Annotated in this window: 53 protein-coding genes, 1 tRNA gene and 3 pseudogenes (2 of these 57 running past the window's edge); 27 read left to right on the forward strand and 30 right to left on the reverse strand. The window is 64.5% G+C overall.

The features are described from left to right. Positions 1-14 (reverse strand): annotated as a pseudogene (locus tag HAP41_RS04055) (HpcH/HpaI aldolase/citrate lyase family protein); it reaches 867 nt to the left of the window's first position. Positions 15-183: 169 nt separating this feature from the next. Between HAP41_RS04055 and HAP41_RS04060 the strand changes: the two are divergent. Continuing rightward, positions 184-828 (forward strand): carbonic anhydrase, encoded by a 645-nt coding sequence (locus HAP41_RS04060; protein WP_071908674.1) that lies wholly within the window; start codon positions 184-186, stop codon positions 826-828. 104 nt (positions 829-932) lie between these two features. Here HAP41_RS04060 and HAP41_RS04065 read toward each other — a convergent pair whose 3' ends face one another. Further along, positions 933-1,967 (reverse strand): aspartate-semialdehyde dehydrogenase, encoded by a 1,035-nt coding sequence (locus HAP41_RS04065; RefSeq protein ID WP_063980378.1) that lies wholly within the window; start codon positions 1,965-1,967, stop codon positions 933-935. A 116-nt stretch (positions 1,968-2,083) separates the two neighbouring features. Between HAP41_RS04065 and HAP41_RS04070 the strand changes: the two genes are divergently transcribed. Next, the gene (locus HAP41_RS04070) at positions 2,084-2,872 is read left to right on the forward strand and encodes a hypothetical protein (RefSeq protein ID WP_166105193.1); all 789 of its coding nucleotides are present in this window, start codon (positions 2,084-2,086) and stop codon (positions 2,870-2,872) included. Between the two features lie 157 nt (positions 2,873-3,029). Further along, positions 3,030-3,416, forward strand: a complete 387-nt coding sequence (locus HAP41_RS04075; protein ID WP_175618176.1) for a hypothetical protein — start codon at positions 3,030-3,032, stop codon at positions 3,414-3,416. A gap of 73 nt (positions 3,417-3,489) precedes the next feature. Here the strand turns inward: HAP41_RS04075 and HAP41_RS04080 are convergent, their stop codons facing one another. After that, on the reverse strand, positions 3,490-4,128 hold the full coding sequence (locus tag HAP41_RS04080; protein WP_166105187.1) for a DapH/DapD/GlmU-related protein: 639 nt from the start codon (positions 4,126-4,128) through the stop codon (positions 3,490-3,492). 142 nt (positions 4,129-4,270) lie between these two features. After that, positions 4,271-5,383, reverse strand: coding sequence for a 3-isopropylmalate dehydrogenase (gene leuB / locus HAP41_RS04085; protein WP_166105181.1), 1,113 nt, complete (start codon positions 5,381-5,383; stop codon positions 4,271-4,273). 131 nt (positions 5,384-5,514) lie between these two features. Here leuB and HAP41_RS04090 point away from each other — a divergent pair, with 131 nt between their 5' ends. Further along, positions 5,515-6,717 carry a YbfB/YjiJ family MFS transporter gene (locus HAP41_RS04090; protein ID WP_166105178.1) on the forward strand — a complete coding sequence of 401 codons (1,203 nt, stop codon included), beginning with the start codon at positions 5,515-5,517 and terminating at the stop codon, positions 6,715-6,717. 226 nt (positions 6,718-6,943) lie between these two features. Then, positions 6,944-7,890, forward strand: a protein-coding gene (locus tag HAP41_RS04095; RefSeq protein WP_166063836.1) for an IS630 family transposase whose coding sequence is annotated in 2 segments (ribosomal slippage) — positions 6,944-7,283 and positions 7,283-7,890 — 948 coding nt in all. Because the reading frame shifts where the segments join, the coding sequence is not laid out codon by codon here. Positions 7,891-7,902: 12 nt separating this feature from the next. On the opposite strand, the gene HAP41_RS04100 is transcribed toward HAP41_RS04095, so the two are convergent. The 4 genes from HAP41_RS04100 to HAP41_RS04115 all read right to left on the reverse strand — a co-directional run bounded on the left by HAP41_RS04100 (position 7,903) and on the right by HAP41_RS04115 (position 11,241). Next, the gene (locus tag HAP41_RS04100) at positions 7,903-8,685 is read right to left on the reverse strand and encodes a molybdopterin-binding protein (RefSeq protein ID WP_166105172.1); all 783 of its coding nucleotides are present in this window, start codon (positions 8,683-8,685) and stop codon (positions 7,903-7,905) included. A 72-nt stretch (positions 8,686-8,757) separates the two neighbouring features. Then, positions 8,758-9,387: a cytochrome b/b6 domain-containing protein gene (locus HAP41_RS04105; protein ID WP_166105167.1), complete on the reverse strand. Its 630-nt coding sequence runs from the start codon at positions 9,385-9,387 to the stop codon at positions 8,758-8,760. 183 nt (positions 9,388-9,570) lie between these two features. Continuing rightward, complete coding sequence (locus HAP41_RS04110; protein ID WP_014490676.1) at positions 9,571-10,125, reverse strand: fasciclin domain-containing protein; 555 nt, start codon at positions 10,123-10,125, stop codon at positions 9,571-9,573. Positions 10,126-10,479: 354 nt separating this feature from the next. Beyond that, positions 10,480-11,241, reverse strand: a complete 762-nt coding sequence (locus HAP41_RS04115) for an SDR family oxidoreductase (RefSeq protein WP_166105164.1) — start codon at positions 11,239-11,241, stop codon at positions 10,480-10,482. A gap of 95 nt (positions 11,242-11,336) precedes the next feature. Here HAP41_RS04115 and HAP41_RS04120 point away from each other — a divergent pair, with 95 nt between their 5' ends. Then, a complete protein-coding gene (locus tag HAP41_RS04120; protein ID WP_166105161.1) occupies positions 11,337-12,866 on the forward strand; it encodes a malonate--CoA ligase in 1,530 nt (509 codons plus the stop codon). 192 nt (positions 12,867-13,058) lie between these two features. Here HAP41_RS04120 and HAP41_RS04125 read toward each other — a convergent pair whose 3' ends face one another. After that, the gene (locus HAP41_RS04125) at positions 13,059-13,919 is read right to left on the reverse strand and encodes a sulfite exporter TauE/SafE family protein (protein ID WP_166105158.1); all 861 of its coding nucleotides are present in this window, start codon (positions 13,917-13,919) and stop codon (positions 13,059-13,061) included. 508 nt (positions 13,920-14,427) lie between these two features. Between HAP41_RS04125 and sdhC the strand changes: the two genes are divergently transcribed. The 10 genes from sdhC (at position 14,428) to HAP41_RS04175 (ending at position 26,396) form a co-directional block, all read left to right on the forward strand. Further along, a complete protein-coding gene (gene sdhC, locus HAP41_RS04130) occupies positions 14,428-14,826 on the forward strand; it encodes a succinate dehydrogenase, cytochrome b556 subunit (protein ID WP_028151914.1) in 399 nt (132 codons plus the stop codon). After that, positions 14,823-15,227: a succinate dehydrogenase, hydrophobic membrane anchor protein gene (gene sdhD / locus HAP41_RS04135; RefSeq protein ID WP_028151915.1), complete on the forward strand. Its 405-nt coding sequence runs from the start codon at positions 14,823-14,825 to the stop codon at positions 15,225-15,227. The genes sdhC and sdhD overlap by 4 nt, the downstream gene beginning before the upstream one ends. A 3-nt stretch (positions 15,228-15,230) precedes the next feature. After that, a complete protein-coding gene (gene sdhA / locus HAP41_RS04140; RefSeq protein WP_135213892.1) occupies positions 15,231-17,066 on the forward strand; it encodes a succinate dehydrogenase flavoprotein subunit in 1,836 nt (611 codons plus the stop codon). Positions 17,067-17,108: 42 nt separating this feature from the next. Then, positions 17,109-17,891: a succinate dehydrogenase iron-sulfur subunit gene (locus HAP41_RS04145; RefSeq protein ID WP_028151918.1), complete on the forward strand. Its 783-nt coding sequence runs from the start codon at positions 17,109-17,111 to the stop codon at positions 17,889-17,891. 191 nt (positions 17,892-18,082) lie between these two features. Continuing rightward, positions 18,083-20,239, forward strand: coding sequence for a hybrid sensor histidine kinase/response regulator (locus tag HAP41_RS04150; RefSeq protein WP_166105154.1), 2,157 nt, complete (start codon positions 18,083-18,085; stop codon positions 20,237-20,239). 52 nt (positions 20,240-20,291) lie between these two features. Further along, a complete protein-coding gene (locus HAP41_RS04155; protein ID WP_166105152.1) occupies positions 20,292-22,250 on the forward strand; it encodes an ABC transporter ATP-binding protein/permease in 1,959 nt (652 codons plus the stop codon). Between the two features lie 222 nt (positions 22,251-22,472). Further along, positions 22,473-23,297, forward strand: coding sequence for an FkbM family methyltransferase (locus HAP41_RS04160; RefSeq protein WP_166105148.1), 825 nt, complete (start codon positions 22,473-22,475; stop codon positions 23,295-23,297). 22 nt (positions 23,298-23,319) lie between these two features. Further along, a complete protein-coding gene (locus HAP41_RS04165) occupies positions 23,320-23,706 on the forward strand; it encodes a VOC family protein (protein WP_166105142.1) in 387 nt (128 codons plus the stop codon). Positions 23,707-23,789: 83 nt separating this feature from the next. Next, a complete protein-coding gene (locus HAP41_RS04170; RefSeq protein ID WP_166105139.1) occupies positions 23,790-24,032 on the forward strand; it encodes a hypothetical protein in 243 nt (80 codons plus the stop codon). A 186-nt stretch (positions 24,033-24,218) separates the two neighbouring features. Continuing rightward, positions 24,219-26,396 carry an OmpA family protein gene (locus HAP41_RS04175; protein ID WP_166105136.1) on the forward strand — a complete coding sequence of 726 codons (2,178 nt, stop codon included), beginning with the start codon at positions 24,219-24,221 and terminating at the stop codon, positions 26,394-26,396. A 55-nt stretch (positions 26,397-26,451) separates the two neighbouring features. Here the strand turns inward: HAP41_RS04175 and HAP41_RS04180 are convergent, their stop codons facing one another. From HAP41_RS04180 to HAP41_RS04215, 8 genes are all read right to left on the reverse strand, one after another. Continuing rightward, the gene (locus HAP41_RS04180; RefSeq protein ID WP_166105132.1) at positions 26,452-27,408 is read right to left on the reverse strand and encodes a homocysteine S-methyltransferase family protein; all 957 of its coding nucleotides are present in this window, start codon (positions 27,406-27,408) and stop codon (positions 26,452-26,454) included. A gap of 104 nt (positions 27,409-27,512) precedes the next feature. Continuing rightward, entirely contained in the window at positions 27,513-29,270 is a 1,758-nt protein-coding gene (locus HAP41_RS04185; RefSeq protein ID WP_166105129.1) for an alkaline phosphatase, read from the reverse strand. A 120-nt stretch (positions 29,271-29,390) separates the two neighbouring features. Beyond that, positions 29,391-30,728 (reverse strand): argininosuccinate synthase, encoded by a 1,338-nt coding sequence (gene argG, locus HAP41_RS04190; protein WP_166105124.1) that lies wholly within the window; start codon positions 30,726-30,728, stop codon positions 29,391-29,393. 93 nt (positions 30,729-30,821) lie between these two features. Beyond that, a complete protein-coding gene (locus tag HAP41_RS04195) occupies positions 30,822-31,598 on the reverse strand; it encodes a phosphatase PAP2 family protein (RefSeq protein WP_085402964.1) in 777 nt (258 codons plus the stop codon). A gap of 54 nt (positions 31,599-31,652) precedes the next feature. Continuing rightward, positions 31,653-32,147, reverse strand: coding sequence for a hypothetical protein (locus HAP41_RS04200; protein WP_166105121.1), 495 nt, complete (start codon positions 32,145-32,147; stop codon positions 31,653-31,655). Positions 32,148-32,316: 169 nt separating this feature from the next. Beyond that, the gene (gene rlmN, locus HAP41_RS04205) at positions 32,317-33,519 is read right to left on the reverse strand and encodes a dual-specificity RNA methyltransferase RlmN (RefSeq protein WP_166106230.1); all 1,203 of its coding nucleotides are present in this window, start codon (positions 33,517-33,519) and stop codon (positions 32,317-32,319) included. A 217-nt stretch (positions 33,520-33,736) separates the two neighbouring features. Further along, positions 33,737-34,384 (reverse strand): invasion associated locus B family protein, encoded by a 648-nt coding sequence (locus HAP41_RS04210; protein ID WP_063980355.1) that lies wholly within the window; start codon positions 34,382-34,384, stop codon positions 33,737-33,739. A 105-nt stretch (positions 34,385-34,489) separates the two neighbouring features. Then, on the reverse strand, positions 34,490-35,329 hold the full coding sequence (locus HAP41_RS04215) for an SDR family oxidoreductase (RefSeq protein WP_166105118.1): 840 nt from the start codon (positions 35,327-35,329) through the stop codon (positions 34,490-34,492). Positions 35,330-35,490: 161 nt separating this feature from the next. Between HAP41_RS04215 and HAP41_RS04220 the strand changes: the two genes are divergently transcribed. From HAP41_RS04220 to HAP41_RS04230, 3 genes are all read left to right on the forward strand, one after another. Further along, positions 35,491-36,465: an NADPH:quinone oxidoreductase family protein gene (locus HAP41_RS04220; RefSeq protein ID WP_014490699.1), complete on the forward strand. Its 975-nt coding sequence runs from the start codon at positions 35,491-35,493 to the stop codon at positions 36,463-36,465. Between the two features lie 395 nt (positions 36,466-36,860). Continuing rightward, entirely contained in the window at positions 36,861-37,727 is an 867-nt protein-coding gene (locus HAP41_RS04225; RefSeq protein WP_166105113.1) for a hypothetical protein, read from the forward strand. Positions 37,728-37,745: 18 nt separating this feature from the next. Continuing rightward, entirely contained in the window at positions 37,746-38,900 is a 1,155-nt protein-coding gene (locus tag HAP41_RS04230) for a TAXI family TRAP transporter solute-binding subunit (protein WP_085402972.1), read from the forward strand. A 253-nt stretch (positions 38,901-39,153) separates the two neighbouring features. On the opposite strand, the gene HAP41_RS04235 is transcribed toward HAP41_RS04230, so the two are convergent. Continuing rightward, the gene (locus HAP41_RS04235; protein ID WP_166105110.1) at positions 39,154-39,537 is read right to left on the reverse strand and encodes a YkvA family protein; all 384 of its coding nucleotides are present in this window, start codon (positions 39,535-39,537) and stop codon (positions 39,154-39,156) included. Positions 39,538-39,627: 90 nt separating this feature from the next. Further along, entirely contained in the window at positions 39,628-39,930 is a 303-nt protein-coding gene (locus tag HAP41_RS04240; protein ID WP_166105107.1) for a 4a-hydroxytetrahydrobiopterin dehydratase, read from the reverse strand. 151 nt (positions 39,931-40,081) lie between these two features. Between HAP41_RS04240 and HAP41_RS04245 the strand changes: the two genes are divergently transcribed. Beyond that, the gene (locus HAP41_RS04245) at positions 40,082-41,527 is read left to right on the forward strand and encodes a TAXI family TRAP transporter solute-binding subunit (protein WP_085402976.1); all 1,446 of its coding nucleotides are present in this window, start codon (positions 40,082-40,084) and stop codon (positions 41,525-41,527) included. 165 nt (positions 41,528-41,692) lie between these two features. After that, entirely contained in the window at positions 41,693-43,234 is a 1,542-nt protein-coding gene (locus HAP41_RS04250; RefSeq protein WP_166106228.1) for an alkaline phosphatase D family protein, read from the forward strand. A gap of 24 nt (positions 43,235-43,258) precedes the next feature. On the opposite strand, the gene HAP41_RS04255 is transcribed toward HAP41_RS04250, so the two are convergent. Further along, positions 43,259-43,642, reverse strand: a complete 384-nt coding sequence (locus HAP41_RS04255; RefSeq protein WP_175618175.1) for a response regulator — start codon at positions 43,640-43,642, stop codon at positions 43,259-43,261. A gap of 187 nt (positions 43,643-43,829) precedes the next feature. Here HAP41_RS04255 and HAP41_RS04260 point away from each other — a divergent pair, with 187 nt between their 5' ends. From HAP41_RS04260 to HAP41_RS04270, 3 genes are all read left to right on the forward strand, one after another. Further along, on the forward strand, positions 43,830-44,606 hold the full coding sequence (locus HAP41_RS04260; protein WP_166105102.1) for a Crp/Fnr family transcriptional regulator: 777 nt from the start codon (positions 43,830-43,832) through the stop codon (positions 44,604-44,606). A 290-nt stretch (positions 44,607-44,896) separates the two neighbouring features. Continuing rightward, the gene (typA, locus tag HAP41_RS04265) at positions 44,897-46,723 is read left to right on the forward strand and encodes a translational GTPase TypA (protein WP_166105097.1); all 1,827 of its coding nucleotides are present in this window, start codon (positions 44,897-44,899) and stop codon (positions 46,721-46,723) included. A 216-nt stretch (positions 46,724-46,939) separates the two neighbouring features. Further along, positions 46,940-48,187, forward strand: coding sequence for a flavin monoamine oxidase family protein (locus HAP41_RS04270; protein WP_166105094.1), 1,248 nt, complete (start codon positions 46,940-46,942; stop codon positions 48,185-48,187). Between the two features lie 12 nt (positions 48,188-48,199). Here HAP41_RS04270 and HAP41_RS04275 read toward each other — a convergent pair whose 3' ends face one another. The 4 genes from HAP41_RS04275 to HAP41_RS04290 are packed head-to-tail and all read right to left on the reverse strand — an operon-like array spanning position 48,200 to position 51,359. Continuing rightward, a complete protein-coding gene (locus tag HAP41_RS04275; protein ID WP_166105091.1) occupies positions 48,200-48,607 on the reverse strand; it encodes a thiol-disulfide oxidoreductase DCC family protein in 408 nt (135 codons plus the stop codon). 60 nt (positions 48,608-48,667) lie between these two features. After that, positions 48,668-49,987 carry an SDR family oxidoreductase gene (locus HAP41_RS04280; RefSeq protein WP_166105088.1) on the reverse strand — a complete coding sequence of 440 codons (1,320 nt, stop codon included), beginning with the start codon at positions 49,985-49,987 and terminating at the stop codon, positions 48,668-48,670. 8 nt (positions 49,988-49,995) lie between these two features. After that, the gene (locus HAP41_RS04285; RefSeq protein WP_071908703.1) at positions 49,996-50,463 is read right to left on the reverse strand and encodes a DUF2269 family protein; all 468 of its coding nucleotides are present in this window, start codon (positions 50,461-50,463) and stop codon (positions 49,996-49,998) included. After that, positions 50,460-51,359 (reverse strand): alpha/beta hydrolase family protein, encoded by a 900-nt coding sequence (locus HAP41_RS04290; protein ID WP_166105085.1) that lies wholly within the window; start codon positions 51,357-51,359, stop codon positions 50,460-50,462. Before HAP41_RS04290 ends, HAP41_RS04285 begins: the two co-directional genes overlap by 4 nt. Before the next feature lie 261 nt (positions 51,360-51,620). Between HAP41_RS04290 and HAP41_RS04295 the strand changes: the two genes are divergently transcribed. Together HAP41_RS04295 and ppa are read left to right on the forward strand one after the other, a co-directional pair. After that, positions 51,621-52,130, forward strand: a complete 510-nt coding sequence (locus tag HAP41_RS04295) for a GNAT family N-acetyltransferase (protein ID WP_071917013.1) — start codon at positions 51,621-51,623, stop codon at positions 52,128-52,130. A gap of 168 nt (positions 52,131-52,298) precedes the next feature. Continuing rightward, on the forward strand, positions 52,299-52,835 hold the full coding sequence (ppa, locus tag HAP41_RS04300; protein WP_014490715.1) for an inorganic diphosphatase: 537 nt from the start codon (positions 52,299-52,301) through the stop codon (positions 52,833-52,835). Between the two features lie 136 nt (positions 52,836-52,971). On the opposite strand, the gene folD is transcribed toward ppa, so the two are convergent. From folD to HAP41_RS04315, 3 genes are read right to left on the reverse strand one after another with little or no spacing between them, the layout of a single operon-like run. After that, a complete protein-coding gene (gene folD / locus HAP41_RS04305) occupies positions 52,972-53,856 on the reverse strand; it encodes a bifunctional methylenetetrahydrofolate dehydrogenase/methenyltetrahydrofolate cyclohydrolase FolD (protein WP_166105080.1) in 885 nt (294 codons plus the stop codon). 1 nt (position 53,857) lies between these two features. Continuing rightward, positions 53,858-54,226: a DUF167 domain-containing protein gene (locus tag HAP41_RS04310; RefSeq protein ID WP_166105075.1), complete on the reverse strand. Its 369-nt coding sequence runs from the start codon at positions 54,224-54,226 to the stop codon at positions 53,858-53,860. Positions 54,227-54,241: 15 nt separating this feature from the next. Then, positions 54,242-54,532, reverse strand: a complete 291-nt coding sequence (locus HAP41_RS04315; protein ID WP_007598721.1) for a YggT family protein — start codon at positions 54,530-54,532, stop codon at positions 54,242-54,244. A 184-nt stretch (positions 54,533-54,716) separates the two neighbouring features. Between HAP41_RS04315 and HAP41_RS04320 the strand changes: the two genes are divergently transcribed. After that, a tRNA-Ala gene (locus tag HAP41_RS04320) sits at positions 54,717-54,792 on the forward strand. Between the two features lie 107 nt (positions 54,793-54,899). Here the strand turns inward: HAP41_RS04320 and HAP41_RS04325 are convergent. The 3 genes and pseudogenes from HAP41_RS04325 to HAP41_RS04335 all read right to left on the reverse strand — a co-directional run. Continuing rightward, positions 54,900-55,019 (reverse strand): annotated as a pseudogene (locus tag HAP41_RS04325) (enoyl-CoA hydratase); the annotation flags it as partial. Positions 55,020-55,031: 12 nt separating this feature from the next. After that, positions 55,032-55,977 (reverse strand): annotated as a pseudogene (locus HAP41_RS04330) (IS630 family transposase). After that, on the reverse strand, positions 55,935-56,136 hold the 3' end of the coding sequence (locus HAP41_RS04335; protein WP_224580524.1) for an enoyl-CoA hydratase. 629 nt of this gene lie beyond the right edge of the window; only the last 202 of its 831 coding nucleotides appear in the window; the start codon falls outside the window, past its right edge; it ends in the stop codon at positions 55,935-55,937. Before HAP41_RS04335 ends, HAP41_RS04330 begins: the two are co-directional and overlap by 43 nt.

Consider the following 56,136-nt stretch of genomic DNA (forward strand, 5'->3'; position numbering starts at 1 on the left):
CGCGGGCGGGTCATGCGAGCATTCCTTCCGGTTTCCTCAGGTCTATTCTGAAGCATGATCCCGGAAAAGTGTGCGGCGGTTTTCCGAAAGGATCATGCTCGAACAACAAGCCAAGCCGATAGCATCTGGCCTGCCTATTCGAAAGGCTTGTTCGCCCCTCTGGTCTATGGTTAGGCATAGGCCATGATCACATTCCCGAAGCATTTGCTGGAAGGCTACAAGGCCTTCGCCACCCAGCGGCTGCCGACCGAGCAGAGCCGCTATCGCGAGCTGTCGGTGAAGGGGCAGTTCCCGGAAGTGATGGTGATCGGCTGCTGCGACAGCCGCGTCTCGCCCGAGGTGATCTTCGACGTCGGCCCGGGTGAACTGTTCGTCGTCCGCAACATCGCCAATCTGGTGCCGGTGTATCAGCCCGACGGCAATGCGCACGGCGTCTCCGCAGCGCTGGAATATGCCGTGACGGTCCTGAAGGTGAAGCACATCGTCGTGCTCGGGCACGCGCAGTGCGGCGGCATCCGCGCCTTCGTCGACAAGATCGAGCCGCTCACGCCGGGCGACTTCATCGGCAAATGGATGCAGATGTTCATCAAGCCGGGCGAAGTGGTCGAGCAGCGCGACCACGAGACCATGGCACAGTTCGTCGAGCGCATCGAGAAGGCCGCGGTGTTCCGCAGCCTGGAAAACCTGATGACGTTTCCGTTCGTGCAGAAGGCGGTGGACTCAGGCCAGATGCAGACCCATGGCGCCTATTTCGGCGTGGCAGAGGGGTCGCTGTTCGTGCTGGACAAGGTCGCGAAGGAATTCAGGAGCGTGCGTAACGCGGCTTGAATTCGTAGGGTGGGCAAAGGCGCAACGCGCCGTGCCCACCATCTTTCCCGATTGAGACCTTGGTGGGCACGCTTCGCTTTGCCCACCCTACGAGATTCCGCGCGTTACGCCGCCTTCTTCTTCGCGCTGATCAGCTTGCGGTTGATCAGCACTTCCGCGATCTGGATGGCGTTGAGCGCCGCGCCCTTGCGCAGATTGTCGGACACGCACCACAGCACGAGGCCGTTCTCCACCGTCGCGTCCTCGCGGATGCGGCTGATATAGGTGGCGTCCTCGCCGGCGGCTTCATACGGCGTGGCGTAGCCGCCGGGCTCCTGCTTGTCGATGACGAGGCAGCCCGGCGCCTTGCGCAGGATGTCGCGTGCCTCGTCCGCCGTGATCGGATTCTCGAACTCGATGTTGACGGCCTCGGAGTGGCCGACGAACACCGGCACGCGCACGCAGGTCGCGGAGAGCTTGATCTTGGGATCAAGGATCTTCTTGGTCTCCGCCATCATCTTCCACTCTTCCTTGGTGTAGCCGTCCTCCATGAAGACGTCGATCTGGGGGATGACGTTGAAGGCGATGCGCTTGGGGAATTTCTTCGCGATCAGCTCGCTGTTGGTGTAGACGGCCTTGGTCTGCGAGAACAATTCGTCCATCGCATCCTTGCCGGCGCCCGAGACCGATTGATAGGTCGAGACAACGACGCGCTTGATCGTCGCCTTGTCGTGCAGCGGCTTCAGCGCGACCACGAGCTGCGCGGTCGAGCAGTTCGGGTTGGCGATGATGTTCTTCTTCTTGAAGCCGGCCGTCGCATCCGCGTTCACCTCGGGCACGATCAGCGGCACGTCCGGATCCATGCGCCAGGCGGACGAGTTGTCGATCACGACCGTGCCGGCGGCGCCGATCTTCGGCGACCATTCCTTCGACACCGAGCCGCCCGCCGACATCAGGCAGATATCGACATCGGAGAAGTCGTAGTGCTCGAGCGCTTTGACCTTCAGGGTGCGGTCGCCATAGGAGACCTCGACGCCGACGCTGCGGCGTGACGCCAGGGCCACGACCTCGTCCGCGGGGAATTTGCGCTCATCGAGGATGTTGAGCATTTCCCGTCCGACATTGCCGGTCGCGCCGACGACTGCGACTTTGTAACCCATCGTTCACTCTCCGATGAAAAAGCCCGTTCCTGAAGCTGACGCTTAAACAGGAAGAGCAGCGCTTCTATGCGAGAACCCGCCTCAAGACAACGTTGGACCATGCCTGAAGGCCGTGGATGCAGTCGCCAGAGGCCAGCACGGCCGCAACCCCTACCCAGATCCATCTGGCGCTCGCAGCCCTCGCCGACGAAATCGTCGGCACGCTGGCGCGCCTGTTCGCCTATGTGGGGACGCTGGTCCTGTTTGCCATCCTCGCGCTGGCGGCGTTCGACCAGCTGCCCAGCCTGCGCGACGATGAGCCCGCCGAGAAGCCGGGGTGGAGCGTGGCCGACCGCTCGCAACCGGCCTTCGCCCTCAGCCGGCTCGATTCATCAGAAAAAACAGCCTCTTACGTCATTCTCAGGCATCCCGAAGGCGGCCGCAGGGACGTGATGCGCTGGACCGGCGAGGCGGACAAGCCCGTGGCGGAGCTCGAGATCTACCGCGAAGGCGGCGAATTCGACGTGGCCCGCCCGGCGACAGCGGACCTGGCGGTCCACATGGGCCTGGGTGAAGCAACTCCGCTCGAGCAGGCCGGCCTGATCGACACGAAATTCGGTCCCGTCGCCCTGTTCCGGCCCACCGGCGCGGCGGAGGCCGCGCGGGCGTGCCTCGGCTACCTCAAGCGCAGCGAGGAGCCGGCGCTCCAGATCTCCGGCTTCTCCTGCCAGGGCGACACCCTCCCCGCCCGGCGCGCGGCGATCGCCTGCACGCTGAATCGGCTCACACTCCTGACCTCGGGTAACGAGCCGAAGTTGGCGGAATTGTTTGCCCATGCGGAGCTGAAGCGCCGCTCCTGCGCTCCCCAGGGTTCGTCGGACTGGCTGCTGGGCGCGGCGAACGCGCAATTGCGCGGGGCGCTTTGATCCGCATCAAGCTCAAGTGGCTGGTATTGATGCAACTTTTGCCAGCGCGCACGATTATTCCGAGCTGGTGTGACCCAATAGACCTAGTTGCGGCCACCCTTGCCGGGCTAGTATGGGGATGAAATCGATTGGCGGCTTGCCGCCTGAAGGGGACGTGATGAGCTCGAATTTCTCCGCCGCGAACAAACTGGCGATGTGGCTTGCGGCCGGCGCCGCGGTTGTCATGTCCTCAGCCCTCGCGACACCCGCCTCGGCCGACACCAAGAAGCAACGTTACGACAACAGCCGGCCCTATTACGGTCCGAGTGGCCCCAACGCTGTCTATCAGCAGGGCCGCACCCGCCTCTATGTGAGCAAGCGCTCCTGGCTTGACGGCGGCACTGAGGTCAATCCTGGCGACCGCAAGTTCTCCGACTACGCTTTCCCGCCGGCGATCGGCTATCCGACCTTCGCCCGCGAGAACAACAACCGCCCGATCGATCGCCAGCCGCTGAGCACGCCGGCCGACGTCGGCGGTTATCCGCGGAATTTCCCGCTGTACTGAGCGGAATGATCGACCGAATCAAAATGGCCGGGCTCGCGCCCGGCCATTTTTGTTTGTGAGAGATGCGTCCGCTTCAGGCGTCGGCTGCCGGGTCGTAGCGCCTGCAAAATTCTTCGATCGCCTCGGAGCGGAAATCGCCCAGGCGCTCGAAGATGAGTTCGTCCGGCCAATCCCACCAGGCGATGCGGCGCAGGCTTGCCGCGACCGAATCGTCAAAGCGTTTGCGGATGGCACGCGCGGGAACGCCACCGGCGATCGTGTAGGGCTCGACATCGCGGCTAACGACCGCGCCCGCGGCAATCACCGCCCCGTCGCCGACCGTGACGCCCGGCAGCAGGATGGCGGCGTGCCCGATCCAGACATCGTTGCCGACGATGACGCGATCTCCGCGACGATCCGCAAAGAAGTCGCGGTCACGCGTCGCACTCGCCTCGTAATATTCCGGGACATAGGTGAAGCGATGCTGGGACGGACGGCCCATCGGATGGTTGGGCGCGCCGATGCGCACCGAATTGGCGATGGCGGTGAATTTTCCGATCACCGCGTCGGCGACCTCGCAGTTCTCGCCGAGATAGGAGTAGTCGCCGAGCGAGGCATATTCGATGCGGGTGTCGGCGAGGATTTCGCAGCGGCGACCGATCTGCGCTTCGCGCTGGCGGACCGTTTCATGGATGATGGTTTCCGCGATCTTGGGGCGGGGCGAGGCATCCATGAGGTGGCTTCCCTGAGGTCGTCGGCAGAGCCGTAAGGGTGGGCAAAGGCGCGAAGCGCCGTGCCCACCATCTCGCGGCAATCGCGATCGAAATGGTGGGCACGCGATCGCTTTGCCCACCCTACGATTGCGGTGTTTGTGGCTACGCGTGCAGCTTCTGCAATTCCTTCAGGATCGCTTCGCCCATCTGAGTGGTCGAGGCGGCCGTGGTGCCTTCCGACTTGATGTCGGCGGTACGCAGGCCGCTCGCCAGCACCGCGGCGATCGCGGCATCGACCTTGTCGGCGAGATCGCCCATATCGAAGGAATAGCGCAGCGCCATGCCGAAGGACGAGATCATCGCGATGGGATTCGCGAGGCCTTGGCCTGCGATGTCGGGCGCCGAACCGTGCACGGGCTCGTACAGCGCCTTGCGCTTCTTGCTCTTCACATCGACTTCGCCGAGCGAGGCCGAGGGCAGCATGCCGAGCGAGCCGGTGAGCATTGCCGCGATGTCGGAGAGCATGTCGCCGAACAGATTGTCGGTGACGATGACATCGAACTGCTTCGGCGCCTTCACCAGCATCATGCCGCCGGAATCGGCGAGCTGATGCTCGAGCGTCACGTCAGGATATTCGCGCTTGTGGACCGCCGTCATGACCTCGTTCCAGAGCACGCCCGACTTCATGACGTTGCGCTTCTCCATCGACGTCACCTTGTTCTTGCGCTTCCTCGCAAGCTCGAAGGCGACGCGGCCGATACGCTCGATCTCATAGGTGTCGTAGACCTGGGTATCGACGGCGCGCTTCTGGCCGTTGCCGAGATCGGTGATGGTCTTGGGCTCGCCGAAATAGACGCCGCCGGTGAGCTCGCGCACGATGACGATGTCGAGGCCCTCGACCGCCTCACGCTTCAGGCTCGAGGCATCGGCGAGCGCCGGATAGCAGACGGCGGGGCGGAGGTTGGCGAACAGGGCGAGATCCTTGCGCAGGCGGAGCAGGCCGGCTTCGGGGCGCACCTCGTAAGGAACGGCATGCCACTTCGGGCCGCCGACCGCGCCGAAGATGATGGCGTCGGCGGCCGGCGCCTTGGCCATGTCGCCCTCGGAGATCGACACCTTGTGGGCGTCGTAGGCGGAGCCGCCGACCAGGCCGGTATCGGTCTCGAATTTGGCGATCCCTGCCGAATTGAGCCAGTCGATCAGCCGCTTCACCTCGCCCATCACCTCGGGGCCGATACCGTCGCCGGGGAGCAGCAGCAATTTGTGGGTCGCCATGGTCGTTTCCTCTGAGATCGAATTCGGCCGGAGTGCTAGAGCGGCGTTGCGCGCTTGGCAAGACACCATTGCCGCCTCGCGGCTGTGCAAGGCCCGCAGGGCCTGCCACACTGGGCGCGCCGGAGTATCCCTTGCGCGCCCCTGATCGTCCCCCGCCCGACGCACATCCCGCGCGGCTGATCCTGACCCTGTCGCTGGCGGCGACGGTCGGGCTCGGCATCGGCCGCTTTGCTTATGCGCTGGTGCTGCCCGATATGCGGGAGGACCTCGGCTGGTCCTACTCGGCGGCCGGTTTCATGAACACCATCAACGCCGTCGGCTACCTCGTGGGCGCGCTTGTCGCGTCCCGGCTGATCCAGCGCGTCGGCTGGTCGGCGGCGATCCGCGGCGGAACCCTCGCCTGCGTCGCCGCGCTCGCCACCTGCGCGCTGACAGGCAATTTCGTTGCGCTGAGCCTCGCACGCCTCGTGCTGGGCTTAGGGGCCGCGGCCGGCTTCGTCGCCGGCGGTGCGCTGGCCGCGGCCATCGCGCAGTCGCGCCCGGAACGGGCCAATTTCCTGCTCAGCCTGTTCTATGCCGGGCCCGGCATCGGGATTCTCGCCTCGGGGTTGATCGCCCCGTTCACGCTGCAATATTTCGGGCCGGGCTCGTGGTGGCTGGTGTGGTGGGCGCTGACGCTGCTGTCCGTCGTGATGACCGCGCCGCTGTTCCTGATCCGCATCGAGAGTGGGGTGCGCTTCTCGGAAGGCAGCCACGCCGCCTTCGCGATTCTGCCCGTGCTGATCTATCTCGCCGGCTACTTCCTGTTTGGCGCCGGCTACATCGCCTACATGACCTTCATGATCGCGTATGTGCGCGACGGCGGCGGCGGCGCCGCTGCGCAGGCCGCGTTCTGGAGCCTGATCGGCCTCAGCGCCTTCGTCACGCCCTGGGTCTGGCGCGGCGTGCTGGCGCTCGACCGCGGTGGACTTGCCACCGCCATCATCCTCGGCACCAACGCGCTCGGCGCGGCGTTGCCGATGCTCGGGCATTCGCCGGCGTGGCTCGCGGTTTCGGCGGTCGTGTTCGGCGTGGCCTTCTTCGCCGTGGTCGGCTCGACCACGGCCTTCGTCCGCTTCAACTACCCGCCCCAGGCGTGGCCCACCGCGATCGCGGCGATGACGATCTCGTTCGGCGTCGGGCAGACGCTCGGCCCGATCGTGGTCGGCGCGATCACGGATGCGCTGGGGAGTCTGAGTTACGCGCTGAATGTGTCGGCGGCGCTGCTGGCATTGGGGGCGGTGGCCGCGTTGTGCCAGCGCAAGGTGGGGCCGGCCAGAGAACCGGTGCCGTAGGGTGGGCAAAGGCGCAAAGCGCCGTGCCCACCATGACCGTTGTCGCGGATACAGCATCGGTGGGCACGCTTCCGCCTTCGCTCTTCGAGCTATGGCGGACAAGTCGCTTTGCCCACCCTACGGCAGCGGAGCTAGAGCATTTTCCGACCGGAAAGAATCGGGTGGGGATTCCCAAAACGGCGCGAGTCAGATTCAAGCTGCATGCTGGCGAGGGAGGCCAGCATGTATGGCCAGGGCGCTTTCGGTTGATCTTCGCCAAAGGGTGGTAGCCGCGATTGACGGTGGCATGTCCTGTCGACAGGCTGCTGAGCGCTTTGGTGTCAGCGCGGCCAGTGCGATCCGCTGGCGCGGTCGCCTCAAGAAAGTTGGCGACATCGTTCCTAAACGCCAGGGCGGTGACCGCAAATCGCAGCGCATCGAAGCGCATTCGCAATTGATTCTGGAGGCGGTGACAGCGAGGCCGGATATCACGCTTGCCGAGTTGCGAGAACTGTTGAAACGTCGTGGAATATCGACTGGCATCGCGTCGCTCTGGCGTTTTTTCCAGCGCAGAAAGATCACACTTAAAAAAAGACAGCGCACGCCGCCGAGCAACGGCGCGGCGATATAAATGCCGCACGTGAGGAGTGGTTCGAAGGGCAAATCGACCTTGACCCTGAGCGTCTCGTCTTCATCGACGAAACCAGCGCCAACACCAAAATGGCGCGGCGTTACGGGCGCTCGCCACGCGGCGAGCGATGTCGTGCAGCTATCCCACACGGACATTGGAAGACGACGACGTTCACCGCTGGATTGCGCTCCGACGGTCTGATCGCGCCGCTTGTTCTGGACGGTCCAATGGATGGCGACGCTTTCCTGGCCTACGTCGAGCAATTGCTCGCCCCATCGCTGCGGCCGGGCGATACCGTTATCATGGACAACTTGCCCGCTCACAAGGTCCATGGCGTTCGAGAGGCCATCCAGGCGGTCGGAGCTAGCCTGCTCTATCTTCCGCCCTACAGTCCAGACTTCAACCCGATTGAAATGGCCTTCTCCAAACTGAAAGCGCTGTTGCGGACCGCCGCAGCCCGCACCATGCCCGATCTCTGGCAAGCAATCGCCAACGCTCTCAAACGCTTCTCACCCGAGGAATGTCAAAATTATCTCGTCGCGGCTGGTTACGACGCAACGTGATCGGAAAACGCTCTAGCTCCCGCTGAACGAATTGTACCCCTGGTCTTCCCAGTAGCCGCCCTTGTAGTCGTTGGTGACTTCCATCGAGACCACGTATTTCGGGTTCTTGAATCCGAGTTTCGTCGGCACGCGGATCTTCATCGGGAAGCCGTAGGCCCGCGGCAAAATCTCGTTCGCGTATTTGAACGTCATCTGGGTTTGCGGATGCAGCGCACTGCGCATGTCCAGGGGCGAGTTGTAGCCGTCCTTGTCGGCGCACTGGAACCAGACATACTTTGCGCGCGTGTCGGCGCCGATCAGCTTGAGGAAATCGCGGAGCGGCGTGCCGGTCCAGCTTCCGATCGCGCTCCAGCCCTCGACACAGATGTGGCGGGTGATCTGCGTGACCTGCGGCAGCTTGTAGAGCTCGTCCAGCGTCCAGGACTTCTTGTTGTTGACTAGACCGCGCACCTCGAGCTTCCAGTCGGCGCCGTCGACATCAGGCGCATCGTCGAGATCGTAATAGGCGTTGAACGGGAACGGCTTTGTAATCGCGCTCTCGGGGAAGGTCGGCGCCAGCGCATCCGGATTGAACATCCAGGCCTGCACGGCGTCGTTGAATTTCGAGACCTTCGCCAGCAGGGTGTCGGCCGACGAGGAATCGACGACGTCGCAGCCGGTGAGCAGCGTCAGCGCGCCGAGGCTGGCGCCGCCGGCGATGAAGCGGCGGCGGGTGAAGTCCGGCATGGACTTGATGGAGTCCTTGATCAGCAGCCGCTTGTCGACGCCGGGGATGAGGAATGAGCGCTTGGCCATAATGGGTCTCACATATTTATCTTGAGCATGATCTTGTCGGAAAACCGGTTCCCACTTTTCCGGATCATGCTCTCAGCGACCAATGATCATCGCGCGCAGGCTCTTCGGCACCAGCAGCGCGAGCAAGACGTGAATGACGAGGAAGGCGCAGATCGCGGCCATGCAGAAGAAATGGACGTAGCGCGCGGTCGGATAATCGCCGAACAGCATCACGAGATAATAGAGCTGCACCGGCTTCCACATCGACAGGCCCGACAGCACGATCAGCACGCCGACCACGATGATGCCGGCATAGAGCAGGCGCTGCACGTAATTGTAGACGGTGAGATCGTCATGGCCGAGCTTGAAGGTCAGGGCAGCCCTGACGTCGTGGAGCACGCCGGATGGCGTGATCGGCAGCAGCTTCTTGCGGAAGCGGCCGGTGGCGAAGCCGGTGACGAGATAGGCGAGGCCGTTGACCATCAGCAGCCACATCGCCGCAAAGTGCCAGAGCAGGCCGCCGCCGAGCCAGCCGCCAAGCGTATATTCGCGCGGAAAACTGAAGCCGAACAGCGGCGAGGCGTTGTAGATCTGCCAGCCCGACAGGATCATCAGGATCATGGCGACCGCGTTGGTCCAGTGCATGACGCGGACCCAGGCCGGCTGGATCACTTTGGCGGGGGTGGCGCTGACCTGCTCGTCGCTGATTGTGAGGCTCGACATGATGGTTCCGTCCTGAAGGTCGTCTGACACCGAATATACGCCGATACTTCCGCTTTCGTTACGCCCCCGCACGACGGCGAATCGAGTCTGCGGGCGACCGTGGTCACAATAAAGCGAGCCGGGTGCCCCCGGCTCGCCGTCTCAAAGCATCCTGTTCGGGGGATGAAACAGGGGTGGGCGGTGTTACGTCGCCGGCATCAGCACGGTATCGACCACATGGATCACGCCGTTCGACTGGTTGACGTTGGAGATCGTCACCATCGAGGTGCCGCCCTTGGCATCGACGATCCAGACCTTGCCGTCCTGCTTCTTCACGGTCAGTTCCTCGCCTTCGGCGGTCTTCATCTTCTTGCCGTCGGTGAGGTCGGAGGCCTCGAGCTTGCCGGGCACGACATGGTAGGTGAGGATCTTGGTCAAGGTCGCCTTGTTCTCGGGCTTGACCAGATTGTCGACGGTGCCGGCCGGCAGCTTGCCGAAGGCGGCGTTGGTGGGCGCGAACACCGTGAACGGGCCCTTGCTTTCCAGCGTCGGCACCAGGCCGGCCGCCTTCACCGCCGCCACCAGCGTGGTGTGATCCTTCGAGTTGACGGCGTTCTGGACGATGTTCTTGGACGGGAACATCGCGGCGCCACCGACCATGACGGTCTTCTCCTCGGCGCGGACAGGCGCGACGACGGTCGCGGTGATGGCCAGAGCGCTGAAGGCGGCGGCAGCGAGATAGGCAATACGCTTCGACATGGAGGGTCTCCCGATTGAATTGTGACCGGCAATGGCCGGCGTTTGCGTTGGGGCAACAACGGCGCCTGTGACCTTTTGGCGTGAAGCAGCAGTGCCGTCGTTGGACCGAACTACGGGAGGGTTCGCGATGGGGTTTCGGGAAATAATTTATTGTGATGCGTGAAACTATGTAGCGGCGCATCCGTGTATGAGCCCGGGCTCAGCACCCGGTGCCGTAGGGTGGGCAAAGCGACTTGTCCGCCATAGCTCGAAGAGCGAAGGCGGAAGCGTGCCCACCAACTTCATTCGCGATCGAGGGTAGATGGTGGGCACGGCGCTTCGCGCCTTTGCCCACCCTACGGCAGTGCGCCCGTTTCAATCCCTGTTGTTCGGCGTCTGAATGAATCCGCGATTATGCGTCGGGCTGATCAGGAGCTCGTTGATGCAGACGCGCGGCGGCATCGATGCGATGAACGCGATGGTGCGCCCCAGATCTTCCGATTGCAGCATCTTGGCCTGCTCCTCCTCGCTCGGCACCACCGGGCGCAGTTTCAGGATGGGAGTAGCCACCTCGCCCGGCATCAGGCAGCAGGCGCGCAGGCCGTTAACGCATTCGTCCATGTTGAAGGAATGAGTCAGCGCCAGCACCGCATGCTTGGTGGTGGTGTAGGCCGGGCCCGGCATCTTCGAGACGTGGCGGCCGGCCCAGGACGAGACGTTGATGATCGAGCCATCCTGCTGCTTGCGCATCGTGGGCAACACTGCGCGCATGCAATACAGCACGCCGTTGAGGTTGACCTGGACGAGCTTGTCCCAGCCCTCCAGTTCCATGTCCTTCCAGCTCCGCTTGGGGACATTGATACCGGCGTTGTTCACGAGCAGGTCGATGCGGCCGTGCTTCGCGACGATTTGATCGGCCGCCTTCTGGGCTTCGGCGGCGTTGGACACATCGAGCGCAATGGCCTCGGCCGCCCCGCCTGCCTTGGCAATCCTGGCAACCACGGTATCCAGGGCGTCCTTGCGGCGGCCCGAGACCACGACTATCCAGCCGTCGGCCGCGAGCGCCTCGGCGCCGGCCTCCCCGATCCCGCTGCCGCCGCCCGTCACCCAGGCCACGCGTTTCCCGTTTTGGGTCATGCAAACTGTCTCCGTTGCTTCATTGGGGCGGTTTTTGCTAATCCAGCCCTCGGTTTTGACCGGCCTTGTTTGCCTTGCGGTCGAGGAAATCTTGCATGAACCAAGCTGCCAACGCCAACCTGTTTTCCCGCCTGTTCGACGGTCTGGACGATCCCAAACGCCTCGCGGTCGAGACGCAGGACGGCGGCCGTATCAGCTATGGCGATCTGATCGCGCGGGCCGGGCAGATGGCGAACGTGCTGGTCGCGCGCGGCGTGAAGCCCGGCGACCGCGTCGCGGTGCAGGTGGAGAAATCGGTCGCCAATATCGTGCTGTATCTCGCCACCGTGCGGGCCGGCGCGGTCTATTTGCCGCTGAACACGGCCTATACGCTGAACGAGCTCGATTACTTCATCGGCGATGCCGAGCCGTCGCTGGTGGTCTGCGATCCCTCCAAGGCGGAAGGCCTCGCCCCGATCGCCGCCAAGGTGAAGGCCAAGGTCGAGACGCTCGGGCCCGACGGCAAGGGCTCGCTGACGGAAGCAGCCGACAAGGCCAGCAGCGAATTCGTAACCGTCTCACGGGCAAACGACGATCTCGCCGCGATCCTCTACACGTCGGGCACCACCGGCCGCTCCAAGGGCGCGATGCTGACGCACGACAATCTCGCGTCGAACTCGCTCTCGCTCGTCGGCTACTGGCGCTTCACCGACAAGGACGTGCTGATCCACGCGCTGCCGATCTACCATACGCACGGCTTGTTCGTGGCGACCAACGTGACGCTGTTTTCGCGGGCGTCGATGATCTTCCTGCCGAAGCTCGACCCGGACCTGATCATCAAGCTGATGGCGCGCGCCACGGTGCTGATGGGCGTGCCGACCTTCTACACGCGGCTGCTCCAGAACTCCGCGCTGTCACGCGAGACCACAAAGCACATGCGACTGTTCATCTCGGGCTCGGCGCCGCTGCTCGCCGAAACCCATCGCGAATGGTCGGCGCGCACGGGACACGCGGTGCTCGAGCGCTACGGCATGACCGAGACCAACATGAACACGTCGAACCCGTATGACGGCGAGCGCGTGCCCGGCGCGGTCGGCTTTCCCCTCCCCGGCGTCTCCGTGCGCGTGACCGAGCCCGAGACCGGCAAGGAGCTGCCGCGCGACGAGATCGGCATGATCGAGGTGAAGGGCCCGAACGTCTTCAAGGGCTATTGGCGAATGCCGGAGAAGACCGAGTCGGAATTCCGGCCCGACGGCTTCTTCATCACCGGCGACCTCGGCAAGATCGACGACAAGGGCTACGTCCACATTCTCGGCCGCGGCAAGGATCTCGTGATCTCCGGCGGCTTCAACGTCTACCCCAAGGAAATCGAGAGCGAGCTCGACGCCATGCCCGGCGTGGTCGAGTCCGCCGTGATCGGCGTGCCACATGCCGATTTCGGCGAGGGGGTCACGGCGGTTCTGGTCTGCAACAAGGGCGCCGACGTCACCGAAGCCGCCGTGCTGAAGGCGCTCGACGGAAGGCTGGCAAAGTTCAAGATGCCCAAGCGCGTCTTCGTCGTCGACGAATTGCCGCGGAATACGATGGGCAAGGTGCAGAAGAACGTGCTGCGGGATACCTACAAGGATATTTACGCGAAGAAGTGAGTGGGGGAGCTCTGCTCTCTCGCCGTCCTTGCGAGGAGCCTCTACCCGGTACGCTGTCATGCCCCGCGAAGGCGGGGCATCCAGTACGCCGCGGCCTCTGGGATCAATCACCGGCGCTGGTGGAATACTGGATCGCCCGCCTTCGCGGGCGATGACAGCGGAGGATGTGGCGCGGAGTTCAGCCGAAGCCGTTCACTGCCCGCCCACCAAGCTCATCACGAACCGGCTGCCGACGATAAACAGATAGCACCCGAACGCCACCTCCAGCGTTCGCTTCGACATCGCATGCGCGGCCCTCACACCGAGTGGCGCTGTCACAAGGCTCATCGGCATCACCAGCACGGCGCCGATCAGCGAGACGTAACCCAGCGCGAACGGGATTTGCAGCGCTGCGACGGCCGGATAGGTCGCAGCCGCCGGCCAGCCGGCATAGATGTAACCGAGCGCGCCGGGGATCGAGATGAGGACCGCGAGTGCCGACGAGGTCGCCACTGCCTGGTGGATGGGCCGGCCGTAAAACGTCATCAGCAGGTTCGAGAACAGGCCGCCGCCGATGCCCATCAGCGTCGAGAGGATACCGACGCAGAAGCCGTAGACGCGCATCAGCGGGCCTTTAGGCAGATCGTCGCCGAACTTCCAACCCTCGCGCGCGAAGATGAGACGCGCCGACGCGGAATAGGCGACGCAGACGAACACGACCTTGAACAGCCGCTCCGGCGCGTAACGCGCGATGACGCTGCCGGCGACGACGCCGATCACGATCGGCAGCCACCACACGCGCAGGATCGTCATGTCGACGGCGCCGCGCTTGTAGTGCGCCTGGAACGAGCGGATCGAGGTCGGGATGATCACGGCGAGCGAGGTGCCGATGCAGAGCGGCATGCGCACTTCGAGCGGCACGCCGGCGATGCGGAAGCATTCGTAGAACACCGGCACGAGAATCGCGCCGCCGCCAATGCCGAACACGCCGGCCAAGAATCCCGAGAGCGCGCCGGTTGCGATCAGCAACAGCGCGAGCTCGACGATCTCCTTGGTATCAAGACCTGCAATCACCCCTGACCTGCCCCGGCGACTGGTCGCAACTTCTCCGGAACATGGGTTCGGAAAGTTGCGTGCGGAGCTTTAGGCGATCTGATTCTCGCGGTCGACACGCCACGTCTTGCGGCTGGGGTGGAATGCAAGGTGCGCATATCCGGACAGGGGTCAAACCGGGCCGGAGTGGGAGCTGTTTGGTGCCGTCCGAATGGCGTTAGCGGCCCAAAAGACCGGCGCCGGGCAGGTTTGGACGGCATGGTCCGTTTAGAGGCGTTCCAATAGCAATTTCAACGCGCATCGGTCCCTTCAGAACAAATGAATATATATTCTTTTTTTCGTTGGCGGACAGAAGTGCTGGTATACCAAGCCACTGATTGGCCTTGCATCATCAACGCTCTAGAGCTGAACCGCGGTTCGATTTATGGCGATTTGGTGATTGCGCAGGCGAAATCGACTCCGTAAATAGAGCCGACCTTTCGCGATCCCCGCGTGCCCCCTGCTGGGCCGCAATAAACATCAAAAGCCCATGACCGCACGGATCGAACGACCGCTTTCCCCCCACATGCAAGTCTACCGCTGGACGCTAACGATGGCGCTGTCCATCGTCCATCGCGCCACCGGTATCGCGCTCTACGTCGGAACCCTGCTGCTGGCCTGGTGGCTGATCGCGGCGGCTTCCGGCCCCGCCGCCTATTCCCACGTCCAGGCCTTCACCGGCAGCATCATCGGCCGGCTGATCGTGTTCGGCTACACTTGGGCGCTGATGCACCATATGCTGAGCGGTATCCGGCACTTCGTGTGGGACCTCGGCTACGGCTTCAAGCCCAATGAGCGCGAGGCCCTGACCTGGGGCGCGCTGATCGGCGGCATCGTGCTCACGGTCCTGATCTGGATCATCGCCTATGCGATCGGAGGCGGACGATGAGCGCGACCGATACGCCCAAGCGCAGCATGCGCACCCCGCTCGGCCGCGTCCGCAATCTCGGCGCGGCGCATTCGGGTACGTCCGATTTCTGGCGCCAGCGCATCACCGCCGTCGCCATGACGCTGCTGATGATTCCGGTGCTCGTGATCATCATGATGCTGCTCGGCCGCAATCAGGCCGGCGCCGCGCAGATCCTCGGCTCGCTGCCGATCGCGGTGATCCTGCTGCTCTTCATCGCCGCCAGCGCCTGGCACATGAAGATCGGCATGCAGGTCGTGATCGAGGACTACGTCCATAACGAGAAGCTGAAGCTCATCTCGATCATGCTCAACAATTTCTTCTCGATCGCCGTCGCGCTCGCCTCGACCTACGCGATCCTCAAGCTTTCATCCGGAGTGTAACCCATGGCCACAGCGACGAATGGCAAGGGCAACGGCGCTCCCGCCACCAACGGCAAAGCCTATCCGATCGAAGACCACACCTATGACGTCGTCGTGGTCGGCGCCGGCGGCGCGGGCCTGCGCGCCGTGGTCGGCTGCAGTGAAGCTGGTCTGCGCACCGCCTGCATCACCAAGGTGTTTCCGACCCGCTCGCACACGGTTGCGGCGCAGGGCGGCATCTCGGCCTCACTCGGCAACATGCACAAGGACGATTGGCGCTGGCACATGTACGACACCGTGAAGGGGTCGGACTGGCTGGGTGACCAGGACGCGATCGAGTACATGGTGCGCAACGCGCCCGAGGCCGTCTACGAGCTCGAACATTGGGGCGTGCCGTTCTCGCGCACCGAGGACGGCAAGATTTACCAGCGCCCGTTCGGCGGCATGACTATGGACTACGGCAAGGGCCAGGCGCAGCGCACCTGCGCCGCCGCCGACCGCACCGGCCACGCCATGTTGCACACGATGTACGGTCAGTCGCTGCGCCACGCGGCCGAGTTCTTCATCGAGTTCTTCGCCATCGACCTGATCATGGACGACCAGGGCACCTGCCGCGGCGTCATCGCGCTCAAGTTGGATGACGGCACGCTGCACCGCTTCCGCGCCCAGACCGTGATCCTGGCCACCGGCGGCTACGGCCGCGCCTACGCGTCCTGCACCTCGGCACACACGTGCACCGGCGACGGCGGCGGCATGGTGCTGCGCGCCGGCCTGCCGATGCAGGACATGGAGTTCGTGCAGTTCCACCCGACCGGCATTTACGGCTCGGGCTGTCTCGTCACCGAAGGCGCGCGCGGCGAAGGCGGCTATCTCGTCAATTCCGAGGGCGAGCGCTTCATGGAGCGCTATGCGCCGTCCGCGAAGGACCTCGCCTCGCGCGACGTCGTTTCGCGCGCGATGACCATCGAGATCCGCGAAGGCCGCGGCGTCGGCAAGAAGAAGGACCACATCTTCCTGCATCTCGACCATCTCGATCCCGCGGTACTGGCCGAGCGCCTGCCGGGCATCTCCGAATCCGCAAAAATCTTCGCTAATGTCGACGTGACGCGCGAGCCGATCCCGATCGTGCCGACCGTCCACTACAACATGGGCGGCATCCCCACGAACTATCATGGCGAAGTGCTGACCAAGCGGGATGGCGACGACAACGCCATCATCCCCGGCCTGATGGCCATCGGCGAAGCCGCCTGCGTCTCCGTGCACGGCGCCAACCGCCTCGGCTCCAACTCGCTGATCGACCTCGTCGTGTTCGGCCGCGCCGCCGCTTTGCGTCTTGCCGAAAAGCTCACGCCCAACGCCAAGCAGCCGGAGCTGCCGGCGAACTCGTCCGATCTCGCCCTCGGCCGCCTCGACCATTACCGCTACGCCTCCGGCGGCACGCCGACCGCGAAGCTGCGCGAGGGCATGCAGCACGTGATGCAGAACAATTGCGCGGTGTTCCGCACCGGCGACATCCTGAGCGAAGGCCAGAACCTGATCGAGAAGGTCCACAGCGGCATCACCGACATCGCCGTGTCCGACCGCTCGCTGGTGTGGAATTCCGACCTGATCGAGACGCTCGAGTTCGACAATTTGATCTCGCAGGCGGTGGTGACGATGGACTCCGCCGCCAACCGCACCGAGAGCCGCGGCGCCCACGCCCGCGAGGACTTCTCCGCGCGCGACGACAAGAACTGGATGAAGCACACGCTGGCCTGGCTCGACGATGCCGGCAAGGTCAAGATCGAGTACCGCCCCGTTCACGACTACACCATGACCAACGACGTGCAGTACATTCCGCCCAAAGCTCGCGTTTACTAAACGTCGCGCGTGTACTGAACGAACAGCGAAAGCTTTATCGAAATGGTTGAATTCGCACTTCCGAAGAACTCCAAGATCACCGGCGGCAAGACCTGGCCGAAGCCGGCGGGCGCGACAGACGTTCGCGAATTCCGCGTCTATCGCTGGAATCCGGACGACGGCAAGAATCCGAGCGTCGACACTTATTACGTCGACACCCATGATTGCGGTCCGATGGTGTTGGATGGCCTGATCTGGATCAAGAACAACATCGACCCGTCGCTGACCTTCCGCCGCTCCTGCCGTGAAGGCGTCTGCGGCTCCTGCGCGATGAACATCGACGGCCAGAACACGCTGGCCTGCACCCGCTCGATGCACGACGTCAAGGACGGCGCGGTCAAGATCAATCCGCTGCCGCACCAGCCGGTCGTGAAGGACCTCGTTCCCGACCTCACCAATTTCTATGCGCAGTATGCCTCCGTCGAGCCGTGGCTGAAGACGACCTCGCCGACGCCGCAGAAGGAGTGGCGCCAGAGCCACGAGGATCGCGAGAAGCTCGACGGTCTCTACGAGTGCATCCTCTGCGCCTGCTGCTCGACCTCGTGCCCGAGCTATTGGTGGAACAGCGACCGCTATCTCGGCCCCGCCGCCCTGCTCCAGGCCAACCGCTGGGTGTCCGACTCCCGCGACGAGGCGACCGGCGAGCGCCTCGACAATCTCGAGGACCCGTTCCGCCTCTACCGCTGCCATACCATCATGAACTGCGCCAAGGCCTGCCCGAAGGGTCTCAACCCGGCCGAAGCCATCGCCGAGCTCAAGCTCAAGATGGTCGAGCGCCAGATCTAGGCCTCATTCATGCTACGGCCCCCCGGCCGGGACGGCCGGGGCATTCTACGATCAACCTCAGTTTGAGTAGAATTTGCCATAGCCCGCACCACGCGCGAACGTCCGGATTGCAACCTCCGGTTCCATCGACAAGCCACTTCCTTCCCAGCGGGAATTTCAAGTAAGCTCTCCGGTCAGGGACCGGAGCGACTGTGCAGGGTGCGCAACGCAACTCGCTGAGACTGTTGCAGTGGATGATGGCGGCATCCCTGGCGCTGCCGATTGCACTGTTCGTCTTCACCTCCACGATCTCCTACACATCGACAAAGGACATCGCCGACCGCGAGATCGAGCGCACGCTCGATGTCGCCCATGAGCACGCGCTCAAGGTGTTCGAGACCATCGACCGCAGCCTTGCCGAGCTCAACGAGGTCGTGCGCGGCCTCCCCGACGAGGTCATCCGCTCGCGCGAACCGGCGCTGCACCGCCGCCTGAAACGGCTGACCGATGCGCTGCCGCAGCTCAAATCGGCCTGGATCTTCGACGCGAACGGGAAATCGCTGGTCAACAGTCTCGCCTCGCCACCGCAGGATCTGAGTTTTGCGGACCGCGATTACTTCTACGCCCATGTCGACCAGAACATTGGCACGTTCGCCGGCGCGGCCCTGACGCCGCGTCCGCCCTATCAGGGAGCACGCTTCTTCGGCATGAGCCGGCGCCGCGAAGCCGACGATGGCAGCTTCATCGGCGTCATCCAGGCCTCCGTCCTGCCGGAATATTTCGAGAGCTTTTATGCCAGGATCGGCTCCGATCCCGGCAGCTTCTTCGCCATGGGACGCACGGACGGCGTGGTGCTCACTCATTTTCCCCGGCTCGACCGCGACTTCCGGCTCGATCCGACCGGACCGGTCGGGCAGCAGATCGCCGCTCACCCCGAGCACGGCCTCATCACCATCGCCTGGCCCTCGGACGGAATCGAGCGGCGCGTCGGCTACAGGCGCGTCGCCGAATATCCGATCTATGTCAGCGCCGGGCTCGAGACCTCGGCGATCCGCGCGCGCTGGCTCGCCACCATGGGCCAGCATCTGGTGTTCGGCATTCCCGCCACGGCGCTGCTGTTTCTGCTGCTTGCGCTCGCGTTCCGGCGCACCCAGCATCTCCACGCCGAGGCCGCAGCGCGACGCGAGGCCGAGGAGGCGCTCAAGCACAGCCAACGGCTGGAAGCGCTCGGCCAGCTCACCGGCGGTGTCGCGCACGACTTCAACAATCTCCTCACCGTGATCCGCGCCTCGGTCGACCTGTTGAACCGGCCGCAGCTGAGCGAGGAGCGGCGGCAGCGCTACATCAATGCCATTGCGGACGCGGTCGCGCGCGCCGCCAAGCTGACCTTGCAGCTGCTGGCGTTCGCGCGGCGCCAGACCCTGAAACCGGAAGTGTTCGACGTCGGGGATCGGATGCAGTCGCTGCACGACATGCTCGCCACGTTGCTCGGGCCGGCGATCGAGATCGGAATCCGGCTGCCGACCGAGCCCTGCCTCGTCAAGGCCGATGCCGGCCAGTTCGAGACGGCTCTGATCAACATGGCGACCAATGCGCGCGACGCCATGCAGGGCAAAGGCAGGATCACCTTCGCCGTGCAGGCGGCGGCGACCATACCCGATACATTGGTGCACGTTTCGGGCAGCCATGATCTTGCAGGCGGCGATGGCTTCGTCAGTGTCGCCGTCAGCGACACCGGCATCGGCATTCCCGCCGCACGATTGGGCCGCATCTTCGAGCCGTTCTTCACCACCAAGCAGGTCGGCCAGGGCACCGGTCTCGGCTTGTCGCAGGTGTTCGGCTTCGCCCGGCAATCCGGCGGCGAGGTGACCGTCGAGAGCGAGGTCGGTCAGGGCAGCACCTTCTCACTCTATCTGCCGCGCGTGCCGGCAGACCTGCTGCCGCAGCGGCAGGCGCCCAACACCGCACCGGCAGTGGCCGGCAGCGGCATGTCGGTGCTGTTGGTCGAGGACAATATCGAGCTCGCCAATTTCGCGGCCGACGGCCTCACCGAGCTCGGTTACAGCATCACTTTGGTGGACAACGCCACCGACGCGCTCGCCGAGCTCACCGTGGACACAGATCGCTTCGACGTCGTGTTCTCCGACGTGGTGATGCCCGGGATGACCGGGCTCGATCTGGCGCAGGCGATCCGCGACCGCGGCATCCGCGTGCCGATCGTGCTGACCACGGGCTACAGTCAGGCCCTGTCACAAGATGGCGCCGCCGGCTTCGATCTCGTGCAAAAGCCCTATTCGATCGAGGAATTGTCGCGGGTTCTCCATCGGGCCGCGAGGCTCCGGCCGGTCCGCGACGGCGCGGCCGAGTGAGGCTGGCGCGGAACCAACGGGAACCGATTGATTTGGTTCGCGTTATCCGCTCATGCACAAGCCGGCCGCAAAGCGCGAACAGGGCAGGAAGCCCCCCATTGTCGAGATCAAGGGTGAGAACGGCGACGAGGTCGCGCCGCCGCCGCCGGAGGTTATTGAGCCCGATCCCGCACTCTCGCCCGAAGAAGCCGAACAGGCCCGCAAGGACTATCTGCTGACGCGCTTCTGGATCAGCGCACGCGGCTTCTGGGGCCGCAACGGCGACCGGCTGGCGTGGCTCTACTCGATCGGCCTCGTCGTGCTGATCGTCCTCACCGTCGGCTTCCAGTACGGCATCAACGTCTGGAATCGCGCGATCTTCGACGCCATCGAGAAGCGCGAGGCGAGCACCGTCTTCCATCTCACGGCGGTGTTCTTTCCGCTCGCGATCGGGAGCATCGTGCTCGGCGTCGCGCAGGTGTTCGCGCGGATGGGAATTCAGCGTCGCTGGCGCGCCTGGCTCACGGCAAGCGTGCTGACGCGCTGGCTGGCCAACGGGCGCTATTATCAGCTCAACCTGGTCGGCGGCGACCACAAGAACCCGGAATACCGGATCGCCGAGGATCTGCGCGTTGCGACCGATTCCCCGGTCGATTTCCTCGCCGGCGTGACATCGGCGCTGTTGTCGGCTGCGACCTTCATCATCGTGCTCTGGACCATCGGCGGCGCGCTCACGGTCACGCTCGGCGGCTCGGCCATCACCATCCCCGGCTTCCTCGTCATCGCCGCGATCCTGTACGCCGCAATCGCCTCCGGTTCGATCCTGGTGATCGGCCGGCGCTTCGTGCAGGTCTCCGAGGACAAGAACCAGGCCGAGGCGGATTTCCGCTACACGCTGACGCGCGTGCGCGAGAACGGCGAGAGCATCGCGCTGCTCGGCGGCGAGGAGGAGGAGCGCGGCGGCATCGACCGCAATTTCACCAACGTGCTGCGGCAGTGGGCGCGTTTGGCCGGCCAGCACATGCGCACAACGCTGGTCTCGCAGGGCTCGAGCCTTGTTGCTCCTGTGGTCCCACTCCTGCTCTGCGCGCCAAAATTCCTCGACGGCAGCATGACGCTCGGACAGGTGATGCAGGCGGCCTCCGCCTTCACCATCGTGCAGAGCGCGTTCGGCTGGCTGGTCGATAATTATCCACGGCTCGCCGACTGGAACGCCTGCGCCCGGCGCGTCGCCTCGCTGATGATGTCGCTCGACGGCCTCGAGCGCGCCGAACAGGGCGACGGTCTCGGCCGCATCAAGCGCGGCGAGACCAGCAACGAGGCCATGCTGGAGATGAAGGATCTCTCCGTCACGCTCGACGACGGCACCGCCGTCGTCGGCGAGACCGAGGTGGTGATCGAGCCGGGCGAGCGGCTGCTCGTCGCCGGTGAATCCGGCACCGGCAAGAGCACGCTGGTGCGCGCCATCGCGGGGCTCTGGCCATGGGGCGGCGGCAGCGTCAATTTCCATCCCGACCGGCGCCTGTTCATGCTGCCGCAGCGGCCTTACGTGCCGTCCGGCAGCTTGCGCCGCGCGGTCGCCTATCCCGGCGCCGAAGACGACTGGACCGTCGAGGAGATCGGCGAGGCCTTGCACAAGGTCGGCCTCGACCACCTCAAGGAGAAGATCGAGGAAGAGGGACCGTGGGACCAGACGCTGTCAGGCGGCGAGAAGCAGCGCCTCGCCTTCGCGCGGCTGCTGCTGCACAACCCCGACATTGTCGTGCTCGATGAAGCGACCTCCGCGCTCGACGAGAAGAGCCAGGACAAGATGATGCAGATGGTCACCGACGAGTTGCCGAAGGCGACCATCGTCAGCGTCGCCCATCGCGTCGAGCTGGAAGCCTTCCACAGCCGCAAGATCGTGCTGGAACGCCGGAAGGGCGGCGCCAAGCTCGTCAGCGATATCGACCTGATCCCGCGCAAGGGCAAACGCAAGCTGCTTGGGCGATTCCTGAGGCAGCGCAAGGCGGCGCCGAAAAAGGCGGCGTAAGAGGCTCTGTCGTCCCGGGGCGCGCGAAGCGCGAGCCCGGGACCCATAGCCACAGGATTGAGTTTGGCGAGGCCCCGTAGTTGCCAGTCCCATGTCACAACTCTTCCCTGGGGTTATGGGTCCCGGGCTCGCTTCGCGCCCCGGGACGACACCTGTGATGGAGCGTTGGAGTCCCCCGCAAAACCGGCTATGCATGCGCCGCTTGCAACGAGGATCGCCTGCTTGACGCCCGACAACGCCCCTTCGTCCGCGCCGTTTGGCGCGTTTGCGCCGAACGCGGCGCAGGCTGCGATCATCCGCCTTGCGCAACAGTCGGGCCTCAAGCGCGGTGCGTTCCGCCCGTGGATGTCGCGGCTGGTCAACCTGATGCGCGGCGGGCCGATCGATGTGCATTACCAGGGCGCCTCGTTCCGCTTCTATCACCAGGGCAGCGCGACCGAGCGCGGCGCACTGTTCAATCCCGATTACAATCTCGACGAGCTCGACTTCCTGCGCCGGCACACCCCGGCAGGCGGCACGTTCGTCGACGTCGGCGCCAATGTCGGCACCTTTGCCCTGGTCATGGCGCAGCAGGTCGGCACCAATGGCAAGGTGGTCGCGATCGAACCGCATCCGATGACGTTTGGACGGCTTTCGTTCAATCACGCCGCGTCGAAGACGACGCAGGTGCGCCTGGTGCAGGCTGCCGCCGGTGACAGCGACGGTGAGCTCATGATCGAGAGCGGCGGCGGCAATCTCGGCGCCACGCACGTCGTCACCGGCACGGCCAGCGCGGAGGCCATCAAGGTGCCGTCGCTGCGGCTGACACGCATTCTGGACGAGGCCGGCGTCGGCCAAGTCGATTCGCTCAAGATCGACGTCGAGGGCTTTGAGGACCGCGTGCTGATCGGCTTCTTCCGCGACGCGCCGCAATCGCTGTGGCCGCGCGCGGTGGTGATCGAGCATCTGTCACAAAACGAATGGCAGCAGGATTGTATCGCTGACATGGTCGCGCGCGGCTTTGCGATCGCGCGCAAGACGCGGAGCAATACGTTCCTGTCGCGCTAACCGTGAGCAAGGGAGATTTGCGATGATCGACCATTTGGGTTTTTCGGTCTCCGACTATGAGCGCGCGAAAGCGTTCTACGCCAAGGCGCTGGCACCGCTCGATTACAGCCTGATCATGGAAGTAACGGCGGAGCAGACCGGCCACGCTGCGGCCGCAGGCTTTGGCGCCAACGGCAAGCCGGACCTCTGGTTCGGTGCGGAAGGCGCGATGAACAAGCCGGTGCATATCGCGATTCTCGCGAAGGATCGCGCCACGGTCGACGCCTTCTACAAGGCGGCCACGGCGGCCGGCGGTCGCGACAACGGCGCGCCCGGCATCCGCCCGCATTATCATGCGAACTATTACGGCGCGTTCGTGCTCGACCCTGACGGACACAACATCGAGGCAGTCTGCCACGCACCGGAATAGCGCGCGTTCAGGCACGACACGACAAGGAACATCGGCGCGGCATCATCGTTGTCATTCTCCAGACAACTGACCTCGATGATGTGATGCCGATCGAACCGCCCGAGATTCCACCGTCGACGCCCGGCACGCCCACCGAGCCGCCGCCTGGAATTCCGCCGGGCAATCCGCAGCCTGAAATCGCGCCGCCGGTGCGCGAACCCGGCGAATCACCACGGCCCGACGAATTGCCGGGCCACGTGCCGGAAGAGATTCCATCGCGCGGACCGAACGGACCGCTCACGCCGAATCCCGCGACGGATGCAAGTTCGCTGCGCGATCACATGTGAGGCGAAGCATCCCATGTGAGGCAATTGCAACCTGCGTCTGAATGCGCACTGAACGTCACCATAGTGAGGTGATTTGCGTGCAGAAATAAATCGGCCCGCGACCTCTTCGCCCGCCACATTCCGGCCTAACGCGTAGCTGTTCATCCCGACACTTCGTCAAAGAACCTTCCGGGGAAGTTCACCATCATGACCAACCTTCGTTTCGTGCTGCTTGCAACGACGGCTCTGACCGCGATGCAATTCGCAAGCTCCGCATCGCATGCGCAAAGCGCGCCACCGCTCGTGGTCGCGCAAGCGCAGACACAACCACCAGAGACCGACAAATCGAAGCAGCCTCCGAAGGAAGCACCGAAGGGACCGCCGCCTGGCGCACGTCCTGCAGCACCACCTCCTCCGGCCGCGGCACCGCCCGCAGCTCCTGCGCGCCCCACGGCGCCGCCGCCTGCGGCTGCACCTCCGCATCCTCCCGCTCCGCCGCCGCCGGCTGCCGCGCCGTCGCGCCCGACCCCACCACCGCCTCCTCCGCCTGCGGCACGTCCGGCACCTCCGCCTCCGCCGCCACCCCCACCGCCGGCAGCTCCCAAGCAGCCGTCGCCGCCTCCGGCTGCGGCCCCCCAGCAGCATGCGCCTGCGCCAACTCCGCCGCCCCCGGCCGCGCAGCAGCACACGCCGACGCCGCCTCCCGCCGCAGCTCCGCCTGCCGCGCGTCCCGCTCCGACTCCGCCGGCAGCAGCAACGCCGCCCGCAGCAGCACCCGCACGTCCGGCGCCGGCACCTGCTGCTACGCCGTCGCCTTCACCGGCCGCGCCTGCGGCCCGCCCTGGCGCGGCTGCACCGACCGCCACACCCACAACCACACCTGCACCGGCGACAACACCTGCGCCGACCGCAACGCCGGCACCTGGCAGCACGCCTGGCGCACCGCCGGCCGGTCGCCCCGGTGTACCGCCGGCCGGCGGACGTCCCGGCACGCCTCCGGCTGCAGGATCTCCGTCGCCGGCTCCCGGTGCCGCGCCCGCTCCAACGGCCACGCCGGCCCCCGGTGGCGCTCCGACGCCGCTGCCCGGCCGTCCCGGCGCAGGACCGACGCCCGCCCCCGGCACAGCTCCGGCGGCGACGCCGACCCCTGGTCAACAGGGTGGAACGCCTCCCGCGGGCGCGCCCGCAGCCGGAACTCCGGCTGCGCCGCCTCAGGCCGGCGGCCTCCCGCCGCGGCCCGCGGCGCCCGCCGGTGCCGCTGCGCCGAGCACAGTCCCGGGCTCGGCGGCCGCAACGCCGCCGCCCAACCGGGCGCAATTCGCTCCGCCGACGGTTACGCCTGCCTTCCAGGCAAGGCCGACAGTCGTCGCACCGCTGCCACCTCCGCCGCGCCCGCCGCAGCGTGACCTGACACCGCTCGCGATCGGTGCGGGCGTGGTGGCCGGTGCCGTGATCGGAGCCACCATTGCCGACCTGCACAACCAGCGACGCGAGGCCATCGAAGGCGGCCGCACCGTCTACACCGAACCGGATCGCATCATCATCCGCGATCCGGGCGGGCAGGCCTACGTCCGCGGCAACGACCTCTATCGCTTCCGCTATGGCGCCCGCGACATCCGCACCGACACCGTCGGCGGCGAGACCCGCACGGTCGTGATCCGTCCTGATGGCAGCGAGGTCATCACCGTGGTCGGTCCCGACGGTTCGTTGCTGCGGCGAATCCGCAGGGACCCCGGCGGGCGCGAGATCATCATCATCGACAACAGCTACCGCGATCCGCGGTCCGTCGGCGGCTTCTATGTCGATGCGCCGCCGCCGGTCGTGAACATTCCCTACGATCGCTACATCGTCGACGCCGAGGAAGCGTCGCCGGACGTGATCTACCAGACCATGGAGGCACCGCCGGTACAGCGGATCGATCGGCGTTACACGCTCGACGAGATCCGCTACAGCCCCAATGTTCGCATGCAGATGCCGAGCATCGACGTCAACACGATCACCTTCGAGACGGGCTCGTGGACCATCCCGCCGGACCAGGCGGCCCGGCTGCAGGGGATCGCCGACGGTCTCAACCGTGCGATCCAGCGCAACCCGCGCGCGGTGTTCCTGATCGAGGGACACACCGACGCGGTCGGCAACGAGGTCGACAATCTGTCATTGTCGGATCGCCGTGCGCAGTCCGCGGCCGAATTGCTGACCCAGCAGTTCGGGGTGCCCGCCGAGAACCTGACCTCGCAGGGCTATGGCGAGCAGTATCTGAAGGAGCAGACGCAAGGACCGAGCCTGATCAACCGGCGCGTCACCGTCCGCAACATCACGCCGCTGCTCAACGGTGGGCAGGCCTCGCTGCCGCCGCCCCCGCCCGGCACCGCGCCGCCGCGCTGAGGCGAAGCACAAATGCAAAAATGGCCGGGAGCAATCCCGGCCATTTTTTTTGGGATCAGGCGCCCGCTGCCTGAAGCGGCACGCAGGCAGCGCAGATGGCTGCGGCATGCCTGTGATCGGTGCCGCAGCAGCCGCCGAGCAGTTGCATGCGCGGGAATGCCCGCCTGAGCGCCACATAACGGCGGCCGAGATCGGCGGGATCGCCGCTGTCGAGCACCTCGGACTCATCGAGCTCGGCATGACTCTTGGCCGACGCATTGGCCCTCACGCCATGAATGCGTTCGACCCATGGCTCGCCGGCTTGGAGGGCACTCTCGAAATGGGTCGGATGAGCGCAGTTGATCAGGAAATATTCGCAGGCGCTTTCCGTTGCACGATCGACGATTTCGATCGCCTCCCGCAGGGTCTCTCCCCTGACCAGGCAACCGTCAGTTTCGACCGTGAAGGAGATGGCAACCGGGATCGCCTGCATCTTTGCTGCACGCACCACGCCGATGGCTTCATTGACGCTGTTCAGCGTGAACGCGGTGACCATGTCAGCGCCGGCCTCGGCGAAGGAGGCGATCTGGGACGAATGATAGTCCATCGCCTCCGTCGCATCCATGTTGCCGGCCTTGTAGCCGTCGCCCCGCGGACCGATCGCACCGTTGATCACACAGGGCAGGCCGGAGGTCTCCCATGTGCCGCGCAATTCCTCAAGAAAACGAATTGCCCGCATGTTGATCGCCGTGAGCGCGTCCATATCGTAGCCGAGCTTGACACCCCAATCAGGATTGGCGCGCCAGGTCGGACTATCGAGCACGAAGCCGAGCCCGTGCTGACGCGCGATCGCAAGATAGGCCTCGTAATACTGCCTCAGATGGGAGCGGCCGGCCTCGCTCTCGAGCAACACGAAGGCAGCGAAGTGAGGAAGCTCCAGACCTTTGTGAAAGATCAGGGTGGTCTCCATGCCGCCGTCGGTCAGGAAGATGCCGCCGCGGCGCTGAGGCAGATTGTCTCTGTACTTCGCCATTGGTCGCTCCGTCGCTGCGAGGCCCCACTCATTCGGTCGTTTCAAACTCCTTCCGGTCTCATGCGAGATGGTGCCGCATAATGTCGCGCGGTACGCGACTGCTCCTACTGCGCTGCGGCGAGTCCAAGTGCATCGACCATCACGCGAAACACCTCGGTGTTGTCCATCGAGCCGTGCACGCGCTCGCTGCCCGGCCCGGTCGCCGTCAGGATGACGTCTTCGCCCGAATGCACGCTGGCGCCGATCATCGCTGACAGATTGCCCGGGCGCAGCACCGCGCCGGGGACATCCTTGTATTTGTCGTTGGCCTTGAAGGTCCCGTCGTCACCGGCCTTGACGGTCGGCTCGTTGGGATTGTCGAGCTTCGGCCGGAACGTCTCGTAGTGATCGGGCAGGCTGGCCGAGAAGATGGCGAGCCGGCGGCTCACATCGACGCGTGACGGATAGCCCTCGGCATCCGGCGCCGGATAATTGGGAAATCCGGCCTGCTCGTAGACGCCGACGCGCTCGCGCAGCGGCACGTTGGGCGTCGTGCCCATATCGTCATTCACCGTGCCGACAAGGCTGTTGGGATGATTGTGGTCCGCCAAGACCAGGATGAGGGTGTCGTCGCCGCGCGCCCGTGCCCATTCGCGCGTCTGGCGCACCGCGTTGTCGAGCATGATCGTGTCGTAGACCGCCCGCTCCATGTCGAGCAGGTGCGCATATTTGTCGATCAGTCCGGATTCGACCATCAGGAAGAAGCCGGTCTCGTTCTTCGAGAGGATGTTCAGCGCCGCCTGCACCTGTTCGGTCAAATCAGGCTGCTCGGGAAATTTCTTCACGCCGCCGCCCTTGAGGAATTTGCGGTCGAGCACGCCGTCCATGTTGCCGGTCGCAAACAGGCCGAGCAGCTTGCTTGTCTCCGGCTTTGCGGCCGAGGCGCCGAGCTCGCTCGCAGTCGTCGCAACCTGATAGCCTGCGTCGCGGAACTTCGCGATGTAGTCGGCTTCGTCCTTGCGTTTGGAGCCGGCCGTAGACTTCGGCAGAAAATTCGCGCTGCCGCCGCCCATCAGCACATCCGGCTTCGCCGCGAAGAACTGCTCGACGATCTCGTCATAGGCGGCGCGCCGGCGGGTGTGAGCAACCATCGCGGCCGGTGTTGCGTCTTCGATCTCGGTGTTGGTGACGACACCGATCGCCATGCCATGCCGCCGCCTGGCAAGACTCGTGATGGTTTCGACGCGGGGATCGTCAAACGGGCTTGCGGTGCGGTCCGCATAGACGCCCAGGGCGTTGACGGCGCTCTTGTGGCCGGTCGCATAGGCGCTGGCCGAGTTCGCGGAGTCCGTGATGATCGAGTCCGAGCCGGCGGTCGCCACCAGCGCCATGTGGGGCATGTCGTCGATCGCGAGCTTGCCGCGGCTCTTGCCTTCCGCAATCCCCTTGGACAGGATTCGCGCTGCGACCCGATGCGCTGGCGACATGCCGTCGCCGATAAACAGGATGACGTTCTTCGCCTTGCGCTGACCCGTGTCGTAAACCGTCCATGCGATGCTGCGCTGCTGCGTGCCGTCGCTGACATCCACCGTGACGGTGCCGGGCTTGGTCAGCGTGACGTCGCGCAAGATCAGCGCCGACTGATCCTTGCCGTCCTCGCGATCGATGAAGGTCCCGCTACGTCCGAACGCGGCAGCATAGTCCGCGCCGTTCACGGTCACCTTCAGCCTGGCCGGATCGACCGGCCCGGGAAACTCGACCTTGAAGTCGAACCGGGCGCCAGCCAGGATCTCGGCACGATCGATCGGATAGATCGTCTGCGCCGACAGCGACGTTGTCCAACAGAGGGCGATAAGTGAGGCGAGTGCCGATCCCTTGACCATGCTCGATGCTCCGCAATCCCGTTTCCGACAGAAACGGGTAACGTAGCGATCGAGAATGACACCGTCATTAAGTCGCGCGTCGCCCGGTCGGGCGACAAAAGGCCTCAGCCCAAAAAGGCCTCAGCTCTTGTCGTTCTCCAGCCGGAAGATCTGCGAGCCTTCGCTGCCCGACAGCAGGCCGGTATCCGTGTAGAGCTTCAGCTTGGTACGGGTGTCAGCGATGTCGAGATTGCGCATGGTGAGCTGGCCGATACGGTCGGCCGGCGTGAATGCGGCGTCTTCCACCTTCTCCATGCTGAGCCGTTCCGGCGCATAGGTCAGGTTGGGGCTCTCGGTGTTGAGGATCGAATAGTCGTTGCCGCGGCGCAGCTCCAGCGTCACCTCGCCGGTGACGGCGCGTGCGACCCAGCGCTGCGCGGTCTCGCGCAGCATCAGGGCCTGCGAATCGAACCAGCGACCCTGATACAGCAGGCGTCCCAAGCGCATGCCGCTGATGCGGTACTGCTCGATGGTGTCCTCGTTGTGGATGCCGGTGACGAGGCGCTCATAGGCGATGTGCAGCAGCGCCATGCCGGGCGCCTCGTAGATGCCGCGGCTCTTGGCCTCGATGATGCGGTTCTCGATCTGGTCGCTCATGCCGAGGCCGTGGCGGCCGCCGATCGCATTGGCTTCGAGGAACAATGCGACGGGATCGCTGAAGGTCTGGCCGTTCAGCGCGACCGGCTGGCCTTCCTCGAAACGCACGACGACCTTCTCGGCCTTGATGTTGCAGTCGTCACGCCAGAACGGCACGCCCATGATCGGGTTGACGATCTTGATGCCGCTGTCGAGGCTCTCGAGATCCTTCGCCTCGTGCGTGGCGCCGAGCAGATTGCTGTCGGTCGAATACGCCTTCTCCGCGCTCATCTTGTAGGCGAAGCCCTGGGCGGTCATGAACGCCGACATTTCGGCGCGGCCGCCGAGCTCGTCGATGAATTGCTGGTCGAGCCAGGGCTTGTAGATGCGCAAGGATGGATTGGTCAGCAGGCCGTAGCGGTAGAAGCGCTCGATGTCGTTGCCCTTGAAGGTCGAGCCGTCGCCCCAGATGTTGACGCCGTCTTCCTTCATCGCCGCGACCAGCATCGTGCCGGTGACGGCGCGCCCGAGCGGCGTGGTGTTGAAATAGGTGATGCCGCCGGTCGAGATGTGGAAGGCGCCCGACTGGATCGCGGCGATGCCCTCGTGGACGAGCTGCGTGCGGCAATCGACGAGCACCGCCTTCTCGGCGCCGAACGCCTCGGCCTTGCGCGGGATCTCGTTGTAGTCGGCTTCATCGGGCTGGCCGAGATTGGCGGTGTAGGCGTAGCAGCGCGCGCCCTTCTGCTTCATCCAGAGCAGCGCCGCGCTGGTATCGAGACCGCCCGAAAAAGCGATGCCGACTTTCTCACCCTTGGGCAGGCTTTTCAGGATCGTGGTCATGGGGCTTCCAATCGGGTCTCAAGGGGCGGATGGCGTTCGTGGGTTGACCGCGCGAATATCAAATTTCGCGCGCCTCGGCACGCATTTAATGGCTCAAATCGACGGCTCGGGGCCTGTCTTGCGGCCGAACAGGCGCTGGCGGAGCCGGTAGGCGGGCATGTTCAGCCGGGTCAGGGCGGCATCGACCGCCTCGTCCGAGAACCGGGTCCGCGGCCAGCGGTAAATCAGCGCGTAGGCGAACCAGATCACGACGAAGGTGACGAGGCCGGCGATCGAGACATCGGTGAAGAAGTGGCCGCCGAAGGCCATCCGCAGCCCGCTGGTGACCATGCCGAACACAACCGCACCGGCATAGGCGAGCGGCCGCCATGCCGGCGGCGCCAGCGCAGCCGGCGCCAGCGTCCAGAACGCGGTCGCGCCCTCGCCCGAGAAGAACGAGCAGTTGCGCGCGCAATCGCCGCGCGGATCCCACCACGGCACGAATTGCTGGTCGCCGGCAAACTCAGTCACCACCACCGGACGCGGCCGTCCCCAATAGGTCTTGAAGGTGAGATTGGTGAGGATGCCTGCCGACATGATGATGGTGACCAGCAGGAATACGATCGCGCGCCCCGATACCATCAGCGGCCGGTCGGGTCGGATCATCTTGACCACAAGCGCGACCAGCGGCGGCAGCACGAATGCCCAGGCGACCCACATGGCGGCGTCGCGCGCGACGCCCGCCCACTCATTCAGCTTGAGCGGAAACGTCTTCGTCTCGGGGTCGAAGAACAGTGCGGCGAGCTTGAGATCGAGTTCGGGATAGAGGCCGAAAACGACGCCGATCACAAGCCACAGCGCCAGGGCGATGAAGAGTCCAGTCCGGTTCATGGCGCGCGGTTTAGCGGAGTGGGGAGGAGATGAAAACCCCGGAAGCGGCGCGACTCATCGCGCATCCGGCCGCGAATTCGACGGCAGCGGCGGAGGCGGCTTGTGCGGGGGCGGCGGATTGCGCCAGGCGCCGGCATTGCGGCCGGCAATCAGCCAGTAGACCACGCCGGAGACGATGCCCGCGCCCGTCATGATCTCCAGATGCCGTCGCACGATGCCTTCGAACTGGAGTGAATCGGAGTGGAAGGGGATGAGGCCGAGATAGCAGGCTAGGCCAACTACGCCGCCACCCACGGCATAAGCGAGCGCGCTGCGGATATAGAGCGCTTCGGTGATCGCGACGATCGCCGCCGCCGGAACCAGCGCAAAGCCCGAGACGAAGATGAAGCCGAAGCCGAGCAGAATGTCGATCGCGCCCTGGTCGACCGGACCGGCGCCGAGATCGGCAAACTCCGGAAACAACAGCGCGACGACGACGATCATGCCGCCGACGAAGCAGGCGGCGAGGAAGCCGATGAAGATGACGATGAGGCGGCCGATCAGGGACATGACAGAAATGCCAATTCCGCCGTCATTGCGAGGAGCCACCCGGTCCCGCCTTCGGCGGGCCGGATGACAGGCTCCACGACGAAGCAATCCAGACTGTCTCAACGGAAAGATTCTGGATTGCTTCGCTGCGCTCGCAATGACGAGGATGCGAGAGCGAAGGCATGAACTATCAATCCGTCATCGCCATGGCGCGCAGCGCCTGACGTTCGCGGGCCGAGAGCTTCTCGGTCTCCGACTTGAGCTGGCCGCAGGCGGCGAGGATGTCGCGGCCGCGCGGGGTGCGCACCGGCGAGGAATAGCCGGCGTTGAAGATGTATTCGGAGAATTTCTCGATCTGGTCCCAGTCCGAGCATTCATAGGCGGTGCCGGGCCAGGGATTGAACGGGATCAGGTTGATCTTGGCGTGAATGCCCTTGAGCAGTTTCACCAGCAGTTTCGCATCGTCGAGCGAATCGTTGACGCCCTTGAGCATCACATATTCGAAGGTAATGCGGCGCGCGTTGGAGGCGCCGGGATAGTCGCGGCAGGCCTGCAGCAGCTCCTTAATCGGATATTTGCGGTTGAGCGGCACAAGCTCGTTGCGCAGCTCGTCGCGCACCGCATGCAGCGAGATCGCGAGCATGACGCCGATCTCGTCGCCCGCGCGCACGATGTTCGGCACCACGCCCGAGGTCGACAGCGTGATGCGGCGACGGGAGATGCCGATGCCTTCATTGTCGCCGACGATGAGCAGCGCGTCGCGCACCGCGTCGAAATTGTAGAGCGGCTCGCCCATGCCCATCATCACGATATTGGTGACGCGACGCGTGCCGTCCTCGCGATCGGCCCAGTCATTGAGGCGGTCGCGCGCGACCATCACCTGTCCGACGATCTCGCCGGCGGTGAGATTGCGCACCAGCCGCTGCGTGCCGGTGTGACAGAAGGAGCAGTTCAGCGTGCAGCCGACCTGGGAGGAAACGCAAAGCGTGCCGCGATCGGTCTCGGGAATGTAGACGCACTCGACTTCGTGGGCCCGCTCGACATTGTCGCCGCTCGGCAGACGCAGCAGCCATTTGCGGGTGCCGTCGTTGGAGATCTGCTCGGCCACGACTTCGGGACGGTCGACGGTGAAGTGTTGCACGAGCTCGGCGCGAATGCCCTTCGAGATCGACGTCATATCGTCGAAGCTTTGGGCGCCGCGGAAATAGAGCCAGTGCCACAGCTGCTGGACGCGCATCTTGCGCTGCGCGGGCGCGACGCCGATCTCGCCGAGGCGGTCGGCAAGCTCGCTGCGCGACAGGCCGATCAGCGAGGGCCTGGCCGGCGGCACATAGGTTTCGAGCGGAGTCTTCTCCACCAGTATTGCGTTGTGCGGCTCGGTCGTCGGTTGCATTGGTTGCCTGATATCTCTCGTCATGCCCGGGCTTGCCCCGGGCATCCACGTTCTGTTCCGCCCGTTGCTAGCGCGTGGATGGCCGGGACATCTGGTGCGAAGACGCGCTTCGCGCTTTAGCCCGGCCATGACGGCTGCACCTTTGGGATACCCCAATATAGCAACCGGAACCGCCGATTGCGACCGTGATACCGACCGCAGCCTTAACGCGGCTGGTTTACCGCCTGCAATCCTGGGAAATCCGGTCCAGCGCCTGGGCGAGGCCCTTCAACGAGAAGGTATCGGTTGTCTCCGTTCCCTTGGCCGAGACGCCCTTGACCACGAGATCGGCGGATTTGCGCATGGCCTCGACCATCCGCTCTTCCTCGGCCGCGTTCTTGATCCAGAGGCCGTCGCCCTGCGTGTACATCGCGAAAGCGGCGCCGCCGACCTCGACCGAGGATTCCGAGCCCGGCTTCAGCGCATAGCCGATCATGACCGAGACTTCGTTGTTCACCTTTTCCGCCGGCCGGGTCGAAACGAAGGCATAGGCGGGATCGCGCGGGCGGTTCGGCGGGTTGGTCTTCGACGACGACGGCTTGGCCAGCGCGAAGCAGACCTTCTTGCCGTTCGGTGTGGCCGAATAGGCGCCCCAGGTGCCGAACTGGCCGATCAGGGTCGGCTCCGCGCCGCCCGCAACTGCGGTGGCTGGAGCCACCGGCTTGCTCTCGGGCTTTGCTACTGTCTTTGCAGCCGGATTGGCCGCCGGTGCAGCCGCCTTTGGCGCGGCTTTGGGCGCCGGTTGCGCCGTCTGCGCCCGCGCGGAATCGGTGATTCCCACGGCCATAACGCCCGTCATCAAGGCTAAAATCAGCACCCGCCACATGCTGGAGTGGTTCCCTCAATATTGTGACTGGAAGATGGCCCGGCCGCGCTTTGTCCCCCGGCAGGGATAACCGGGAAAGTCCAATTTGGGAAGGCAGTTAGCGGCTCAGCCTTTGGATCGCGCAGCTCGCTGCTCGGCCCATTGCGCGTCGGTCCAGCGCAACAAATCCTCGGCGCCGGAGCTGCGCAAATGCGCGCCACCGTCGATCACGACCATCTCGCCATTGATGTAGCCGGCACGGTCCGAGACCAGGAAGCTGGCGAGGTCGGCAAGCTCGCTATGCTCGCCGGTACGCCCCACCGGGTTCCGGGCGGTCCAGCCTTCGTCGCGGCCCTCAGGACGGAGCTGCCCCGAGGCGCCCGCGGTCGGGAACGGGCCCGGGGCGATCGCGACGGTGCGGACGCCCTTCGGGCCCCACTCGACCGCGAGACTCCTGGTCATCGCCAGCACCGCCGACTTCGCCATCGCCGAGGGAACCGTGAAGGCGCGGCCGGTGATGGTCGAGGTCGAAAGGATCGAGAGCACGACACCGCCATGCTTGCCGTCGATCCAGCGCTTGCCGGCGGCGAGCGTGCAATACATCGCACCATGCAGCGTCGGCGCGAGGATCGCGTCCGCGGCGCGAAACGACAGATGCTCGCTCTGCGCGATGAAGGTTGCGGCAGCGTTGTTGACGAGAATATCGAGCGGCGCCTCGCGCCAGATCGCGTCCATCATATCGTCGACGGCGCCACCGTCACGGATATCGCAGGCGATCGTAGTGACCTTGCCGCCGGTCTGCGCGCGCATCTCGCTCGCCGTTGCTTCCAGCCGGTCGAGCTTGCGACCACAGATCACCAGCTCGGCGCCGAGCGCGAGAAAGCGGTGTCCCATAGCGGCGCCGAGGCCGGAGCCGCCGCCGGTGACGAGGATGCGCTTGTCCCTGAGCAGACCTGTTTCAAACATCGTTTGAATCCTCTTTTTCTTCTTGTTTCGTCATCGCGAGGATAGGCCTGCGCATCCTCTTGCGCAAAGAAACCGGATTGTCGGACCGCACTAAATCCGGCAGAAACGGACCAACTATAATTCCGCCTCGAAACGCCCAGTATTCTCAAGAAGGTGCCGCCATGAAAGCCATCCTCTGCTCGCAATATTGCCAGCCCGATGATCTCGTGCTTGCCGACGTGCCGGATCCGGTGGCAGGTCCCGGCGAAGCGGTGATCGCGATCAAGGCGGCGGCGCTGAACTTTTTCGACATCCTGATGATTCAGGGCAAGTACCAGATCAAGCCACCGTTCCCGTTCTCGCCCGCCGCCGAAGTCGCCGGCGTGATCGAGAGCATCGGTCCCGGCGTGACTGATCTGAAGGTCGGCGATCGCGTCGTTGCGTCTTGCGGCCACAACGGCGCGCGCGAAAAGATCGCGCTGCCGGCGGCATCGATCGTGAAGATTCCCGACAATCTCGACTATGACCGCGCGGCCGGCATCATCATCATCTACGGCACCGCGCTGCATGCGCTGGAAGACCGCGCGAGCCCGAAGCCGGGCGAGACGCTCGCGGTGCTGGGCGCAGCCGGCGGCACCGGCTTGGCTGCCTGCGAGCTCGGCAAGCTGATGGGCCTGAAGGTGATCGCCTGCGCCTCGTCGGACGAGAAGCTCGAATTCGCGAAAGCGCATGGCGCCGAGCTGACGCTCAACTACGGCAAGGAAGATCTGAAAGAAGGCCTGCGAAAACTCACCGGCGGCAAGGGCGTCGACATCATCTTCGATCCGGTTGGTGGCGCCTATGCCGAGCAGGCACTGCGCTCGATCGCCTGGGAAGGCCGCTTCCTGGTGATCGGTTTTGCCGCCGGCGACATTCCGAAGATGCCGCTGAACCTCGCGCTGCTGAAGGGCTGCGACATCCGCGGCGTGTTCTGGGGCGCGTGGACCCGGCTGAACCCGGCCAAGAACCGCGCCAATCTCGAGAAGCTCGTGAAGTGGACCGCGGAAGGAAAGATTTCCTCGCATGTCGACCGCACCTTCCCGCTGGCACAAACCGCCGACGCACTGAAGGTTCTGGCGGGACGCCAGGCCATGGGCAAGGTGATCCTGCATCCGTGATGGTGTGAGCCGCAGCGCTTGCCTGCCACACGCACTCGCCACATATGCGACCGTCGTCGCCCGCCTTCTGCGCAATTGCGTACTGAGGCGGGCGGTCCAGATTTCAGAGACGCCAGAGATTTCAGCCGAGACGCCGCGGCCCACTTGATGCCCCGGGGTCGAAGCCAGCGGAGTCTAGGAAAACCTTCCTCAACCATCACCGCCAAAATCGTGGTGCATTCCTCCGCTCCGCCTCAATCAAACCCAAATATTTCCTGATTCGCGCAAACCGTCGTCGTTTTTTGGGCTGATTCCAACTGCGTTTTACCGGTTCCATTTGCGGGACACTTTGGACAAAAGCAAGAAGACTTAAGCCGAATTGCCCCTGCGTTGCGTTGGTAATGGGGAGCATGACCATGGAGACGACGGCACATCGCCCGTCGAAGGAGTCGAAGGCGTTCGACTCCGATCGAGCCACATCACATCCGCCGACCGCGTCCTTTATCCGTGCGCGCGCCGCGCGGGCCGATCTTTCGCAGGACGATCCAATTCCACTCTTCCTGTCCGATCCGCTCGGTGCGCCGGACCCACGCGAATATGAGCCCATTGAGGTGCGCTCCAGAATTGTCCCACGCGTTCTCGCGGCCGTTCTGACGGCATCCACCTTGGCAGTTCTGGTCACACTGTATCAGTCCGACTTTCGCGGCCTCTTCGCCGCCAATGCCGTTAGCTGGATGGGCATCGCGCCGGAGCAAGCCATGGCGTCGGCCAACACGCCGGCCATGACGCAGAGCTCGCTGAAGGATTCGGACCGCGCGACCAACACGAGGCTGGCGAGCGCCGACACGCAGGTTCTCCCTGCACCGTCAACGCCGAGCCGCGAAGCGATCGCGACCGCCTATCAGACGGCGCTGCAAGCCCAGGCACCTACACCTACACCTGCGCCCGCACCCGTCGCGGCGCCGCCGGCGCCCACTCCGCCCGCCAAGACGCTCGCCAAGACGCTCGATGCCGACACGCTGGCCGGGCTGATGACACGCGCGAAGAACCTGTTGAGGATCGGCGATATTGTTGCAGCCCGCCTGCTGCTCGAGCGCGCGGCCAATGCACAGGATGCAACGGCCGCGTTTCTGCTGGCGCAGACCTATGACCCGGCCGTGCTGGGCACCAGCGACGCGCGGAGCATCGCCGGCGACGCGACCGTCGCGCGTGACTGGTACCAGAAGGCCGCGGCACTCGGATCGGCGGAGGCGCGGCAGCGCCTCGCTCAGCTTCAGAACTAGAACTTTTCAGAGGGTATCATGCGTAACGCTTTGGGAATGGCGGTTGCCGCCATCATGACGATTTGCGCCTTCGCGGCACGCGCCGAGCAGACCGAATACGATCCGGCCAAGGTCTCGGACAGCCTGAAGGCCATCTTCCAGTTCGGCTCGACCTCCACCAAGCAGTCGCTGAACGCCAATACGGTCACGCTGATCACCGGCACGATCGGCGGCACCTACGTACAGTTCGGCGCCGACCTCGCCTCCGTGCTCGACGACGGCAACAAGATCCGCGTGCTACCGATCGTCGGCCGCGGCTCGGTGCAGAGCGTCGCCGACATTCTGTTCCTGCAAGGCGTCGATCTCGGCATCGTGCGGGCGGATACGCTCGACTATCTCGAGCGCAAGGGCTTTGCCAAGGACATCAAGAAGCAGTTCACCTATGTGACCAAGCTCTACAATGAAGAGATGCAGGTGATCGCGCCGAAATCGGTCGCGACGCTGAAGGATCTCGAGGGCAAGAAGGTCAGCGTCGATCTGCCCAATGGCGGGACCTTCGTCACCGCGCTGACGGTGTTCGAGCGGCTCGGGATCAAGGCGAACTTCGTCTATGTCGAGCAGCGCATCGCGATGGAGAAGCTGAAAGCCGGCGAGATCGACGCCGTCATCGTGGTCGGCGGCAAGCCGTACAAGTCAGTGTCGACCTTCAGCAATGACGGCCGCTTCCACCTCGCGGGGGTCGACTATGCAAAGCCGCTGCAGAGCGACTATCTGCCGGCGACGCTGACCGCCAAGGACTATCCGAACCTGATCAAGGAAGGCGATACCGTGGACACCATCGCGGTGCCGGCGGTGCTCGCGGCCTACAACTGGGCGCCCAACACCGACCGTTACCGTAAGCTTGCGCTGTTCGTGGATGCGTTCTTCACGAAATTCCCGACCCTGCAGAACCCGCCTTTCCATCCCAAGTGGAAGGAAGTCTCGCTCCCGGCACCTCTGACGGGCTGGAACAGATTGCCGGTGGCGCAGCAATGGCTCGACAAGCACGGCGTCGAACCGGTGACCCGGGAGCGCTTCGAGGCGTTCCTCAAGCAGAACCCCGCGGCCCAGAAGGTGTCCGACGCAGACAGGGAAGCGCTGTTCAAGCAATTCCAGGCGTGGGACGCGGGGAACGCGCGGGCGGAGAAGAAGTAACGAGCGGCATTGCGGCCGATGGTGTCGCAAGCGGCACCCACACACTCGCTGTCATCGCCCGGCTTGACCGGGCGATCCAGTACTCCGTGACGTCAGTGATTGAATCGAGAGGCCGCGGCGTACTGGATTCCCCGCCTGCCGCCTACGCTAAAGCTTCGGCTGCCCTGGACCGCAACCCCGGCGAAGCCTTGGCGTAGCCGGGTCGCGGGGAATGACAGCGGTGGACGTGGCTACGGCGTGTCGCCAACAACGCCTACTGCGCCGCCTCCGCACCATCCACCCCGCGCTTCAGCACGGCGCGGGCGGCTTCGCGGTGCTCCGTCGTGATGTGGCTGGCGACCATGCGGATGGCGGTGGCGAGCACGGCGGCGTCATCGGTGAAGCCGAGGATTGGCATCACGTCGGGGACGAAATCGAACGGCAGGATGAAATAGGCGATCGCTCCGAGCAGCGACGCCTGGACATGGCGCGGCGTCTGCCGGTCGAACGCACAGTAATAGGCCGCGAGCAGGTCTTCCGCGAACGGCAATTGCACGGCAACACGCTTCAGCTTGCGCCAGAAACGGCGGCGCACGCTCTCATGATCCTCCGCGAGCCGATCGGCCGGCTCGAAGCCGACGCTGTGTTCGGCAGCCATGTTCGAGAAACTCCCCGTTCAGCCAGGGCGGCAGATGGCCGCATCTCCTGCTGATCACAACATGGGGATGCAGCCGATCCTCGCAAGGTGTCAGGTAGCTGTCAGCTTGGCGATCGTGTTCATCATCCTGGCGAGCTCGATGTCGAGCTTGGTGACACCGCCGGCGTCATGGGTCGACAGCACCACCTCCACCGTCTTGTAGACGTTGCGCCATTCGGGGTGGTGATCCATTTTCTCGGCAACCAGCGCCGCGCGGGTCATGAACCCGAACGCCTCGTTGAAATCCTTGAAGACAAAGGTCTTCCCGATGGCGTCGCGGCCCTGAACCTCGGTCCAGCCCGGTATGGCGCCCAGTGCCTGCTTGCGTGCTTCCGGCGTCAGCCGCTCTGCCATGATCGCCTCCATTTTCAGGGGAACTTTACCCTAACACCGTGCATATGGCCCTGGTTCAGACCGGATTTCGTCCATCCGCTAACCATGACGGAGATGTAACCCCGCGGGACAAGAAATTTGCTATGATTACAGGTGTAAATCGCCGGCCAAGATGAAACTGAGCCTCAAGCGCCTGTTTGGGAGATCGATGACCGGGGGATTGGACCTGGCCGAAGCGCCCACCCCGCCTTCGCCGCGATCAGCGGCGCGGAAGACGGCGCTCGTGTCTCTGGCGCTGGTGCTTGCGATTATCGGCGCGCTCGTCGGCGGCTACTACTTCGCGATGCGGCCGGTGACGTTGAAGATCGCGGTCGGTCCGGCCAATAGCGATGACCTCAAGGTGGTGCAGGCGCTGACGCAGGCGTTCGCGCAGCACAAGAGCTTTGTGCGGCTACGCCCGATCCAGACCGACGGTGCCACCGCCAGCGCCGATGCGCTCGCGGAAAACAAGGTCGATCTCGCCATCGTGCGCGGCGACGTCGACGTGCCGAAGAACGCGCAAGCCGTTGCGACCCTGCGCAAGAACGTCGTGGTGCTGTGGTCCGTGCCCGGCAAGGGCAAGAAGAAGGGCGCGAAGATCACCAAGATCGCGCAGCTCGCCGGCCATCGTGTCGGGGTGATCGGTCGAACCCAGGCCAACGTCAATTTGCTCAAGGTGATCCTCCAGCAATATGGCGTCGATCCCGCCAAGGTCGAGGTCATACAGTTCCCGGCCAATGAAGCCGCCGAGGCGATCAAGGCCCAGAAGGCCGATGCCTATCTCGCAGCCGGCCCCGTCAACAGCAAGATCACCTCGGATGCGATCGCGGCTTCCGCCAAGGACAGCGGCACGCCGACGTTCCTCGCGATCGATTCCGCGGACGCGATCGCGCAAAACCATCCCGTCTACGAAGCATCGGAGATTCCCGCCGGCACCTATGGCGGCTCGCCCGATCGCCCCGATGACGAGGTCAAGACCATCAGCTTCTCGCACCACATCGTGGCGCGCAAAGGTGTGTCCGATACCACCATCGCAGCGTTCACGCGCCAGCTCTTCGCCGTGCGCCAGCAACTGGTGGCGGAATTCCCGATGGCGGCGAAGATCGAGACGCCCGACACCGACAAGGATGCGGTGATCCCCGTGCATCCGGGCGCCGCCGCCTTCGTCGACGGCGAGGAAAAGACCTTCCTCGACAAGTACAGCGATTACATCTGGTGGACCCTGATGGCGCTCTCGGCGATGGGCTCGATCGGCGCCTGGTTCGCGGGCTACCTCAAGAAGGACGAGCGCGACAACAACAGCCATTTGCGCGACCGCCTGTTCGACCTGATCGCGGCGGCGCGCAAGAGCGAGACGACCGACGAGCTCGACCAGATGCAAACCGAGGCTGACGAAATCCTGCGCGACACGCTGCGCTGCTTCGATCACGGCGCGATCGAAGAGGGCGGGCTCACCGCCATCAACATCGTGCTCGACCAGTTCCACGCCGCCGTCGCCGACCGCAAGGCCGTGCTGTTTGCCATGCCGCAAAGCCTGCAGCGCGCGGGCGCGCAATTCAGGGCCGCCGGCAACGCGTAAACGCCTGCCGCGTTATTGCTGCGTCATACTGTCTCAGTATAGCTTTCGCTGTCATTCCGGAGCGCGCGCAGCGCGAATCCGGAATCTCGAGATTCCGGGTCCGGTCGTTCGGACCGTCCCGGAATGACGACGCGAGATGCGCACGAGGCAAAAAGCGAAGCCGCCATGAACATCAAATTCTCCCGCCGCCGCTTCCTCACCACCAGCGCCGGCGCACTCGGCGCGATCGCGATGCCCCATCTCTCGCGCGCGGCCGACCGGCCGGCGGTTACGCATGGTGTGCAGTCCGGCGACGTCACGGTCGACGGTGGCGTGGTCTGGGCGCGCACTGACCGGCCATCGCAGATGCTGGTCGAGGTGGCCACGACCGAGTCCTTCAGGGATGCCCGCGTGCTGCCGCCGATCGCGGCGCTGCCGGAGAGCGACTTCACCGCGAAGATGCTGATCGAGAACCTGCCGGGCGGACAGGACATCTTCTATCGCGTCCGCTTTCGCGATCTCTCGCATACCGCGATCGAGGGCGAGCCGGTGATCGGCCGCTTCCGCACCGCGCCGGCCGACCGTCGCGACGTCAGCTTCGTCTGGGGCGGCGACGTCGCAGGGCAGGGCTGGGGCATCAATCCCGATGATGGCGGCATGTTCACCTTCTCCGCGATGCGCAAGCATCGCCCGGATTTCTTCCTGCATTCCGGCGACACGATCTATGCCGACGGTCCGATCGAATCCGAGGTGAAGCTCGCCGACGGCAAGACCTGGAAGAACGTCACCATCCCCGAAAAGGCCAAGGTCGCCGAGACGCTGGACGAGTACCGCGCCGCGCACAAATACAATCTCACCGACGACAACGTCCGCGCCTTCAATGCCGAAGTGCCGATCTTCGTGCAGTGGGACGACCATGAAGTGACCAACAACTGGTCGCTGTCGAAGGAGTTGCCGGCGTCCTACAAGGTGCGCGACATCTCCCTGCTGGCAGCCCGCGCCGGCCGCGCCTTTCACGAGATGTATCCGATGCGGGAGAGCATCGTTGAGCCGGGCCGCGTCTATCGCCAGATCTCCTACGGCCCGCATCTCGACGTATTCGTGCTCGACGAGCGCAGCTATCGCGGCCCGAACGGCGCCAATCTCGAAACCGCTTACGGGCCCGCGAGCTATTTTCTCGGCCCGGACCAGATCGCCTGGCTCAAGCGCGGCCTTCTGAATTCGCGTGCGACTTGGAAGGTGATCGCCTCCGACATGCCTATCAGTCTCGTCGTATCGGACACGCCGAAGGGCGGATCGGAAGCCATTGCGCAGGGCGACGGCCCGGTGCGCGGCCGCGAGTTCGAGATCGCCGACATCCTGCGCTTCATCAAGATGGCGCCGATCAACAACACGGTGTGGCTGACCGCGGACGTGCATTACGCCGCCGCGCATTATTACGATCCGAACAAGGCGCAATTCCAGGAGTTCGAGCCGTTCTGGGAATTCGTCTCCGGCCCGCTACATGCGGGCACCTTCGGTCCGAACGCCCTCGACAACACCTTTGGGCCCGAGGTGCGCTTCGTCAAAGCGCCGGGCAAGGACAACCAGAACCTGCCGCCGTCTGCGGGCATGCAGTTCTTCGGTCACGTCAAGATCGACGGCGCATCCGGCCAGATGACGGTGACCTTGCGCGACCGCGCCGACGTCGCGCTGTGGTCGACCACGCTCGATCCGAAATTTGCCTGAAGCCGGGAGAACGCCGACGGGCGTTCAGGCGCCGCGCGAGCGCAGCGCGGCCTCCAGCGCTTCGCTCGAGCACGGCTTTTGCAACCGCGGCCGCGTCTTGAATTCGGGAGCGATCCGATCCTCGGCACCGTAGCCCGTCACGAAGACGAAGGGAATCTGCGCAGCCGCCAGCCGGTCGGCGACGGCAAAGCTTTTCTCGCGGCCGAGCTCGACGTCGAGTAGCGCGAAATCCGGCGCGCGCGCTGCGATCGCCGCCAGCGCCTGCGCCACCGACCCCACGGTGCGTACGCTCCTCACGCCAAATCCGAGCAGGCGATCCTCGAAATCGATCGCAATGATCGGATCGTCCTCAACGATCAGAACATCGGCGGGCATGCCGGTCGAGCCGTCCGGGGGAGCAGGTATCATGATGGTGGATATCGAGGGCTGCATGTTCTTACCGATCGAGGACAGCCTCATCCCGACGCCTGCGCCCAGCGCATCGGAGGGTTCCCGGAACGAAACTCACCACAGAACAGTTTTCACGTCTGTCCACTTGTGCACACAGCCCATGATCGGACCTCGCTAGTGTTGAAAGGAGAGCAGGGGATTTACGATGGACGCGCGTATCAGCAAGACAACCGAAGTCGGTAGCCGGCCGGCCAACAATCTGCTGCGGCGCTTGAGTCCGGCTGACTACGCGCTGCTGGCACCGCACGTCACCCTGGACACCGCCGGGCCCAACGAGCTGCTCTACAGTCCCGGCGACGATGTCCAGGTCGTGCACTTTCCCTGCGGGCCGTCGCTCGCGACATTTCTCGTTCCCAATGAGGACGGCCGCGACGTCGAGACCATCCTGGTCGGCCGCGAAGGCGCAGTGGGCGGCATCGTCAGCGAGGGATTTTTGCCGGCCTATACCCGCATCTGCGTGAAATTCGGCGGACCATTCGCGCGCATTCACGTCGCCAAGCTGGACGCTGCCAAGATGCGCTCGGCCTCGCTGCGCAACATCTTCGCCCGCTATGCCGACTGCATGCTGGCGCAGATGTTCCAGTCCACCGCCTGCAACGCCATCCACTCCATCGAGCAGCGTACGGCGAAGTGGATCATTGCGGCGATGGAGCGGACCGGCGACGAGAGCAGCGTGCCGCTGACGCATGAGCAGCTCGCGACGCTGCTCGGGGTCGGCCGCAGCTATGCGAGCCGCGTGCTCCAGTCGTTCAAGGCCGAGGGCGTGCTCGATACAAGACGCGGCGCGATCCTGGTCCGCAATCTCGACGGCCTGCGCCTGCGCGCCTGCCTGTGCAACGACGCGGTGAAGATGCACTTCGAGGAGGTGCTGCGCGGGGTCTATCCGACCGAGGAGACCAGCCCCGGCTCGGCGCAGGGCTGATCGAGGCCCCGTCCCCGAGCAAAGGCCGGTTTGGTGCTGGATTTACCCTAACCCCCGGAGATTCCCGGACAAAATTCAGTCAACCAACCAGCAAAGAACACATTGTTTTTTTGGCGGTTTTTGCATATATTGCGCCGCAACGCGTAGGGTGCCTGGTCGAGATGGCCGGGCGGCCCTTTTTGGGCGGAAAGCGCCCGTTTCCAGTCTTCCAGCGTTGTTTCGAGAAGAGGTCCCGGTCCGACCGGCGAGATCGCGCTTAACCCATTGTCCGACCGCAAAGAAGCTCACTCATGAACCTCCGTAACGTCGCCATCATCGCCCACGTCGACCACGGCAAGACGACCCTGGTCGACAAACTCCTCCAGCAATCCGGTACGTTCCGCGAGAACCAGAAGGTGACGGATCGCGCCATGGACTCCAACGATCTGGAGCGTGAGCGCGGCATCACCATCTTGGCCAAGGCGGCCTCGGTGCAGTGGAAGGACACCCGCGTCAACATCGTCGACACCCCCGGCCACGCCGATTTCGGTGGTGAGGTCGAGCGCATCCTGAACATGGTGGACGGCGCCTTGGTGCTGGTCGACGCCGCCGAAGGCCCGCTGCCGCAGACGAAGTTCGTGGTCTCCAAGGCGCTCAAGGTCGGCCTGAAGCCGATCGTCGTCATCAACAAGGTCGACCGGCCCGATGCGCGCCCGACCGAAGTCATCAACGAGGTGTTCGACCTGTTCGCGGCGCTCGACGCCAGCGAGGAGCAGCTCGACTTCCCGATCCTCTATGGGTCGGCGAAGCAGGGCTGGATGGCTGAAAGCCCCGAGGGTCCGCAGGACAAGGGCATGGAGCCGCTGTTCGACCTGATCCTGCGCCACGTCGCACCGCCGACGGTCGAGGAAGGTCCGTTCAAGATGATCGGCACCATCCTGGAGGCCAACCCCTATCTCGGCCGCATCATCACCGGCCGCATCTCGTCCGGCGTTCTCAAGCCGAACCAGCAGGTCAAGGTGCTGCATGCCGACGGCAAGCTGGTCGAGTCCGGGCGCATCACCAAGATCCTGGCATTCCGCGGTCTCGAGCGCACGCCGCTCGATGAAGCTGAAGCCGGCGACATCGTCGCCATTGCCGGCCTGACCAAGGGCACCGTCGCCGACACCTTCTGCGATCCCACCGTCGAGGTGCCGCTGCCGGCGCAGCCGATCGATCCGCCGACGGTGTCGATGTCCTTCATCGTCAACAACTCCCCGCTCGCCGGCACCGAAGGCGACAAGGTGACGAGCCGCATGATCCGCGACCGTCTGCTGCGTGAAGCCGAAGGCAACGTCGCGCTGCGCGTCGTCGAAGCCTCCGACAAGGACGCGATGGAAGTCTCGGGCCGCGGCGAATTGCAGCTCGCGATCCTGATCGAGACCATGCGCCGCGAAGGTTTTGAGCTCTCGGTGTCGCGCCCGCGCGTCGTGTACCAGAAGGACGAAGCGACCGGCGCCACCATGGAGCCGATCGAGGAAGTCGTGATCGACGTCGACGAGGAGCATTCCGGCGTCGTCGTGCAGAAGATGAGCGAGCGCAAGTCCGAGCTGGTCGAGATGAAGCCGTCCGGCGGCAACCGCCTGCGCCTGGTGTTCTACGCGCCGACCCGCGGCCTGATCGGCTATCAGGGCGAACTGCTCACCGACACCCGCGGCACCGCGATCATGAACCGCCTGTTCCACGGCTACGCCCCGTACAAGGGCGAGATCCAGGGCCGCCGCAACGGTGTGCTGATCTCCAACGACCAGGGCGAAGCGGTGGCCTATGCCATGTTCAAGCTGGAAGACCGCGGCCCGATGATGATCGAGCCGGGCTGGAAGGTCTACAAGGGCATGATCGTCGGCGAGCACACCCGCGACAACGATCTCGAGATCAACGTGCTCAAGGGCAAGCAGCTCACCAACATCCGCACGACGTCCAAGGACGAAGCGGTGCGCCTGACCCCGCCGATCCGCATGACGCTGGAAAAGGCGCTCGCCTATATCGAGGACGACGAGCTCGTCGAGGTCACCCCGAAGTCGATCCGCCTGCGCAAGAAGCACCTCGACCCGAACGAGCGCAAGCGCGCGGAAAAGTCCAAGGAAGCGGTGGCGTAAGCCGCTCCACACCGTAGTGCCGTAGGGTGGGCCAAGCGTAGCGGGCCCACCACTTGAAATCCCGGTCGGCAATGGTGGGCACGGCGCAAGAGCGCCTTTGCCCACCCTACGAAGGTGGATCACTCGCCCCAGTGCACAACGTGCGCACAAGGCGGGTGATGACAGCTCACTTTGTGGTGGCTTCAGCGCTCTTCGCGAACGTGCTAGAGCCCGCCCATGACCTCCCTGCCCTCCTCCGTCAACGTCGCGATCATCGGCGCCGGCTCAGCCGGCCTCGGCGCGGCGCATGCGCTGGCTGGCTCCGGCCTCTCCGTGATCGTGCTGGAGGCGCGCGACCGGATTGGCGGACGTGCCTGGACCGTGCAGGCCTCGCCTGAGGTGACCTTCGACGTCGGCTGCGGCTGGCTGCATTCGGCCGACAAGAATTCCTTCGTCGGAATCGCCAAGCAGCTCGGCTTCGAGGTCAACAAGGACCTGCCGCCCTGGCGCGAGCGCGCCTTCGGCAACGCGTTTCCGCAGGCCGAGCGCGACGATTTCATGCGCGCGATGGACGCATTCTACGAGCGCCTGTGGCAGGCCGCGCAAAAGGGCAAGGACGAGCCCGCGAGCCTGAGCCTCGATCCGGGCAATCGCTGGAATCCCATGATCGACGCGGTCTCGACCTACATCAACGGCTGCGAACTGAAGGACATGTCGACGTTGGACTGGGACGCCTACGAAGACAGCGACCTCAACTGGCGCGTCCGCCGTGGCTATGGCGCGCTGGTCGCGGCCTATGGCGCCCCCTGCCCGGTGGCCTTGGGCTGCAATGTCACGCTGATCGAACATTCCGGCCAGCGCCTCCGCATCGAGACGTCGCAGGGTGCGCTGACCGCCGACAAGGTGATCGTCACCGTTCCGACCAATCTCATCGCCGATGAGGCGATCCGCTTCTCACCGCCGCTCCCGGGCAAGGTCGATGCGGCGGCCGGCCTGCCGCTCGGCGTCGACGACAAGGTGACGCTGGCGCTCGACGATGCAGAAACCTTCCCGAAAGAGGGCAATCTGCGCGGCGCCACCATGCGCACCGAGATGGGCACCTATCACATCCGCCCGTTCGGCCAGCCCTGCATCGAGGGCTTTTTCGGCGGCAGCTTTGCCCGCGAGCTGGAAGACGCCGGCGACGGCGCCATCGCCGCGCACAGCATCGACGAGATCGCAGGCTTCCTCGGCAACGACATCAGGCGAAAGCTCAAGCCGCTCTACGAGTCGCGCTGGGCCCACGACCCCTTCGCGAGAGGATCGTATTCACACGCACTGCCAGGGCACGCTGGAGACCGCGCGGTGCTGGCAGCGCCGATGGATGGGCGGCTGTTCTTCGCGGGAGAAGCGACGTCGCCAAGCTTCTTCACGACGGCGCATGGCGCCAGGGACAGCGGGGAGCGCGCGGCGAAGCAAGTGCTGGCGGCTTCAGGCAAGCGCTAACCGCGAGCTACGTCACTCAATCACCCGCGCCCGCAATTCGGCATCGGGCACAAAGCACGCATCATACTTCCCGAAGATGCGGTAGCGGTTGCGCGCGATGAGGCTGTACACGGGGTCTCGTAGCAGCTTTGGCACGGCGAACAACGCGCGCACCCAACGCCATCCCGGCAGATGCGACAGCACGGTCAGCGCGGCGTCGGACTTCATAAAGACCTCTCCGTCATGAACCACGGCATTGGTGTCGGGATCGTCAGGATCGATGCCAAACGTACGTGCAAGCCGCGCCCCGTAATCCGACTGGATCGGCGTGAAGCGAAACCGCCTCGCCGTGTCGCGCTTGGCGACGAAGCGGACCCAGCGCGAGCAGAAGATGCAGACGCCGTCGAACAGGATCACGTCATCGTCGGGCCATTTGCTCATCAGTCTCTCTATCTTACGCGTTTTCTTCACGCGAACCGGGATCCACTTCGCTCGAAAACGCTAGCGATTATCCAGCATCAGCAGCGCGACCAGCATCAGCACGATGGCCGGCCCTGTCTTCACCAGCGCGCCGAGCGGCTCGACCCAGAGGTCGGGCGTGAGGACTGCCGCGCCGACCATATAGCCGAGCGAAGCGACGATGCCTCCGACCAAACCGATCGCCGCGGTGCGGCGGAAGGCGATCAGCATGCCGATGCTCATGTCCATCAGGCTGGTGCCGATGGTGATGGGATCGACCAGCGCGGGCGGGAAGTTGTGCGCACTCAAAATTCCGGCGGCGGCGCGGTAGGAGACGAACAGCGCGATGAAGCCGGAGACGAGCCAGAACGCGACCAGGCTGGCGAAGATCAGGGCCTTGATCAGGAACAGCCGCGCGAACCATTTGTCCTGGATGGTGGCGGGATGGCGCCCGATCGTATCCATCAGAGTCTTCGGCGCGATGCCCGTGGCGGCAATCCATGCCGATGGATCGCCGGTCACGCCGCGGCGCAGCTCGGCGATGGCGCTGGAGCGCATCGGCGGCATCCAGCCGAGATAATTGGCGAGATCGCCGATCTTCGCGCCGAGATCGAGCATGAAGGACGGCATCGCGAGGCGCGGCCAGCCGGCCGTGCCGAAGGCGTGGCGGAACTGTTTGATGACGCCGGCCATAGTGACCGGCTCGGCCTGCATCAGGTCCCACGTCACGGCTTTGACGGAGGCGTCGTCGATATCGCGCGCGGCGAGCCAGGCGATGGTGGCCGAAATGTCCTCGACTGCGACGGACTGGAATGGCGTCGACATCTCCTTCTGCGGCAGGTCGAGCGGGAAGGCGGCGAGCGCACGCAGCATGGCGCTGCCGCCATAGGCTGACGGCGCGATGACGAAGCCGGGCCGCAGGATCGCGTGGGGAATGCCGGAGGCTGCAATCAGGCGTTCGGCCTCGCGCTTGGTCGTCGCGAAGGCGGTGCGATCCGCCTCCGTGGTCCCGGGGATCGAGATGTGCACCAGCCGGATCGCGCGGCCGCTGTCGGCGATCGCCTCAAGCAGGCGCGCGACGAAATCGCGATGCACCGCGCCGGTGTCGCTGCCGGGACCGTCCTGGAGCACACCGAGACAGTTCACGACGACGTCGACGGCGTGCTCGCTGAAAAGGCGCACCAGCGCGGCTGCACCAAGCGACAGGATCGGCTGCTCGATGTCCAGCGCGCTCATCTTCTGCGCGGGCGACAGGCTGCGTGCGACGCCGACCACGCGAAATCCCCGCACGCGCAGATCGTCGGTGACGAAGCGCCCGATCAGGCCGGAGGCGCCGAGCACCAAAACAGTTTGCTGGGTCATCGCATCTCTCAAAACGGTTTCGCGATCATCAGCCACAGGATCAACATCGTCGCGCCGAAGCCGGGGAAACCGAACGCGAACCAGCGGCGGTAGAGCACGAAGTAGCGTTCAGGCAGAGCGCCGCGCTGCTCGGCCGCCTTGCGCGCGAGATCTCGCATCTCGATCTGCATGAAGACGACGGGGACCCAGAACAGGCCCGCAAAGACGTAGAGCCCAAGCGAGGCCAGCAGCCAGCGTTCCGTGATCGGCATGGCCGAAAGCATCATCAGCACGCCGCCCGTCACCGGCTGCAGGATCACGGCCGACAGCGTGAAGATCGCGTCCGCAATCACCACCACCGAAGCGGTGCGCGCGATGAATTCGGCGTCGTTCGTGCGATGCGCCATCAGCATGAAGAAGGCGATGCCGGTGCCGGTGCCGAGAATGACGATGGCGCCCAGCACATGGAGGTACTTGACCAGGAGATACAGCGTCATGGCTTCTTGGCCGCCGCCGGTTTGGACTGGTTCAGCGCAAGCCCGAGCTCGCGGCTGGCAGCTTTGACGCCGGCTTCGCTCTCGATCATCCAATGCCCCTCGCTGCCGACGGCCGGCAATGTGCGGAAGTCCACCTTGCCGCCTCCGCCGCGAAACGCATCCGCCAACTGCCGCGAGAACGCCGGCGCGAAATAGCTGTCATTGGTCGCCACGAGCCATGTGACGGGAATGCGCGCCGCCTTGCCGAACTCGGCCGCCGCGGCGAGAAGCGTCTGCGGCGCGCAGATCCGGTTCGGTTCGTCATTGGCGCGGCCGCCGCGCCCCGGCGCAAACGCGATGATCGCGGAGATCGCGTTCGGATCGGTGTTCGCGAGCGCCAACGCCCCCCAACCGCCGGCGGAATGGCCGAGCACGACGACCTTGTCTTGACGAACAAAATCCTGCTTTCGCAAAAAATCCAGCGCGAGCGAAATTTCGGCGGCCGTCGCGCGACCCGAACGCGCGTAATCCGCCTCGTCGCAGCCGCCCTGGTCCTCGACATAGCGGCCGCCGGTCGCACCATGGCCGAGCCGCTCCGGCACCAGCACGGCGAAGCCGTGCGCGACGAGAAACGCGACCAGCGCGCGGTATTCAGGCTGCGGCATTTGCGCCCGACGCAGCACATTCTGCGTCGAGGCATGTGCGATCACCGCAAGCCGGAACGGACCGGCGCCGACGGGGCGAAACAGCAGCGCATGCGCGGCAATGTCGGTATCCGGCGATGGCACGCGCCATTGTTGCCGGCGAAACGGCTCGCCCTCCTCACCCGATGACCCAAACGTGACCTGTGCGCACAGAGGCGACGCCATCAGCAAGGGCAGCAGAGGCAGGAGGGCGAAGATGTTGAAGAGGCGCATGAATCGCCGCAGGCGAACACGGACAGCGACAGATCTGCAGGAACGAATCATTTTCGGTGGGCTTTTTGCGTTGCCATCGCGGTTCATTGGTTGCCGCAGGGCAGTTTTGCACCGGCAATGGCAGGCCGGTGCCGTTCGAAATGGCGTCTTGTCTTCTTTCGGTACAACATGGTTAAAATACTGATGCACAAAATCCACACGTTAACCGATAATTAACGATAGGTCTTGCCGCCGGCGCGGCGACTTGGTTTGATCGTGTCCATGAGCACAACCCTGATCGAGGTCCGGCCGGCCAAAGCTGCAGATGCAACTGCGGTGGCGTCCACCCATGACGAAGCCTGGCGCTCCGCCTATCAGGGCATCATTCCCGGCGGCGAACTGGAAAAGCTGATCAACCGCCGCGGTCCGCAGTGGTGGGACAGTGCGATTCGCAAAGGCAGCCGCGTCAGCGTGCTCGTGTTCGGCGACAAGATCGCCGGCTATGCCAATTACGGCCGCAACCGCGCCCGCAGCCTGCACTTTGACGGCGAGATCTACGAGCTCTATCTGCGTCCGGAATTCCAGGGTCTCGGCTTCGGCCGCCGCCTGTTCACTTCAGCCCGTCGCGACCTGATGCAGAGCGGCCTGAAGAGCATGGTGGTGTGGGCGCTCTCGGACAACGATCCGGCGACCGAGTTCTACCGCGCCTTGGGCGGCCGCATGGTGGCGCGCTCCTCCGAGCGTTTCGGGCCGAAGTCGCTCGACAAAGTTGCCTTCGCTTGGACCAATTGAGTCTAGCCGGCAGCCTTTCCCATCCGTCGATACCGTTGCCTTTTGAGCCGGTAGTCGCTGGATTCATTATTTCACAAAAACACGATGGATTGGCGCGCCAAGCCCGCGTATGACAGCGCCAAAATCGCTGCCGGGCGCGATTTAACCTCGGCAACAACGGAGCCTTGAATGCGTATCGATGCGGTCTCGATCGGAAAAAACGTACCCCACGACGTCAACGTCATCATCGAGGTCCCCGTGGGCGGCGAACCGATCAAATACGAGATGGACAAGGAAGCCGGCACGCTCGTTGTCGACCGCTTCCTCTACACGCCGATGCGTTACCCCGGTAACTACGGCTTCATCCCGCACACGCTGTCCGATGATGGCGATCCCTGCGACGTGCTGATCATCAACACCCGCGCCATCATCCCCGGCGCCGTCATGAGCGTGCGCCCGGTCGGCGTGCTGTTCATGGAAGACGAAGCCGGCGGCGACGAGAAGATTCTCGCGGTGCCGTCGTCGAAGCTGACGCAGCGCTACGACAAGGTGAAGTCGTACTCCGACCTGCCCGACATCACGCTGCAGCAGATCCAGCACTTCTTCGAGCACTACAAGGATCTCGAGAAGGGCAAGTGGGTGAAGATTTTGCGCTGGGGCGGCCCGGAAGACGCGCAGAAGCTGATCCTCGAAGGCATCGAGCGCGAGAAGAAGAAAAAGGCGTAAGATTGCGTGTCCCGGACGCGGTGCATCACGAAGTGATGCGCCGCAGAGCCGGGACCGAGGGTGCCACTTGCAATGGGCCCCGGCTCTGCAGCGCATCGTTGCACGCTGCGCTGCGTCCGGGGCGCGAGACCTGGAGTTAAACCGCCGGCTTCGGCAGCCCGGCGATCGCGCAAGCCGCGCGCAGCGTATTCACCAGCAGGCAGGCGACCGTCATCTGGCCAACGCCACCCGGCACCGGCGTGATCGCGCCGGCAACGGCGAGCGCTTCCTGATAGGCGACATCGCCGACGAGGCGCGTCTTGCCATCGTCCTTCGGGATGCGGTTGATGCCGATGTCGATCACGGTCGCGCCCGGCTTCAGCCAGTCACCACGTACCATCTCGGGCTTGCCGACCGCGGCATAGACGAGGTCGGCTCGCTTCACGAGCCCGGGCAGATCGCGCGAGCGCGAATGCGCGATGGTCACCGTGGCGTTCTCGTTGAGCAGCAATTGCACCAGCGGACGGCCGACCAGATTGGAGCGGCCGATGACGATGGCATTCATGCCTTCGAGCGAGCCGTGGACGCTCTTGGTCAGGATGATCGAACCGAGCGGCGTGCAGGGCGACAGCGCTTCAAAGCCGCCGGCGAGCCGGCCGGCATTGTTCGGATGCAGGCCGTCGACATCCTTGGCGGGATCGATGGCGTTGATCACGGCCTCGGTGTTCAGGCCCTTCGGCAGCGGCAGCTGCACCAGAATGCCGTGCACCGCCGGATCGCGGTTGAGTTTTGTGACGACGGCCAGCAGATCGGCCTGCGACACGTCGGCCGGCAGCTTGTGCTCGAACGAGGCCATGCCGGCCGCCTGGGTCTGGGTGTGCTTGGAACGGACATAGACCTCGCTGGCTGGGTCGTTGCCGACCAGAACCACCGCGAGGCCCGGCACCAGATTGTGCTCGCGCTTGACGCGGGCAACCTCGTCAGCGACGCGCGCGCGGAGTTCCGCAGCGATGACTTTTCCATCGATGATCTTGGCCGTCATGTCAGTTCCCTTGGTCTGTCGGTTTGGCGTCTGCCGATCTGGCCTGGGCGAGCTTGCACAGGGCTTCGCCGAGCCGCGCCGGATCGCCGTCGACCGCGATCTGCTTCAGCCGCGAGGTGGCACCGGATAGCAGCTTTACACTGGCCTTGGGGACGCCGAGCGATTTCGCCAATAGCACCAGAACGGCCTTGTTGGCCTCGCCGCCATCGGCGATCGCGCGCACCCGCACCTTGAGCACGCTGCGGCCGTCGGCCAATTGCTCGATCCCGTCGATGTCGTCGCGGCCGCCGCGCGGCGTCACCCGCAGCGCGATGCTGATTCCCGCGGCCGAATAGCGCCAGGGTTCCTTGAAGGCCTCTTTCGCAATCAAGGCGCTCCCGCCTGCTTAGATCACGTTCGGGTAGATGTAATACAGGATCACCCGCTCGATGAACATGATGAGCAGGATCAGGATGATCGGCGAGATATCGAGGCCGCCGAGGCTGGGCAGGAAATTGCGAATCGGCGCCAGCACCGGCTCGGTGATCCGGTACAGGAACTCCGCCACCGCCGAAACGAACTGGTTGCGGGTGTTCACGACGTTGAAAGCGATCAGCCAGGACAGGATCGCGGAGGCGATCAGCAGCCAGACGTAGAGGTCGAGCACGATGATGACGATGTCGAGAACGGCACGCATTGATGACTCTGGCTTTCGGTCGGGATTGACGCTTTTTGCTAGATATCGGTTCCCCCCGGCCCAAACAAGGGAAGTCGGTGCCGGGGATGGTTAAAACCGGGTCACACCCGTCCTTGACTTGACCTTGGCGGGGACTTAAATGGCGCCCGGTTGTCGGCCGCATTCACCAGAGCGGCCGCCAAACGGGGCCATAGCTCAGCTGGGAGAGCGCGTCGTTCGCAATGACGAGGTCGGCGGTTCGATCCCGCCTGGCTCCACCAGCCTTCGCAGGCTGCGCCTGCTTCGGCTCGGCAAGCCCTCTCGTAGCGAAGGCTGCCACGCCATAGCCCGCAGGGCGACGGCGGGCTTCATCCGAAAATCTCTCCCCCTACTTCCCCGTAAACCTCGGCGGCCGCTTCTCCATGAAGCTCGCCACCCCCTCCCGGAAATCGCTGCCGTTCAGCGCGACCATCATCTCGCGGTTGGCCTCGATCGTGGCCTCGGCTAGAGCGTTTTCCGATCACGTTGCGTCGTAACCAGCCGCGACGAGATAATTTTGACATTCCTCGGGTGAGAAGCGTTTGAGAGCGTTGGCGATTGCTTGCCAGAGATCGGGCATGGTGCGGGCTGCGGCGGCCCGCAACAGCGCTTTCAGTTTGGAGAAGGCCATTTCGATCGGGTTGAAGTCTGGACTGTAGGGCGGAAGATAGAGCAGGCTAGCTCCGACCGCCTGGATGGCCTCTCGAACGCCATGGACCTTGTGAGCGGGCAAGTTGTCCATGATAACGGTATCGCCCGGCCGCAGCGATGGGGCGAGCAATTGCTCGACGTAGGCCAGGAAAGCGTCGCCATCCATTGGACCGTCCAGAACAAGCGGCGCGATCAGACCGTCGGAGCGCAATCCAGCGGTGAACGTCGTCGTCTTCCAATGTCCGTGTGGGATAGCTGCACGACATCGCTCGCCGCGTGGCGAGCGCCCGTAACGCCGCGCCATTTTGGTGTTGGCGCTGGTTTCGTCGATGAAGACGAGACGCTCAGGGTCAAGGTCGATTTGCCCTTCGAACCACTCTCACGTGCGGCATTTATATCGCCGCGCCGTTGCTCGGCGGCGTGCGCTGTCTTTTTTTAAGTGTGATCTTTCTGCGCTGGAAAAAACGCCAGAGCGACGCGATGCCAGTCGATATTCCATGACGTTTCAACAGTTCTCGCAACTCGGCAAGCGTGATATCCGGCCTCGCTGTCACCGCCTCCAGAATCAATTGCGAATGCGCTTCGATGCGCTGCGATTTGCGGTCACCGCCCTGGCGTTTAGGAACGATGTCGCCAACTTTCTTGAGGCGAGCGCGCCAGCGGATCGCACTGGCCGCGCTGACACCAAAGCGCTCAGCAGCCTGTCGACAGGACATGCCACCGTCAATCGCGGCTACCACCCTTTGGCGAAGATCAACCGAAAGCGCCCTGGCCATACATGCTGGCCTCCCTCGCCAGCATGCAGCTTGAATCTGACTCGCGCCGTTTTGGGAATCCCCACCCGATTCTTTCCGGTCGGAAAATGCTCTAGCGTCTGGAACGGCACCTCGTAGAGCTGGCGCTTGATCACGGCCATCGCGCTCGGGGAAACCATA

This window comes from Bradyrhizobium barranii subsp. apii, from assembly GCF_011516635.5.
GTDB lineage: Bacteria > Pseudomonadota > Alphaproteobacteria > Rhizobiales > Xanthobacteraceae > Bradyrhizobium > Bradyrhizobium barranii.

Excerpts from the sequence above, each read along its gene's own strand:
- HAP41_RS04115 (WP_166105164.1), bottom strand. The coding sequence starts at position 11,241 with ATGACCCAAAACGGGAAACGCGTGGCCTGGGTGACGGGCGGCGGCAGC.
- HAP41_RS04270 (WP_166105094.1), top strand. The coding sequence starts at position 46,940 with ATGACCTCCCTGCCCTCCTCCGTCAACGTCGCGATCATCGGCGCCGGC.
- sdhA (WP_135213892.1), top strand. The coding sequence starts at position 15,231 with ATGGCCACAGCGACGAATGGCAAGGGCAACGGCGCTCCCGCCACCAAC.
- HAP41_RS04180 (WP_166105132.1), bottom strand. The coding sequence starts at position 27,408 with ATGGCGAAGTACAGAGACAATCTGCCTCAGCGCCGCGGCGGCATCTTC.
- HAP41_RS04210 (WP_063980355.1), bottom strand. The coding sequence starts at position 34,384 with ATGTGGCGGGTGCTGATTTTAGCCTTGATGACGGGCGTTATGGCCGTG.
- HAP41_RS04235 (WP_166105110.1), bottom strand. The coding sequence starts at position 39,537 with ATGGCTGCCGAACACAGCGTCGGCTTCGAGCCGGCCGATCGGCTCGCG.
- sdhD (WP_028151915.1), top strand. The coding sequence starts at position 14,823 with ATGAGCGCGACCGATACGCCCAAGCGCAGCATGCGCACCCCGCTCGGC.
- HAP41_RS04225 (WP_166105113.1), top strand. The coding sequence starts at position 36,861 with ATGGAGACGACGGCACATCGCCCGTCGAAGGAGTCGAAGGCGTTCGAC.
- argG (WP_166105124.1), bottom strand. The coding sequence starts at position 30,728 with ATGACCACGATCCTGAAAAGCCTGCCCAAGGGTGAGAAAGTCGGCATC.
- HAP41_RS04060 (WP_071908674.1), top strand. The coding sequence starts at position 184 with ATGATCACATTCCCGAAGCATTTGCTGGAAGGCTACAAGGCCTTCGCC.
- typA (WP_166105097.1), top strand. The coding sequence starts at position 44,897 with ATGAACCTCCGTAACGTCGCCATCATCGCCCACGTCGACCACGGCAAG.
- HAP41_RS04080 (WP_166105187.1), bottom strand. The coding sequence starts at position 4,128 with ATGGATGCCTCGCCCCGCCCCAAGATCGCGGAAACCATCATCCATGAA.
- HAP41_RS04185 (WP_166105129.1), bottom strand. The coding sequence starts at position 29,270 with ATGGTCAAGGGATCGGCACTCGCCTCACTTATCGCCCTCTGTTGGACA.
- sdhC (WP_028151914.1), top strand. The coding sequence starts at position 14,428 with ATGACCGCACGGATCGAACGACCGCTTTCCCCCCACATGCAAGTCTAC.
- HAP41_RS04295 (WP_071917013.1), top strand. The coding sequence starts at position 51,621 with ATGAGCACAACCCTGATCGAGGTCCGGCCGGCCAAAGCTGCAGATGCA.
- HAP41_RS04100 (WP_166105172.1), bottom strand. The coding sequence starts at position 8,685 with ATGGCCAAGCGCTCATTCCTCATCCCCGGCGTCGACAAGCGGCTGCTG.
- HAP41_RS04315 (WP_007598721.1), bottom strand. The coding sequence starts at position 54,532 with ATGCGTGCCGTTCTCGACATCGTCATCATCGTGCTCGACCTCTACGTC.
- leuB (WP_166105181.1), bottom strand. The coding sequence starts at position 5,383 with ATGGCGACCCACAAATTGCTGCTGCTCCCCGGCGACGGTATCGGCCCC.
- rlmN (WP_166106230.1), bottom strand. The coding sequence starts at position 33,519 with ATGCAACCGACGACCGAGCCGCACAACGCAATACTGGTGGAGAAGACT.
- HAP41_RS04170 (WP_166105139.1), top strand. The coding sequence starts at position 23,790 with ATGCCGATCGAACCGCCCGAGATTCCACCGTCGACGCCCGGCACGCCC.
- HAP41_RS04200 (WP_166105121.1), bottom strand. The coding sequence starts at position 32,147 with ATGTCCCTGATCGGCCGCCTCATCGTCATCTTCATCGGCTTCCTCGCC.
- HAP41_RS04285 (WP_071908703.1), bottom strand. The coding sequence starts at position 50,463 with ATGACGCTGTATCTCCTGGTCAAGTACCTCCATGTGCTGGGCGCCATC.
- HAP41_RS04260 (WP_166105102.1), top strand. The coding sequence starts at position 43,830 with ATGGACGCGCGTATCAGCAAGACAACCGAAGTCGGTAGCCGGCCGGCC.
- HAP41_RS04120 (WP_166105161.1), top strand. The coding sequence starts at position 11,337 with ATGAACCAAGCTGCCAACGCCAACCTGTTTTCCCGCCTGTTCGACGGT.
- HAP41_RS04250 (WP_166106228.1), top strand. The coding sequence starts at position 41,693 with ATGAACATCAAATTCTCCCGCCGCCGCTTCCTCACCACCAGCGCCGGC.
- HAP41_RS04215 (WP_166105118.1), bottom strand. The coding sequence starts at position 35,329 with ATGTTTGAAACAGGTCTGCTCAGGGACAAGCGCATCCTCGTCACCGGC.
- HAP41_RS04165 (WP_166105142.1), top strand. The coding sequence starts at position 23,320 with ATGATCGACCATTTGGGTTTTTCGGTCTCCGACTATGAGCGCGCGAAA.
- HAP41_RS04105 (WP_166105167.1), bottom strand. The coding sequence starts at position 9,387 with ATGTCGAGCCTCACAATCAGCGACGAGCAGGTCAGCGCCACCCCCGCC.
- HAP41_RS04245 (WP_085402976.1), top strand. The coding sequence starts at position 40,082 with ATGAAACTGAGCCTCAAGCGCCTGTTTGGGAGATCGATGACCGGGGGA.
- folD (WP_166105080.1), bottom strand. The coding sequence starts at position 53,856 with ATGACGGCCAAGATCATCGATGGAAAAGTCATCGCTGCGGAACTCCGC.
- ppa (WP_014490715.1), top strand. The coding sequence starts at position 52,299 with ATGCGTATCGATGCGGTCTCGATCGGAAAAAACGTACCCCACGACGTC.
- HAP41_RS04280 (WP_166105088.1), bottom strand. The coding sequence starts at position 49,987 with ATGACCCAGCAAACTGTTTTGGTGCTCGGCGCCTCCGGCCTGATCGGG.
- HAP41_RS04255 (WP_175618175.1), bottom strand. The coding sequence starts at position 43,642 with ATGATACCTGCTCCCCCGGACGGCTCGACCGGCATGCCCGCCGATGTT.
- HAP41_RS04275 (WP_166105091.1), bottom strand. The coding sequence starts at position 48,607 with ATGAGCAAATGGCCCGACGATGACGTGATCCTGTTCGACGGCGTCTGC.
- HAP41_RS04175 (WP_166105136.1), top strand. The coding sequence starts at position 24,219 with ATGACCAACCTTCGTTTCGTGCTGCTTGCAACGACGGCTCTGACCGCG.
- HAP41_RS04070 (WP_166105193.1), top strand. The coding sequence starts at position 2,084 with ATGCAGTCGCCAGAGGCCAGCACGGCCGCAACCCCTACCCAGATCCAT.
- HAP41_RS04155 (WP_166105152.1), top strand. The coding sequence starts at position 20,292 with ATGCACAAGCCGGCCGCAAAGCGCGAACAGGGCAGGAAGCCCCCCATT.
- HAP41_RS04230 (WP_085402972.1), top strand. The coding sequence starts at position 37,746 with ATGCGTAACGCTTTGGGAATGGCGGTTGCCGCCATCATGACGATTTGC.
- HAP41_RS04145 (WP_028151918.1), top strand. The coding sequence starts at position 17,109 with ATGGTTGAATTCGCACTTCCGAAGAACTCCAAGATCACCGGCGGCAAG.
- HAP41_RS04240 (WP_166105107.1), bottom strand. The coding sequence starts at position 39,930 with ATGGCAGAGCGGCTGACGCCGGAAGCACGCAAGCAGGCACTGGGCGCC.
- HAP41_RS04195 (WP_085402964.1), bottom strand. The coding sequence starts at position 31,598 with ATGAACCGGACTGGACTCTTCATCGCCCTGGCGCTGTGGCTTGTGATC.
- HAP41_RS04075 (WP_175618176.1), top strand. The coding sequence starts at position 3,030 with ATGAGCTCGAATTTCTCCGCCGCGAACAAACTGGCGATGTGGCTTGCG.
- HAP41_RS04065 (WP_063980378.1), bottom strand. The coding sequence starts at position 1,967 with ATGGGTTACAAAGTCGCAGTCGTCGGCGCGACCGGCAATGTCGGACGG.
- HAP41_RS04290 (WP_166105085.1), bottom strand. The coding sequence starts at position 51,359 with ATGCGCCTCTTCAACATCTTCGCCCTCCTGCCTCTGCTGCCCTTGCTG.
- HAP41_RS04220 (WP_014490699.1), top strand. The coding sequence starts at position 35,491 with ATGAAAGCCATCCTCTGCTCGCAATATTGCCAGCCCGATGATCTCGTG.
- HAP41_RS04110 (WP_014490676.1), bottom strand. The coding sequence starts at position 10,125 with ATGTCGAAGCGTATTGCCTATCTCGCTGCCGCCGCCTTCAGCGCTCTG.